The organism is Pseudomonas sp. NPDC098747, assembly GCF_044760045.1.
Classification (GTDB): Bacteria; Pseudomonadota; Gammaproteobacteria; order Pseudomonadales; family Pseudomonadaceae; genus Aquipseudomonas.
In genome coordinates, this window is the sequence record NZ_JBIWAL010000036.1 from 1 (window position 1) to 56,569 (window position 56,569).

The window sequence follows — 56,569 nt, forward strand, 5'->3', positions numbered from 1 at the left end:
TAAGCAGGGCTACCGCAGCATCAAAACGATGCTGTTTCATGCTATTTCCTTGTTCATGCGCCGAAAGGGCAATCGAGTAAAGCCGCGAGCTTATCAGGCCGCCACGACCAATGGCTACCGGAATGAGAGCAGGAATCTTCCGATAAGTTCAGGGATTAAAACGCATTGGGGGGCAGACACGATGAAGCTTCTGTCATCTGTCGCCGACAACAACCGACTCGCCTTGCCACAACATCTGGCGTAATGGCCACTTGCCACGCGAGGTCAGGCTCAGGCATAACAGCGCAACAATTCGACAAGGACGTTTAACTTGCGCCTCTTACTCCGTGTGCTGATCCTGATCGCGCTACTGCTGGGACTCGTTCTGGCGGTGGTTTTGTATTACGTCGCCAACCCGAAATTACCCTTCTATACCCCCGCCCAACAGGTGCATTACCTGAATCAGTGGACGGAACAAGAGCGACAAACCTATTACTTCACGCCCCAGGGCACACAGGTCAAAGGGCTGCGCTATGAGTGGTTCCAGGCACTGGAGTTGCCATTTTCGGAGCAGCGTTTCGCCTCCCCTGAATACCTCGCACGCTTTGGTTTTCTGATTGATCCGCAACAGAAAGCGACGCCGAATAATCCTGGCAACCTTCCAGTCGGCTTCGCACGACACCAGAATCCTGGCAACTCCGCGCAATATCTGGACATAACTTGCGCGGCTTGCCATACCGGTGAATTGCGTTTCAACGGCCAGGCTGTGCGCATCGACGGCGGCACGGCACAACATGTCCTGCCTTCCAGCGTTCCTACATTACGCGGTGGCAGTTTCGGACAGGCATTGGTCGCCAGTCTGACCTCGACTTACTACAACCCATGGAAATTCGAACGCTTCGCGCGCGGTGTTCTAGGCGATGACTACGACGCTCGCCACGAACAGTTGCGCAAGGATTTCAAAGCCTCGCTGAACACCTTCCTGAAAGTCGCCTGGAACGACACTCATCGCGGCCTCTACCCAACCGAGGAAGGCCCGGGCCGTACCGATGCGTTCGGGCGAATTGCCAATGCGACATTCGGCGACGCTATATCGCCCGCCAACTACCGTGTGGCCAACGCACCCGTGGACTACCCACAGTTGTGGGATATGTGGACGTTCGACTGGGTGCAGTGGAACGGTTCGGCGCAACAGCCGATGGCCCGCAACATTGGCGAGGCTTTGGGCGTCGGTGCGACCCTGAATTTCTTCGACGCCAACGGCCAGCCGCTGCAAGGCGAGGATCGCTACGCCTCCAGCGTGCGCGTGAGGGATCTGCATAAAATCGAGGAAACCCTGCAACGCCTGCAACCGCCCGCTTGGCCTGAAGACCTGTTCGGTGCCGTCGACAAGCCGCTGGCCACAAAGGGCCGTGCGTTGTTCGCCGAGAACTGTGCCAGCTGCCACGTCCCGCGCAAGACTCAGGAAGGCGAGCGCTGGGTCCAGCATTTGCACATGCTGCCCGTGGATGTCATCGGTACCGATCCGAACGCGGCGAACAACATTGCCAGCCACCGTTTCGACCTGACAGCCCTGCAATGGGATCTGCAGGAGCTGGCAAAAATGGACGTGAAACTGCATCCATCGCCCCAGGAACCGCTGGATCTGGGCCAGTTGTCCGTGGCAAAAGGCCTGGCGTACGTCACCGCATTCGTCGAAAACCGCGCTTATCGCGAGGCAAATGTCAGCCCTGAAGAGAAACCACGCCTCGACGGCTTCGGTCTGCCCATCGGCGTGCGCGAAAAGGTCGCCTATAAGGCACGCCCGCTGGCCGGCGTCTGGGCCACCGCGCCGTTTCTGCACAACGGTTCGGTGCCGAGCCTTTATCAGTTGCTGTCGCCACAGGATGAGCGCGCGACCACCTTCTATAAAGGCACCTTCGAATACGACCCGCGGCACCTGGGCTATCGCACCGAAACCTTTACCAATGGTTTCCTGTTCGACACGCGCATCAGCGGCAATCGCAACAGCGGCCATGAGTTCCGTGCGGGCGAACGTGGCAACGGCGTCATCGGCCGCCTGCTGCAACCTGAAGAGCGCTGGGCGTTGCTGGAATACCTGAAAGTCCTCGGCGGCCCACTGGAGGCGCAATTGCCATGATCTCGACCTTCAAGAAAGAATTGCCGCTACTGGCTCGAATCTGGTTGTGGCTTGGGCGGTTGCTAGGCAAAACCTTGCTGATCTTGCTCATCATCGGCGTGCTCGGCTGGGCCGTCGCCACGGCCTGGTTTGCCTGGCAGCATCGCGGCCCGGTGTCGGCACTGGAGCAGATCCCGGCCGATGAAGCAGGCATGACTCAGGACGTGATCCAGACGGCCGTACGCATTGTCGATCAACATCGCGAAGGCACGCGCTATCTGCGCGATGCTCACGCCAAGGCGCACGGTTGCGTAAAGGCTGAAGTGAAAGTTCTGCCGGAACTCGCTCAGTCGTTGCGACAAGGCGTGTTCAGCGAGCCGGGTAAAACCTGGCAGGCGATGATTCGCTTGTCCAACGGCAACGCCTATCCGCAGTTCGACAGCATGCGCGACGCCAGAGGCATGGCAATCAAGCTGTTCGAGGTGCCCGGCAAACAATTGCTCGGCAACCGCCAGCAGCACGAGCAAGACTTCGTAATGTTCAGTCACCCGAACTTCTTTGTCAGCGATGTCGCCGAATATCGTCAGAATGTGTCCGCACAGGCTGACGGCAAAAAGGTCATGGCATTTTTCCCCGGATGGGATCCGCGCACCTGGCAAGTCCGGCATTTGTTTATCGCCCTGGCAACCTTGTCTCCGGCACCCGCGAGCCCTACAGGTACTACGTATTTCTCGGTTTCGCCGTATAAATTCGGCGAGTCCAACGCCAAGTTCAGGGTGACACCGGATCCCGACAATTGCCCGGCGTACGCCCTGCCCCGGCAAAATCAGGATCTGCCGAATTTCCTGCGCAGCGCCTTGACTCAGCAGTTGTCGACGGATCGCGTCCCCGCGTGTTTTGTGTTGCAGATCCAGCGCCAGGACGCCAACCGATACATGCCGATCGAGGACACCAGCATCGAGTGGCGCGAGCGCGATGCTCCTTTCGAAACCGTGGCGCGCATTACGCTCCCCCCGCAGGACTTCGACACCCCGGCGCTGAATCTGGCGTGCGACAACCTTTCGTTCAACCCCTGGTTTGGTATTGAGGCGCACCGGCCGATTGGCGGAATCAATCGATTGCGCAAAGCCGTCTATGAAACGATCAGCGACTACCGCCATCAGCGCAACCGAGAATAATTATTCTGCCAATTCTGTGTTTCCAGAATCCGTTGCGGTTGACGGCCAGACCTTGCCAACAATCGGCCAGGTCAGGCTTGGCAAGAGAACACTCAAGTCTCCCGCCGCTGCGACTTTGTCGACGAACATTCGTGGGGTTGTAGCGCCCGAGATCATGCTCTGCTCGAAGTCTTGTTCCAATTCAGCAATCAGAGTCTGGGCGAGAACTTCAGCTCGGGAAAACTTCAAAACAGCCCCATCGGGGGTAATCAAAAACAAATGATGCCGGGGTGCCGCGACCAGCCGTTCGAGCCCGACTTTCAGGTCAGCGGGAGAGTAAAAATTTTTGTAGAGTTCGACGTCCTGAGGCGGCAGACGATCGGGATTCGTTGGCTTGATCGAGTGGTAGAAGCCATGTTCCCGGAATCCTTCGGGCAACAGGGGATTGCCGTGGACATCCTTGGGAAAGAGCACAGCGCGGTCGAAACTGGCGTAATCGCTGGCACTGGCAGCAGTGACTAGAAATTCATCGCGCAGAAGATGTTTGAGAACAATGCCTACAGCTTGTGCTGTAGACGGCCAATCCTGTTGCTTCATGCGCAGATAAGCCGCAACTTTGGTGACATTCTGCACGACTGGTCCGCAAATCGGCATCAGTTGGACAGGCGCATTCTTTATCTGATTTCCCGGGACAACATTCCATTTCCAGCCAGCCTGAAGGCTGCCACGGCGAGACCAAAGTGCACCCGCTATCCCGCTGTTGACCACCATGGCGACTTCACCAGCCCCGATAGCCAATAGAATCCAGACGCTGGCCGGAATCACTCCTCCTTCATAGAGTCTCTGGAACAACTGGGATTTTCCGTCTGGCTTTTTTGCAATTTGTCGGGCTAGTTCACCCTCGAATTCCGATGCTTTCGAGGTGTAGGAGATAAGGCCATTCTCACCTGCGGACAGATAGCACCTGGAATACTGGCGATTTCGATTCATGACGTTCCACAAATCGGTACATGAGAAAAACCACCTGCGGTACCTAAACTCCGCACCGGGCTCTGTAACGCCCTGTTTTAAAGGGGGATGCAAATGGAAACTGGCTTCGACGCTGTAACCCGTCGGAGCCCTCAGTCGCCCCATCCGCCCCTCGGATACGGAGAGTGGAGTCTCTTGCGCACTTGCGCCTTGTTCATTTTTACCTGATTTCGCCGCGTTGGTGTCCACGAACTCGGCGCAAAAATATTGTCCGTGATGATTTTTCAGGATGTACCAGAGCACCTCGGTATTGGGCTCGAACTATAGCCCATGCAGACAGGCGGCAGCGTCATCACACGTCAAGAAGGGCGGATTGCGCGCAAGAATCGTCTTGTCGAGCAAGGTTTCGGCACGTATTTCAGGTGGGGAATTGTTCATATGCTCAGTCTCTCGGTTAGCAAGTGAAAGAATTCACGACCATGGGGGTCATGAAAAGCTTTGCGCATTGTCCGAAAGCGGCGTGCCTGGCAGGCACTACATAGATATATGCAGCGAAGAAAAGTCAAACGCCAGACAGCAAAAAGCCCGCACTAGGCGGGCTTTCTGTGGCGATCTGGCGTTCAGTGTTCCAGATTACCGAATATGGCGCAGCGGACGGGACTCGAACCCGCGACCCCCGGCGTGACAGGCCGGTATTCTAACCGACTGAACTACCGCTGCGCGTAACACTTGAACGAATGGTGGGTGATGACGGGATCGAACCGCCGACATTCTGCTTGTAAGGCAGACGCTCTCCCAGCTGAGCTAATCACCCTTCGCTTCGGTGTGGCGCGCATTCTACGGAGCGACCCCACCTCTGGCAAGCACTTTTTTAAATAATTTTCTCAGGCCTTCCAAAGGCTTAGAGAAGGGTTGGCCTATGCCACGGCGAAGACAATAATGCCCCCCTTTGTATAAAGGAGAGACTCACCCCATGTGGTTCAAAAACCTGCTTATCTATCGCCTGACCCAAGACCTGCCTGTCGATGCCGAGGCGCTGGAAACTGCACTGGCCACCAAACTGGCGCGTCCATGTGCAAGCCAGGAGTTGACCACCTACGGTTTCGTCGCGCCGTTCGGCAAAGGCGAAGATGCTCCACTGGTGCACGTCAGCGGTGATTTCCTGCTGATTTCTGCGCGTAAAGAAGAACGCATTCTGCCGGGCAGCGTCGTACGCGACGCGGTCAAGGAAAAGGTCGAAGAGATCGAAGCCGAGCAGATGCGCAAGGTCTATAAGAAGGAACGCGATCAGATCAAGGATGAAATCATCCAGGCCTTCCTGCCGCGCGCCTTTATCCGTCGTTCGTCGACTTTCGCTGCCATCGCACCGAAACAGGGTCTGATTCTGGTCAACTCCGCCAGCCCGAAACGCGCCGAAGACTTGCTGTCGACTATGCGCGAAGTAATCGGCACCCTGCCCGTTCGCCCGTTGACCGTAAAAATGTCGCCTACCGCGACCATGACCGAATGGGTCACCACCCAGAAAGCCGCCGACGACTTCTATGTGCTGGACGAGTGCGAACTGCGCGACACCCACGAAGACGGCGGCATCGTGCGTTGCAAGCGTCAAGACCTGACCAGCGAAGAAATCCAGCTGCACCTGAGCACTGGCAAAGTAGTCACTCAACTGTCGTTGGCCTGGCAGGACAAGTTGTCGTTCATGCTCGACGACAAGATGACCGTAAAACGCCTGAAGTTCGAAGATCTGTTGCAGGATCAGGCGGAACAGGACGGTGGCGAAGAAGCCCTGGGCCAACTGGATGCCAGCTTCACGCTGATGATGCTGACGTTCGGCGACTTCCTGCCGGCACTGGTTGAAGCGTTGGGTGGCGAAGAGACTCCGCAGGGGATCTAAAGCCTTGTGAAGTCCACCTGTGGGAGCGAGCTTGCTCGCGAAGGCGACTTGTCAGCCAACATTTAAGTTGAATGACACACCGCTTTCGCGAGCAAGCTCGCTCCCACAATTCGTTTTGTGTTGTTCTCTCAATAATAAGGAACAAGCCATGCGCGCACTGGCTGCACTCAGCCGCTTTGTCGGCAATACCTTCGCTTACTGGGTTCTGATTTTCGCCGTTGTGGCCTTCCTGCAACCGGCGTGGTTCCTCGGCCTGAAAAGCGCGATCGTGCCGCTGCTCGGGCTGGTGATGTTCGGGATGGGCCTGACCCTCAAACTCGACGACTTCGCCGCTGTCGCCCGCCAACCCTGGCGGGTGGCGCTGGGCGTAGTCGCACATTTCGTGATCATGCCGGGCATGGCGTGGTTGCTCTGCCAGATTTTTCATCTGCCTCCGGAAATCGCCGTCGGCGTGATCCTGGTTGGTTGCTGCCCGAGCGGCACGTCGTCCAATGTGATGACCTGGCTGGCCCGCGGCGATCTGGCGTTGTCGGTGGCCATCGCCGCCGTCACCACCCTCCTCGCTCCGCTGCTGACCCCGGCGCTGATCTGGCTGCTGGCCTCGGCGTGGTTGCCGGTGTCGTTCATGGAGCTGTTCTGGTCGATTCTGCAAGTGGTGCTGTTGCCGATCGTTCTTGGCGTGGTTGCGCAGCGTTTGCTGGGTGACAAGGTTCGTCATGCGGTGGATGTATTGCCGCTGGTGTCGGTTGTAAGCATCGTGATCATCGTGACTGCGGTAGTGGCGGCCAGTCAGGCGAAGATTGCCGAGTCCGGCGTGTTGATCATGGCGGTGGTGATGCTGCACAACAGCTTCGGTTATCTGCTGGGGTACTTCACCGGACGCCTGTTCAACTTGCCGCTGGCGCAACGCAAATCGCTGGCACTGGAAGTGGGGATGCAGAACTCGGGATTAGGCGCCGCGCTGGCCAGTGCCCACTTCTCGCCGCTGGCGGCGGTACCGAGCGCCTTGTTCAGTGTTTGGCACAATATTTCCGGGGCGTTGCTTTCAACGTATTTCCGGCGAATGAGTGAGAAGGAAGATCGCGAAACGTTGGCACAACAGGCGGCTGACTGACCGCAGAACTTGATCCCCGGGTTAATGCTCGTCAATATGTGGCGCAACGCGGGGACGACCCTGCGGCTCGATCGAGCTATTAATCTGGGGACGACCCCGTCAATCGATGGAGGTTTTTCATGTCCTGGATCATTCTGTTTTTCGCCGGCCTGTTCGAAGTCGGCTGGGCCGTCGGCCTGAAATACACCGATGGCTTCAGCCGCCCACTCCCCACCGCACTGACCATTGCAGCCATGGCTATCAGCCTTGGCTTGCTGGGCCTTGCGATGAAGGAATTGCCGTTGGGCACGGCTTATGCGATCTGGACGGGCGTCGGTGCCGTGGGCACGGTGATTGCCGGGATCATTCTGTTTGGTGAGTCGATGGCGTTGTTTCGGCTGGCCAGTGTGGCGTTGATCATTGCTGGTTTGATTGGCCTTAAGGTCAGCGCTTAGGCCACTGGCCCCATCGCTGGCAAGCCAGCTCCCACAGGTTCGTTGGTGTACACAAATCAGGTGTTCACCGAAGATCCCTGTGGGAGCTGGCTTGCCAGCGATGAGGCCAGCACAGTCACCGACTATCTAACGGTGCCACGCAACTCCCCCACCAACCCCTGCAACTTCAACGGCTCAGCCGCTTCCACAGCAACCGCAGAACCCGCCACCAGCGTCACCCGCGACCACAACCGTCGAAACACGCCTTTGTTCGGATCGCGACTGAAGAAACTCCCCCACAACCCCTGCAGTGCCAGCGGAATCACCGGCACCGGTGTCTCTTCGATAATCCGCGTCAGCCCGCCCTTGAACTCATTGATCTCACCATCGGTCGTCAACTTGCCCTCAGGGAAGATGCACACCAGCTCACCGTCCTTCAGATACTGGGCGATCCGGCTGAAGGCCTTTTCGTAGATCTGAATGTCTTCGTTGCGTCCGGCAATCGGAATCGTCCCCGCCGTGCGGAAGATAAAGTTCAGCACCGGCAGATTGTAGATTTTGTAGTACATGACGAAGCGAATTGGCCTACGCACCGCGCCGCCGATCAGCAACGCATCGACGAACGACACGTGATTGCACACCAGCAACGCCGCGCCTTCATCGGGGATCGCTTCGAGGTTGCGATGTTCAACGCGGTACATGGAATGGCTGAGCAGCCAGATCATGAAACGCATGCTGAACTCAGGGACGATCTTGAAGATGTAGGCGTTGACGCCGATGTTGAGCAACGACACCACGAGGAACAGTTGCGGGATCGACAGTTCGACCACGCTCAGCAGCACGATCGACACGATGGCCGACACCACCATAAACAGTGCGTTGAGAATGTTGTTGGCCGCGATTACCCGTGCCCGCTCGTTCTCGGCAGTGCGCGATTGAATCAACGCGTACAGCGGCACGATGTAGAAACCACCAAAGACGCCCAGGCCGAGAATGTCGAACAGCACCGCCCAAGTGTGGCCGAAACTCAACACTTCAATCCAGCTATGGCCGGTGACGCTGTCGGGAATTCCCCCGGAGTGCCACCACAGCAGCAGGCCGAACACGGTCAGACCGAACGAACCAAACGGCACCAGACCGATCTCGACTTTGCGCCCGGAAAGCTTCTCGCAGAGCATCGAACCCAGTGCAATACCGACCGAGAACACCGTAAGGATCAGGGTCACCACGGTTTCGTCACCGTGCATCCATTCCTTGGCGTAGGCCGGGATCTGCGTCAGATAAATCGCCCCGACAAACCAGAACCACGAGTTGCCGACGATCGAGCGCGACACCGCCGGCGTCTGGCCCAAACCGAGTTTCAGGGTGGCCCACGACTGGCTGAAGATGTTCCAGTTCAGGCGCATGTCCGGGGATGAGGCCGCCGCGCGAGGAATGCTGCGACTGGCCAGATAACCCAGCACCGCAATGCCGACGATGGCGATCGACACCAGCGGCGCATAGTGGGTCGACGACATGATGACCCCGGCGCCGATGGTGCCGGCAAGAATCGCCAAAAACGTGCCCATCTCCACCAGACCGTTGCCGCCGACCAGCTCTTCTTCGCGCAAGGCCTGCGGCAGGATCGAATACTTCACCGGCCCGAACAGCGCCGAGTGAGTACCCATGGCGAACAATGCCACCAACATCAGCGACAGATGATCGAAGAGGAAACCGACGGATCCCACAGCCATGATGGCGATTTCCGCCAGTTTGATCAGACGGATCAGCGCGTCCTTGGCGAATTTCTCGCCGAACTGCCCGGCCAGCGCCGAGAACAGGAAGAACGGCAGGATAAACAGCAACGCACACAGGTTGACCCAGATCGAGCGGTCACCTTCGATGGTCAGCCGATAGAGAATGGCGAGGATCAGCGACTGCTTGAACACGTTGTCGTTAAACGCGCCGAGCGACTGCGTGATGAAGAACGGCAAGAAGCGCCGGGTGCGCAGCAGGTTGAACTGTGAGGGGTGACTCATCTTCCGTGTTTCCCTGATGTTTAAGGTAGAGAGGCCTGGATACTGCTTATTGGAATCCCGATCGGCGATCCAGGCCACACCTTACCTAAACTTTTCAGGTTATTTCTTCAAACCTGCAATGCACGGCGAGACAAACAGCTCACCGCGCCACGCGCCTTGCACGGTGCGCTTGCCGACAATCAGCCACATCACCGCCAACAATGCCACCAGCATGCAGCCGACCACGCTGAAAAATCCGAGGTTCAGCGTACTGGCGAGTTTCAGGGTCGCCAGCGAATACACGCCCAGCGGGAAGGTGAAACCCCACCAGCCGAGGTTGAACGGAATGCCGTCACGCAGGTAGCGCACGGTAATCAGTAACGCCATCAACATCCACCACAGACCGAAACCCCACAGCGTGATCCCGGCCACCAAGCCAATGCCCGAAGCGATTTCGCCAATGCCCGGCAGCCCGTTTGCAGCGAAGATCGCCGGCGCATCAGCGCCGAGCAGCAACATACCCAGCGCACCGGTGCCGATCGGCCCGAGGGCCAGCCAGCTCGATGCGGCCATATTTTCGTGGGGCAGTTTGTGCAGGGCCATGCGCAACAACAGGATGGTCAGAATGCTGAACGCCACCGGCAGGGAAAATGCCCAGAGCACGTAGCTTGTGGTCAACACCACCAGTTGCGAGTGGGCATCGGTCAGGTGCGGTGCGAGCAGACCACCACTCGCCGCCGCGACTTCTGCTGCCACCACCGGCAACAGCCAAACGGCGGTCATCTGGTCGATGCTGTGCTCCTGGCGGGTAAACATCATGTAGGGGATCAATACGCCACACGCCAACGACATCGCCACATCGATCCACCACAACACTTCGGCAAGCTGAATCACACCCTCGCCCCAACGCGGTAACCCGAACAGCAGAAAGCCGTTAATGATCGTCGCCAGGCCCATGGGAATGGTGCCGAAGAACATCGAAACGGTGGAGTGCCCGAAAATCCGCCGCGCCTCGTCGAAGAAAAGAATCCAGCGGGCGGCGTAAGCAACAGTAAACAGGGTGAACAACAGGATGTTGAACAGCCACAGCCCTTCAGCCACAGCGTGTAAACCGGGGATCGCGACCGGCAAATTCGCCAACGCCAGTGCCAGCACACCGGTACCCATGGTTGCGGCGAACCAGTTCGGGGTGAATTGGCGGATCACTTCACGCGGGTGCTGAAGTTGGCTCAACGGCTTGAAGCCGGGTTTGGCTGTATTGGGGCAAATCATCATGAACTCCTGTCCTCTGGTGAGGTTGAGTTCATGGTAGATCCGAATCGAATATCTATATAACGGGTAATATCTCTAACTGTTATCTGCTTTATAGATAAGCAGTTAGATAAGCAATCAGACGCTGCCTTCGCTTTCGATCACCAGAATCCGCGCCACGCCCTGCGGATGCGCAACATGCTCAGTACCGACCGAGGCGTAGAAAATGTCTCCGACCTCCAGCAATACCTGCTTCTCTTCGCCCTGTTCGCGAAAGCGCATCTGCACCTGCCCATCGAGTACCACGAAGACTTCCTCGCCATCGTTGACGTGCCATTTATACGGCTGATCAGTCCAGTGCAGGCGCGTGGTGATGCCGTTCATGTTGGCGATATCGAGTGCGCCCCAGGCGCGGTCGGCGGTGAAGGTTTTGCTGCGAATAATCTTCATGAATTGATCCGTTGGCAGAGTGGCTGGGCAAGGCTAACCGAAAGCGCGGTGGTTATGGAGCGCCGCACACCTTGGCCGGTCGAGCGCGCAGGCTGAGCAACAGCGCTGCAACTGCCAGTAAGATCAGCACCGCGCCATAGACATCGGTCGTCGCGAGCAGCCCCAGGCGATGGGTGAAATGCCCTGCCAATAGCGCCGGCAAGCAAAACGCCAGATAACTCAGCACATAAAACGCCGACAGCAGACCCGCCCGCTCATGGGGCAAGGCCAGCGGTACGAGGCTGCGCACCGCGCCGAGAAATCCGGCACCGAAGCCACAACCGGCCACCAGTGTGCCAAGGAAGAACAGCGACAGGCTGGCGCTGTGCACACCGAGCAGAATCAATACCAAGCCCATCGGCAGCAAGCTTGCGCCCAACTGCAGGGCGCGAGTGGCGGGACGATTGCGCAGGGTGAAGATCATCAGTGCCCCGGTCACGGTCAATGCCGCCACGGTCGCGCCGCCGATCAGGTTGGACGTCGAGCCTGTGGCGGTGCGCACCAGCGACGGTGCGAGTGAAGCGTAAAAACCACCGAGCGCCCAGGTCGCGGTGTTCAGCGGTAAGACGCGCCATAACGTTGCGCGAGCCTGAACCGGTACATGCAAGGTCGGCCGCAATGACGCCCACGCCCCGGCTTGCGGGGTGACGCTTTCGGGCAGCTGCCAGACATACAGCGCCTGCACCACAAACAGCGCGAGCAGTAACCAATAGGTCAGTTGCAGCGGCGCCGGCGCGAACTCGGCCAACAAGCCACAGCCCATGCCGCCCAATGCCATGCCCAACAATGGCGCGACGCTGTTGATCAACGGCCCTTGCTGACGGTCGATGTCGAGCAATGTGGCGCTGAGGACGGCGGTCGCCATGCCGGTGGCGAAGCCTTGCAGCACGCGCGCGCTGATCAGCCACGTCACGCTGTCGGCGCTGATGAACAGCAACATCGCCAGCGCGTTGAGCAACACGGCGGTGAAGATCACCGGTTTGCGTCCCAGATGATCGGAGAGTGAACCGACGGTTAACAGCGCCGCCAACAGACTCAGGGCGTAAACGCCGAAAATCAGGGTCAGCACCGCTGCCGAGAAGTGCAGTTGATCCTGATACAGGTGATACAGCGGCGTCGGCGCGGTGGAAGCAGCGAGAAAACTGAGTAAGGTGATCGCCAGAAACCACAAGCTGGGACGGTTGGACTCTAATTGGGACTGGGGGCTAATCATGGGCACACTCCGCAAAAGCTAATTTTTTGCTTTTGCGGAGTGTGCTACCGCCCAACGCTTAAAGCAAATTCTTTGTGTTAAGGTCTGACGCATGGCTATTAAAGAAGGTTTACGCCCCGGCGGTCGCAGCGCCCGGGTGCAAGAGTCGATACATTCGGCAGTCCGCGCGCTTCTACAAGAACAGGAGCGTTCTACCGTGACCGTCCCGCAGATTGCGGCGCGTGCGGGCGTTACACCGTCGACGATCTATCGCCGCTGGGGCGATCTGGCGGCGTTGCTGGCCGACGTCGCTCTCGCCCGCATGCGCCCCGACAGCGAGCCGGCCGAAACCGGAGGCCTGCATAGCGATATCCGCGCATGGGCCGAGCAATATCTCGACGAGATGAGCTCCGAGCCTGGACGCAACATGATGCGCGACGTGCAGGCGAGCGCCACGCCGGGGTATTGCGTGGCGATCATCGGCGCGCAGTTGCAGACCATTATCGAGCGCCATGCCGATGAGGCGGCGCCCAGTGTTGATCGGTTGATCAATCAGGTGGTGGCGCCAGTGGTGTTTCGGATTCTGTTTTCGGCGACGGCGCTGGAGGTGGATGAATTACACCGATTGATTGATATCGCCCTGAGACAGGACTGACGCCTTCGCGAGCAAGCTCGCTCCCACAGGGGGGATTGGTGAATGACACAGATCCAATGTGGGAGCGAGCTTGCTCGCGAAGAGGCCTGCCCATTCACCACAAAACCCGCCAGTTCCATTCCTGCGACACCCCGCCACGCCACGACCTTGGTCGACACTGACTAACCGCCGCGCGCATGCGAGACTGTTCGCCCGGGCAGGAGTGCCGGGGAGTCTTTCGTCGGGAGTGTTGCATGTCGTTGTCCACCGGGCTGATCGCCGCCGTCGCCCTGGCCTATATGGCCATCATGTTCGCCATCGCCTTCTACGGCGACCGTCGCAGCACACCGTTGCCGCCGCGGGTACGCGCGTGGGTGTACAGCCTGTCGCTGGCGGTTTATTGCACCAGTTGGACATTCTTCGGCGCGGTCGGCCAGGCGGCTGAACAGTTGTGGTCATTCCTGCCAATTTACCTCGGGCCGATCCTGCTGTTGGTCGGCGCGCCGTGGGTCTTGCAAAAAATGGTGATGATCAGCAAACAGGAGAACATCACCTCTATCGCTGACTTCATTGCCGCGCGCTACGGCAAATCACAATCGCTGGCGGTCGTCGTCGCGCTGATCTGCCTGGTCGGCGTCCTCCCCTACATCGCGCTGCAACTCAAGGGCATCGTCCTCGGCGTGAACCTGTTGATCGGTGCCGGTGCCGATGCGATGGGCACGCGCGCCCAGGACACCGCTTTGATCGTGTCACTGGTGCTGGCGCTGTTCACCATCGTCTTCGGCACGCGCAACCTCGACGCCACCGAGCACCACCGCGGCATGGTGCTGGCGATTGCCTTTGAGTCGCTGGTCAAGCTGTTCGCTTTTCTCGCCGTCGGCGCGTTCGTCACCTATGGCCTCTACGACGGCTTCGACGACCTGTTCAATCAAGCGATGCTCGCGCCACGCCTCGAGGAATACTGGAAAGAAACCATTAATTGGCCGTCGATGGTGGTGCAGACCGGCGTGGCGATGATGGCGATCATCTGCCTGCCCCGGCAGTTTCACGTCACGGTGGTCGAGAATATTGATCCGCAGGATCTGCGCCTGGCCAAATGGGTGTTCCCGGCCTACCTCGCTTTGGCAGCACTGTTTGTAGTCCCTATCGCTTTGGCCGGTCAGATGCTGCTGCCGAGCGACGTGCTGCCCGACTCGTTCGTGATCAGCCTGCCACTGGCCCAGGCCCATCCGGCGCTGGCGATGCTGGCGTTTATCGGCGGTGCGTCGGCGGCCACCGGCATGGTGATTGTCGCCAGCGTGGCGCTGTCGACCATGGTCTCCAACGATATGCTGCTGCCGTGGTTGCTACGTCGTAACAACGCTGAGCGCCCGTTTGAAGTGTTCCGCCAGTGGATGCTGTCGGTGCGCCGTGTGAGCATTGTGGTGATTCTGTTACTGGCGTACGTCAGCTACCGCCTGCTCGGTTCTACGGCGAGCCTGGCGACCATCGGCCAGATTGCCTTCGCCGCCGTGACCCAACTGGCGCCGGCCATGCTCGGCGCGCTGTACTGGAAACAGGCCAACCGACGCGGCGTGTTCGCCGGTCTCGCCGCCGGCACTTTCCTGTGGTTTTACACGCTCGTTTTGCCGATTGCCGCCCACAGCCTCGGCTGGTCGCTGAACAGCTTCCCGGGGCTGGCGTGGCTGCACAGCAACCCGCTGGACCTGCCGATTAGCCCGTTGACCCAAGGCGTGGTGTTGTCGCTGGCCGGCAACTTCACGCTGTTTGCCTGGGTCTCGGTGCTGTCCCGCACCCGGGTGTCGGAGCACTGGCAGGCCGGGCGTTTCATCGGTCAGGAAATCAGTGCCCGACCGAGTGCGCGATCGATGCTGTCGGTGCAGATCGACGATCTGCTGCAACTGGCGGCGCGGTTTGTCGGTGAGGAACGCGCTCGCCAGAGCTTCATTCGATTCGCCTACCGCCAAGGCAAAGCCTTCAACCCGAACCAGAATGCCGACGGCGAATGGATCGCCCATACCGAACGCCTGCTGGCCGGTGTCCTTGGCGCTTCTTCGACACGCGCGGTGGTAAAAGCCGCCATCGAAGGTCGGGAAATGCAGTTGGAGGACGTAGTCCGAATCGCCGACGAAGCCTCGGAAGTCCTGCAATTCAACCGTGCGCTGCTACAAGGCGCGATTGAGAACATCACCCAAGGCATCAGCGTGGTCGATCAGTCGCTCAAACTTGTCGCCTGGAACCGACGCTATCTGGAGCTGTTCAACTACCCGGACGGCTTGATCAGCGTCGGTCGGCCAATCGCCGACATCATTCGCTACAACGCCGAGCGCGGCTTGTGTGGACCCGGCGAGGCGGAAGTGCATGTCGCGCGACGTTTGCACTGGATGCGCCAGGGCCGCGCGCACACCTCCGAACGCCTGTTCCCCAACGGACGGGTGATCGAGCTGATCGGCAATCCGATGCCCGGTGGCGGCTTCGTCATGAGTTTCACCGACATCACCGCGTTCCGTGAAGCCGAACAGGCGCTGACCGAGGCCAACGAAGGCCTGGAACAACGGGTCAGCGAGCGAACCCAGGAACTGTCGCAACTCAACGTCGCGCTGACGGAAGCCAAGGGCACCGCCGAAACCGCCAACCAATCGAAAACCCGCTTCCTCGCAGCGGTCAGCCATGACTTGATGCAGCCGTTGAACGCCGCGCGACTGTTCTCCGCCGCCCTCTCCCATCAAGACGACGGGTTAAGCAGCGATGCGCAGAAACTGGTGCAGCATCTCGACAGTTCGTTGCGCTCGGCCGAGGATCTGATCAGCGATTTGCTGGACATTTCCCGCCTGGAAAACGGCAAGATCAATCCCGATCGCAAGTCCTTTGCGGTGAATGAACTGTTCGACATTCTCGGCGCCGAGTTCAAGGCGCTGGCCCATGAGCAAGGTTTGACCTTCCGTGTGCGTGGCAGCCACATGCGCATCGACAGTGACATCAAGTTGTTGCGGCGTATTCTGCAGAACTTCCTGACCAACGCTTTCCGCTATGCCAAAGGCCCGGTATTACTCGGTGTTCGGCGGCGCGGCGGGAAGTTGTGCCTGGAAGTATGGGATCGCGGACCGGGCATTCCGGAAGACAAGCAACAGGTGATTTTCGAGGAATTCAAACGTCTCGACAGCCATCAGACGCGCGCGGAAAAAGGACTGGGGCTCGGGCTGGCAATCGCTGATGGTCTGTGTCGCGTGCTCGGCCATACCCTGCGCGTACGCTCGTGGCCGGGGCGCGGCAGTGTGTTCAGCGTTACGGTGCCGTATGCGCGCACGCAAATCGTACCGGCCAGCGCTGCCGCCGAGATTAGCGGCAAGTTGCCGAACGGCGCGCAGGTGCTGTGCATCGACAATGAAGACAGCATTCTGATCGGCATGAACAGCCTTTTGAGCCGCTGGGGCTGTCAGGTCTGGACGGCACGCAATCGCGAGGAATGCGCAGCGTTGCTCAATGATGGGGTGCGGCCGCAATTGGCGCTGGTCGACTATCACCTGGACCACGGTGATACCGGCACCGAGTTGATGGCGTGGTTGCGAACGCGACTTGGCGAGCCGGTGCCGGGTGTGGTGATCAGCGCCGACGGGCGGCCGGAGATGATTGCGCAGGTGCATGCGGCGGGGCTGGATTATCTGGCCAAACCGGTGAAACCGGCGGCGTTGCGGGCGTTGTTGAGTCGGTATCTACCGTTGTAAACGTATGACTTGGGTCTTATAGCGATACCGCTGACGTCTTCGCGAGCAAGCTCGCTCCCACAGGGTATAGCTGATCCTTGTGGGAGCGAGCTTGCTCGCGAAGCTTTTGGGTCACTCCGGTAGTTCTGCCAGACCGTCCACATCCGTCATCGCCCGCTCAAGCAAGTCTGCCGGCAAGCTTTTACTCGCCCGTGCACCCAGCAGCTTGAGCTGTTCACTGCGGCTGACCAGGTTGCCGCGCCCTTCTGTCAGCTTGTTGCGCGCCGAACTGTAGGCTTTGTCCAGTTGTTGCAGACGATTACCCACCTCGTCCAGATCCTGAATGAACAACACGAACTTGTCGTACAGCCATCCGGCGCGCTCGGCGATTTCCCGGGCGTTCTGGCTCTGGCGCTCTTGCTTCCACAGGCTGTCAATGACTCGTAATGTGGCCAGCAACGTGGTTGGGCTGACGATCACGATATTGCGGTCGAACGCCTCCTGAAACAACGAGGGTTCGGCCTGCAATGCAGCCGAAAACGCCGCTTCGATCGGTACGAAGAGTAAAACGAAATCGAGGCTGTGCAGGCCTTCCAGGCGTTTGTAATCCTTGCCGGCCAGGCCTTTGACGTGATTACGCAGGGACAGCACGTGCTGCTTGATCGCTATCTGCCCTAGGGCGTCGTCCTCGGCCGCGACGTATTGCTGATACGCCGTAAGACTGACCTTGGAGTCGACCACAACCTGTTTGTCGCCCGGCAGATAAATGACCACGTCCGGCTGGAAACGCTCGCCATCCGGGCCCTTGAGGTTGACCTGCGTCTGGTACTCGCGACCCTTCTCCAGGCCTGCGTGTTCCAGCACGCGCTCGAGAATCAGCTCACCCCAATTACCTTGGGTTTTCTGACCTTTCAGGGCACGGGTCAGGTTGGTGGCTTCGTCACTCAAGCGCAGGTTGAGCGCTTGCAAACGCTCCAGCTCCTTGGCCAGCGAAAAGCGCTCGCGAGCCTCGGCCTGGTAGCTTTCCTCCACGCGTTTTTCGAAGGATTGAATGCGTTCTTTCAACGGATCGAGCAATTGGCCGAGGCGTTGCTGGCTGGTTTCGGCGAAGCGCTGTTCACGTTCGTCGAAGATCTTGCCCGCCAGTTCGGCGAACTGCGCACGCAATTCATCACGCGAGCCTTGCAGATCGTCGAGGCGTTGTTGATGGCTTTCCTGCTGTTCGCGCAGTTCGGCGCTCAACGAAGCCGCCTGAGCGTCGAGGCGGCGCAGTTCGGCTTCCTTGTTGGCGCGTTCCAGGTTCCAGGCATGGGAGGCGTCACGGGCGTCGTCACGCTCTATCTGCAACAGTTCGACTTCGCGGCGCAAGGCTGCCAGTTCTGCTTGTTTAGCGGCGTTGGCCTGACCGAGGTCGGCGATTTCATCGCGGCCGGCGTCCAGTTGAGCGTTGAGCCCGTCCTGCGCCAGTTGCGCCATGGCCAGCCGCTCTTCCAGCAAGGCCACCTGCGCTTGCCCGTTGCTTGCCCGGCGTTGCAGTTGCCAGGCCAAAGCCAACAACGGCAGCCCTGCGCCTGCGAGACCGAGCAATACGCTGGTCAAGTCCATAGCCATAGCGACTCCTGCCGATCGATTAAAGCCTGAAGGGTAACCAAGGTGTCAGAACTTGGACAGCTCAGTCTTCGAGCCGTCCGAGTTCCTGCTGGGCGCGATGATCACCGGCGCGAGCAGCCTGTCGCAGCAGGTCCTGACCGATGCGGCGATCGCGAGCATTACCACACTCGCGGCACATCAACTGGCCGAGACGACTCTGCGCGGCCACCACGCCTTCGCGCGCTGGTTGCTTGAGCAAGCGGCCGGCAAGGTGCTTGGCATTATGGCTTTCGCTCAGGCGCGGACTGTCGAGCAGCCATTCGGCCACGCGCACGGAAAATCGCTTGGGCGGGATAACAAGAGGGGGTTGTGAGGTAACAGGGTCTGATACTGAGCGAAACTTCATAAAGCACTGTGGGACAGATCGGAAGGCGCGCCACTCTACTCTCTTTTTCTTACAGGTAAAGTCGAAAAAAAACCCGGCACGCCCGTCCTAGAGCAAGCGCTCGGGACAATCCACAGAAGCTGTGGATAAGTCAGTGGACAACCGTCCTCCAACCCTCGCAAAGCCTTATGGAATGGGGCCCGCAGTCAAACTGACGATTTTTTCACCAACAAAAAAAAGCGATGTTTTTCATTGACTTAAACTTTCGTTGCAGGCAGCCACCAAGGTCAGGTTTGATGTGACAGTGTCGTTACAGCCTGTGCAACTAATGTGCACAAGTACCTGTTACCCGGTTATATCGATGCGCTTTTTCGGGTCGTTTTGCTCCTCAGGCTGGGGATAAGCGGCTTTTCCACAGGAAGCGCGCACCGTTTTGTGGCGACGAAAGGTCAACCAGGCATTTCTTTTGTTATCCGGTTACCGCATTCGCGAGCAAGCTCGCTCCCACAATGGGCTGCGTTTTCCTGTAGCAGTGAGCCTGCTCGCAATAAGGCCAGCAATGCCACCCCAGGATTTTCTTGCTGAGCACAATCTTTTTTGGCGCAGGGTTTGCTTTACCAATTTCGATCCGTTACTATCCGCGGCGTTAGTACCAAGCTGAAAGTCAATCCCGGTCGAACATATCCCCAACGGTGAGCCTTCTATCAAGAAGCCTTATCGAAAAAGCGGGTACGACCTCTCGATGGTTTCCAGGTAAACCTTGCGACAACACAGCCTTTGATCATGCAAAGGGTGTTGCGAAGACCACTTACTCTGACCGAACCAACCTGCAAATTGATCAGGATCTTCACCCCGGGCCCAGAACCTTTGCCCTTGATGTGCTGCCTGTCCTCCTAAGTACCTACCTGCCAGCCCAAGCGCGCCAAATTATCAGCGCTTCAAACTGGCTGCTTTGTTCCAGTCGGGTTCTTCGTTCGACCAATGGTGGTCGACGTTACTGGAACGTTTTAACGTTGCACGGTTCTTATCCGTGTCATTTGTAGGAACACCTAATAACTATGTCGACTCAAATCCACACTCAGGACGCCATTCGCGCCCTAACCAACGCTTTTGCTCCAATGAACTGCCTGATCATGGCCGCTCGCAAAGGCTGCTTCAGCTTCACACTGGTCAACGAACACGGGATCGCCCGCCACAGCGAGCGTCTGTATCCCGATCAGTACTCCAGCGCCGAACCGCTGCAGGCTGTCATTGATCGTACTCGTCAGGCACTGGTTGCCTGAGAGCCGAAAAGACTGCAAGAAGCAAAAGCCTCGCTTAAAACGCGGGGCTTTTTATTGCCTGATGTTTCACTTTTGAGTCTTGGCGCTTAAGCACCATCGGATATAACGGTTATAACTGGCAGCCGGAAATATTTTAAAAACAGGCCTTTACGTCGCGAATATGACACTACACTTCAACTCAAGCGGCGTGATCCGCTTCCGGCGAGCCTGAGTCGATCCACCGCTGCCAAGGCCCCTTCAGGTATCGCCGCCCAATAACAAGATCCGAGGGCTTTATGGGTATCGCTGCCAGCGAACTGTGCCGCTACGTGATCCGCCCTACGCTGATTTATCTGGGACGTCACTGCGCAACCGCCGAATCCCTGTTGCTGGGCATCGCCGCCAGCCAATCCGCCCTCGGCTCCGCCCTGCATGACCGCCGCGGGCACGGCCTCTACCGCATTGCCGAGCATCGCCATCAGGCACTGTGGGATGACTATCTGGCGCTCGATCCGGAGCGTGCCAGCCTGGTCCGCGGACTCGCCAGCCAACACGCGTTTCTCAGCGGACCGCACCTGGAATTGACCGTCAATCTGCGTTACGCCACCGCCATCGCCTGGCTGCTGGTCGAACAACAAAACCCTACCCTCCCCGACTCGAACGATTTGCTCGGCATGGCGCGAATCTGGCGTCAGACCTTTCAGCCTCAAGGTCGTCTACGTGATTTCACCTGCGCCTGGCAGACTTGTGTTTCGCCGCTGAATCAAGTCGCTTGCTGACCCGCCGGTTTCACAAGATCGCTCAACGCGCAGCGAATCTGGTCTGATTGTCCTACAAAACCGCTCTAACTCAAGGTATACAGGCTATAGCGCTGGGACGAAAATGTTGGTAATTTTCGCCCCGGTGATCACCAGGAGTTCTAATAATGAAAAAAGTAATGCTCAAAACCACCCTTAGCCTTGCCGTTACCTTGGCATCCACGCAGATTTTCGCCGCTGGCTTTGCCATCAACGAGCACAGCATTAGCGGGATGGGGACTGGGTACGCCGGGCGATCTTCTTCTGCCGATGACGCAAGCACTGTTTATGGCAACCCTGCCGGCATGTCGCGCATCAAGCGCGAACAAGTGACCGGCGGCGCTGCATTCCTCGACGCTTCGACCGATATCAGCAACACCAGCTCCAGCCCGAACAGCGGGAGCAACAAAGGCGACATGGTGCCCTTCACCGCCGTACCTATGGGTTACTACGTCAAGCCAATCGACGATCACTGGGCATTCGGTTTCGGCGTTTACGTGCCGTTCGGTCTGATTACCGACTACGAAAACAACTTCGCCGGCCGTTACTTCGGCAGCAAGTCGGAAGTGCAAGTCATCACTTTCCAACCGACCATCAGCTACGCCTTCAACGACAAGGTGTCGATCGGTTTCGGTCCGACCATCAACCGCATCGACGGGTCACTGGAATCCAACCTGTCAATCACCCCAGCCTTCCCCGACGGCAAGGTCAAGATCAAGGGTGACGACACCGCGCTGGGCTACAACATCGGCGTGCTGGTACAAGCCACCGACTCCACCCGCGTGGGTCTGACTTACCACTCGAAAGTCGACTACAAGCTCAAAGGCGACACCAAGGTCAACTACGGCGTACTCGGCTTGGCCGGTCTGAGTACCAGCCAGAAGTACGACGCGTCGCTGAAAATCACCACGCCTGAGTCGGTGGATCTGTCCGTCACTCAAGCGATCAACGATCAGTGGACTGTTTACGCCGGTAGCACTTTCACCCGCTGGAGCCAGCTGGAAAAAATCACCGTCGAGAACTCCGGTGTTCAGCCTGCACTGGCCGGTCAGTTCAGCGAGATCAACGAAGACCAGAACTGGCACGACTCCTGGGCTTACGCCATCGGTACTTCGTACCAGTTGAACAAGGAATGGGTACTGCGTACCGGTCTGACCTTCGACCAGTCGCCGACCAACAACGTCGACCGTTCGCCACGCATCCCAACTGGCGACCGGACAATCTTCAGCATCGGCGCCGGCTGGAGCCCGACCGAAGACCTGACCATCGACGTCGCTTACTCGTACCTGAAAGAAGAGGCGGTCAGTATTCGCAACGAAAACAACCGTGGCCAGACTTACAACGCCAAGTATGAAAACTCGGCAAATGGCTTCGGTGTCGGCGCTACTTACCGCTTCTGATGCTGTAGGGCGGAGCTAACCTCCCGCCCACATAAAAAGCCCCGCTCTCTTTGCAGAAAGCGGGGCTTTTTTGTGCCTGCGTGTTTATCACCTGAGACACCACAACTCCCACAGTAAATCCAGATCAGGGAGTGCGCGGTTTTGAGGCGATGGCTTTCTCGATCGCAGCAATAAACTCCGGATCATCCGGTTTGGTCAGGCTGGAGAAGTTGGCGACCACTTTGCCCTGGCGATCCACCACGTACTTGTAGAAATTCCACTTCGGCGCGCTGCTCTGCTCCGCCAATACCTGGAACAGATGCGTGGCATCATCGCCGCGGACTTTTTGTGGCTCGGTCATGGCAAACGTCACGCCGTAGTTGGCGTAGCAGACCTTGGCGGTTTCGACGCTGTCCTTGGACTCCTGCTTGAAGTCATTGGAGGGCACGCCGAGCATTTCCAGGCCCTGCGCCTTGTAGCGCTGATTAAGCGCTTCAAGGCCTTCGAATTGCGGCGCAAAACCGCAAAAGCTCGCGGTGTTGATCACCACCAGCGGTTTGTCGGCGTACTGCTTGCACAGATCGATGGATTCCTTGGCACGCAACTTGGGCAGAGAGCCTTGCAACAATTCCGGACAGTCAGCGGCCTGGGCCAGGCCAGTCAACGCCATCAGCAACGCGGGAACAGCACACCAACGCATCAGCATCTCGAACATCCTTGAGCAATCGTCAGTCTTTGAAGTTACTCGCCAAGCCTGCTTCTAGCAAATACTCATGCCCAATTGCATCAAGGCCAGGCCACCCTGATGCCAGCCCCACCACACCAGCGCCAGCAATGCGCCAGCCAATGCGGTAAAAGCGATTCGCGGCCAGAGCCGGCTCATGCGGCGCTCGCACGAGGTTGCAGGCGCTCGACCGGACGCTCGCGCACCGGCCAGTTCAACGCCGCCGCCAGCACACTCAGAAGCACCGCCACTTGCCAGATCAAGTCATAACTCCCGGTACGGTCATACACTACCCCGCCCAGCCAGCCGCCGAGGAACGAGCCGAGCTGATGGAACAGGAACACGATACCACCGAGCATGGACAGATTTCGAACGCCGAACAAGGTCGCCACCGTGCCGTTGGTCAACGGCACGGTCGACAGCCACAGGAAGCCCATCGCCATACCAAACAGATACGCCGTCGTGGTCGTCACCGGCAGCCACAGGAACAGCACGATCACCACCGCGCGCATCAGGTACAACGCCGTCAGCAAACGCGGTTTGGACATACGCCCACCCAACCATCCGGCCGTGTACGTACCGAAGATATTGAACAGCCCGATCAACGCCAGCACCGTAGTGCCGACGGTGGCCGGCAGATGTTGATCGACCAGGTAGGCCGGCAGGTGCACGCCGATAAACACCACCTGAAACCCGCAGACGAAAAAGCCCAACGCCAACAGCCAGAAGCCCGAATGTGAACAGGCTTCGCGAAGGGCTTCGGAAAGCGTCTGCTCATGGCCCAGTACCGGCAGCGGCTTGTCCTTGAGCATGCTCACCAGCGGTACAATCATCGCCACCAACAGGCCCAACACCAGCAACGCGACCGACCAGCCGAGCCAGCCAATCAGCCCAAGCGTGCCCGGCAACATGGCGAACTGGCCGAAAGACCCGGCGGCACTGGCAATGCCCATGGCCATGCTGCGTTTCTCCGGCGGCACGGCCCGACCGACTACGCCGAGGATCACCGAGAACGACGTGCCGGAGAGGCCGATACCGATCAGCAGCCCAGCGCTCAATGACAGCGTCAGCGGCGAGTCGGACATGCCCATGAACACCAGGCCCACGGCGTAGAACACACCGCCGACCAACACCACTTTCGCCGCGCCAAAACGGTCGGCCAGCGCGCCGGTAAATGGCTGCGCCAGACCCCAGATCAAATTCTGCAAAGCAATGGCGAAGGCGAACACCTCACGCCCCCAGCCAAATTGCGCACTCATCGGTGACAGGAACAGGCCAAAGCCGTGTCGCACGCCCAATGACAACGCCAGGATCAACGCACTTCCCAGCAACACCCAACCGCACGTACGCCACATCGATGTCATTGTTATTCTCCAGTCGCGGGTATATACCCGCTTGAGTTCGAACAAACTGGCATCAAGCCAGTTCGTCGAGCAATTTCAGCAAGGTTTCACGCTTCTCGGCGCCCAGACGATCGATCAATCGCTGTTGTGCCGCTTCCCAGGCTGGCAAGGCCGCTGCCAGCCGTTGCGCGCCGGCTTCGGTGAGGCAGACGATGCGGTTACGCATGTCTGCGCCCTCGGCCAGCGCCACCAGCCCTTCGCCTTCCAGCACCCGCAAATTGCGCCCGAGGGTGCTGCGATCCAGGCCCATGGCTTCGGCGAGTTCCGAGATACTCGGTTGATCCAGACGCTGCAGATTGCACAGCAAAGAATACTGGGCAACGTTGATCCCGAAGCCGTCGAGAGCGCCGTCGTAATGCCTGCTGACGCCACGAGCGGCGCGACGCAGGTTGATGCACAAACACTGAGAAGAAAGCATGATGCGTGTATATACCCGCGACTGTGTTAAATCAAGTTACATGTGGTTTTGCAGTAACAATTCCAGCGCCTGACAAGCCGCCATCGCTGGCAAGCCAGCTCCCACAGAGTTTGCAGGTTTCACAAATTTCGCAAATACCCCGCAACACCTGTGGGAGCTGGCTTGCCAGCGATAGGGCCAGTCCAGTCAGCGCTAATCTTTCAGACCAACGCCAACCCCACCAGCACCGCCATTTCCAGCAATTCCAGCAAGGCCCCGGCCGTATCCCCGGTCGTCCCCCCCAACCGCCGCATCATCACATGCCGCAGCCAGATAAACACGCCGACCGCTACCAGCAGCGCAATAATCGCGGTGAACCCTGCAAGCGCCACACTGGCCAGCGCGCTGACCCCAAGCACCCACCAACCCGCCTTGCGCGGCAGATGATCGGCCAGCGCCTGGCCCAATCCACCCGCGCGCACGTACGGCGTGGTCAGAAACAACCCCAACAACGCCGCCCGCCCAAGGAGCGGCGCGATGATCAACACCAAGCCTTGCTGCTGCTCGATCAGCGCCAGCAACGCGGCAAACTTGAGCAGCAACACCAGCACCAGCGTCACCACCGCAATCGGCCCGCTGCGCGGATCTTTCATGATCGTCAGCGTACGTTCGCGATCACCGAAGCCGCCGAGCCAGGCATCGGCGCTGTCAGCCAGGCCATCAAGGTGCAACGCGCCACTGAGCAATACCCAAATCGTCAACAGCAATGCCGCATGCAGCAGCAACGGCGCGCCTGCCAACGCCAGGTTCAGCGCCCACAGAATCACGCCGAACAGCAGCCCCACCAGCGGATAGAACAATAGCGAACGCCCAAGTTGTTCGGGCTCGGGCATCCCCGGCAGCCGAATCGGCAGACTGCTGAGAAATTGCAGGGCGATCCACAGCGGCAGCATGTCAGTGACCTTCCTTCAGCGAACCGTTGGTCTCGACCGTCAACGCGAACAACGCGCCGTGACCGACCTCGACATTGAGCAATTGCTCTCGCGGCAAACCCCGCGCCTGCGCCAGCAACAGTCGCATCACACCGCCATGACTGATCAGCAACACCCGCTCACCGGCGTATGCCGCTTGCAGCCGCGCGACCGCTGCCAAAACCCGCGCGGAAAAATCGCTGACCGCCTCGCCTTGCGGCGGCGTGAACGCGTACGGATCGGCCCAGAACAATCCCAACGCCTCGGCATCAGTTTCCATCAGCGCTGCTGCGCTCTGCCCTTCCCACGCGCCGAAATGCAGTTCTTGCAGATCCTTTTCCAGATGCACCGGTAGATTCAGTTGCTCAGCCAACTCAGCGGCAAACCGCGCACAGCGCTGCAACGGCGAACTGACCAAACGATCCCACGGCCCGCCTGCAATCACCGCTTCGCGCATCTGCGCCCAGCCCTTTTCGGTAAGCGCATCGTCGAGACTGCCGCGCAAACCACCGCCGAGTTCGGTTTCACCATGACGCAGCAGATCAAGTTGCAGGGTCATGCCGGACGATCCGCCACCGCCGCTTCCGCGAACGTCGCCATCTGCCCGTGTAGATCACACGCCAAGCGCAACAACGGCACGGCCAACGCGGCACCACTGCCCTCGCCCAGGCGCAGGCCCAGTTCGAGCAGCGGTTCGGCGCTCAGGGCCTCCAGCACATGGCGGTGGCCCGGCTCGGCACCGCGATGACCGAACAGCAGCCACTCGCGACAGGCCGGATTCAGGCGCACCGCCACCAGTGCTGCGACCGTGCAGATAAAACCGTCGACCAGCACTGCAACGCCTTCCTGCGCACAGGCCAGATACGCGCCGACCAGTGCGGCGATTTCGAAACCGCCCAGGTTGAACAGCGTCTGCAATGCATCACCGCGCTGTGCGGCGTGCAGCGCCAGAGCGCGCTCGATCACTTGCGCTTTATGGCTCACGCCTTCGGCATTCAGGCCAGTGCCGGGGCCGGTCAGATGGGCCACCGGACAATCGAGCAAGGCACAGGCCAGCGCGCTCGCCGCGGTGGTGTTGCCGATGCCCATTTCGCCGCCGATGAACAACTGAGCGCCAGCCGCTTTCGCCCGCAGCACGCTGTCGCGCCCTGCCTGCAACGCGAGTTCACCCTGAGCCTGAGTCATCGCTGCGCCCTGAACGAAATTCGCCGTGCCCGGACCGATGTGCAAATGGCGCACACCCGGCAGGTTCAGCGCCGGCGTCACCGTGCCCAGATCCACCACTTCCAGTTGCGCATTGAGTTGACGCGCGAGCACGCTGATCGCCGCGCCACCGCTGACGAAGTTGAGCAACATCTGCCCGGTGACTTCCTGCGGGAATGCCGACACACCTTCAGCGACGACACCATGGTCGCCAGCGAAAATCGCAATCCAGACCTGCGCAAGCGTCGGTTTGACCTGCCCTTGCAAACCAGCCAACTGCACCGCCACCGATTCAAGACGCCCCAGCGAACCGGCCGGTTTGGTCAGTTGCTGTTGCCGCGCTGCCGCTTGTTCAACGATATCGGCATGCACCGCTTTACACGGATTGAGCCACCAGGCTTGAGTCATAACGCAGGTCCTTTCAGAGTCAGGGGCAGGCCGGCGACGGTCAGGACAACACGCTGACAGCGCTCAGCCAGAGCTTGATGCAGCCAACCGGCTTCATCGACGTAGCGGCGAGTCAATTCGCCCAGCGGCACGACACCCATTCCGGTCTCGTTGCTGACAAAAATGATTTCGCCCGGCAGCGTGGCCAGGCAGTCCAACAGGGCTTCGCGTTCGGCGGCGAGACGTGCGGCGTCTTCGAGCATCAGCAGATTGGTCAGCCACAGCGTCAGGCAATCGACCAGCAGGCAGCGCTCGGCGCTGGCGTTTTCACGCAAAATGCGGGCGAGTTGCAGCGGCTCTTCGATGAGCGCCCATTCGGCGGGACGGCGCGCACGGTGATGGGCGACGCGCTCGCTCATTTCACCGTCCAGCGGCTGGCTGGTGGCGATGTAGGTCACGGCCAATGCACTGTCAGTGGCGAGTTTTTCGGCGAGGCGACTTTTGCCGGAGCGGGCGCCGCCGAGGATCAGTTGGAGCATGGGGACATCCTGAAAATTATCTGTTGAAGCAACCGACCCCATCGCTGGCAAGCCAGCTCCCACAGTGATCGCGGTAGCCGGATCACCTCAGCCCCCTGTGGGAGCTGGCTTGCCAGCGATGGGCCATGACATTCGCCCTAGATCCCACAGAGCTGACGCAACAACCCGGTATCCAGATGCTTCTCCACCAGATCTGCCAAACGCTCGATATCGCGCTCACGCAACCCGTGATAATCCACCGTCTGCACATCGCTCAGCCCGGCCCAGCGCAGCAACGCCGAACTGGCTGCCGGCGATTCGAACAAGCCATGCAGATAGGTGCCGAACACCTGACCATCAACGCTTTGCGCACCGTCACAACGACCGTCATCCAGCCACACCGCCGCGTTCTCCAGCGCCGGCCCGGTGGTGACGCCAGCATGAATTTCGTAGCCGCTGACTTCGGCATCTTCCAGCGCCAGACGACCGCGCACATTGCGCAATTGCTTGTCGGCTTCAAGCTGCGTTTCAAAGGCGAGCAAGCCCAAACCGGCGCTTGAACCGGGCGCGCCCTCAAGACCCAGCGGATCATGCACCTGTTCGCCGAGCATTTGCAGACCGCCACAAATCCCCAGCACTTTGCCGCCGTAACGCAAATGGCGACTGATCGCAGTGTCCCAACCGTTGACGCGCAAATACGCGAGATCACTGCGCACGCTCTTCGAGCCTGGAAGAATGATCAGATCGGCCGGCGGAATCGCCTGACCGGGGCCGACAAATTGCAGATCAACCTGTGGATGCAAACGCAGCGGATCGAAGTCAGTGTGGTTGCTGATGCGCGGCAGCACCGGCACCACGACTTTCAGCACGTGTTCGGCCTTGTCGGTCTGGCGCTGATCGATGCCGTCCTCGGCCTCAAGATGCAGATCCATCACGTACGGCAGCACGCCTACCACCGGTTTGCCGGTGCGTTGTTCCAGCCAGTCGAGGCCCGGCTGCAGCAACGCGATGTCGCCACGAAAACGGTTGATGATGAAGCCTTTGACCCGCGCCAGTTCGCTCGGCGACAACAGTTCCAGCGTGCCGACCAAATGGGCAAACACCCCGCCGCGATTGATGTCGGCGATCAGCAGCACCGGGCAATCCACCGCTTCGGCGAAACCCATGTTGGCGATGTCGCCGGCGCGCAGATTGATCTCTGCCGGCGAGCCTGCGCCTTCGACCATCACCAGCGGATACGCGGCGCTGAGGCGATCGTGGGAGGCCAGCACGGCTTTCATCGCGATGGCTTTGTAGTCGTGATAGGCGACCGCGTTCATGCTGGTGACGGCGCGGCCATGGATGATCACTTGCGCGCCGGTGTCGCTGTTCGGCTTGAGCAGCACCGGGTTCATGTCGGTGTGCGGCTCAAGATTCGCCGCCTGCGCCTGCACCGCTTGCGCGCGACCAATCTCGCCGCCATCAGCCGTCACGGCGCTGTTGAGCGCCATGTTCTGTGGTTTGAACGGCACCACCGCTACACCTTGACGGGTGGCCCAGCGGCACAGTGCCGTCACCAGTGTGCTTTTACCGGCATCGGAAGTAGTGCCTTGCACCATCAGAGTTGTCATTGGATTTCCTTGGCGAACGCTTGCAGCGCTTGTTCGAGGCGCGCCTCTTCTGCCGCATCGGCAGGCAGGCCGAAACGCATACTGCTGTTGTGCGTGAAGAGGCGCAGGAGGATGCCGCGTCGGGCCATGAATTCGTGCAGCACTTGAGCCTGATCGGTGATCAGCCATTGAAACAGCGCGCAGCCGCCCTGGGGTTTGAAGCCGTAGCGCGCCAGCAACGCTGCCAGCCGCGCACTGGCTTCATCGCTGCGAATGCGCTGGCGCGTATGGCCTTCAGTGTCTTGCAGACACGCTTGACCGAGCACCCGGGTCGGTCCGCTGACCGCCCACGGCCCGACCTGTTCTGCAAGCAGTTTGAGCAACTTGCGCTCAGCCAGCACAAAGCCCAGTCGCACCCCCGCCAGACCGAAAAACTTGCCGAACGAACGCAATACGATCAGCCCGACCAGATGCGTGTACGCGGCCAGACTCCGTTCTGGCGTGTTGTCCATGAACGCTTCATCGACCACCAGCCAGCCGCCGCGCTGCGCCAGTCGCGCATGCCAGTCGAGCAGGCGCGCCGGGGTCAGGCTCAGGCCGGTGGGATTGTTCGGATTGACCACGACAAGTACGTCGAGGCTGTCGATAAAGAACTCGACTTCCTGCTCCAGCACTTCGCGCACGATGTAACCGCTGCGGCGCCAGGCTTGGGCGTGCTCGGCATAACACGGCGACAACACGCCGACCTTGCCGGCCCGGCGCAAACGCGGCAGCAACTGAATGGCCATCTGCGAACCGGCCACCGGCAACACCTGCGGCGCACCGTAGTAATCACACGCGGCCTGCTCCAGACCATCGTCGGTTTCCGGCAAGCGCGCCCAAGCGCGCAGCGGGATTTCCGGGATCGGAAATGGCCATGGCGCCAGACCGCTGGAAAGATCCAGCCAATCCGCTTCGGCGATGCCGTAATCGAGTGCAGCCTTGCGCAGTCGGCCACCGTGCTCAAGCATAGAATTCAGCTCCCACGCAAAGAATCAGCAGCCATAACCATACCCCGCGCTGGACCAATTGCCAGCCACGGTCAATGGAGTCGGCGTCGGCAGGTAAGCCCTCGCCGAGTTGCGGACGCTCATGCAGTTCGCCGTGATAGATCGCCGGGCCACCCAGCTCCACGCCCAGCGCACCGGCGCCTGCCGCCATCACCGGGCCGGCGTTGGGGCTGTCCCATTTTGGCGCCTGGGTACGCCAGCACTTCAGGGCCAGTCGGGTTTTTCCGAGCACTGCGTAGGTCAACGCCACCAGGCGCGCGGGAATGTAGTTAAGGACGTCGTCGATTTTTGCCGCACACCAGCCAAATCGCTCGAAGCGTTCGTTGCGATAGCCCCACATCGCATCAAGCGTATTGCTCAAGCGATAGAGGACCACGCCCGGCGCGCCGGCCACGGCAAACCAGAACAACGCGGCAAACACCGCATCACTGCCGTTTTCCAGCACCGATTCGGTGGCAGCGCGGGCGACCGCCGTGCTGTCAAGTTCGCTGGTCTGGCGGCTGACCAGATAGCCGACACGTTTGCGCGCTTCTTCCAGATCATCGGCGCGCAACGCCTTGGCCACCGGTTCGACGTGTTCGCCGAGGCTGCGCATGCCGAGGGCGCAATACAGCGCGAGGATCTCGACGATCCAGCCAACATAAGGCGCCCAGGAAAACGCGGTGGCGAGCAACGTCAGCGGCAGCACTGCGATCACCCACGCAGTAACGCCATGACTGCGCCAGCCACGGCCACCGGCGTTGAAACGTTGCTCGATGCGCCCGGCAAAATTGCCGAACGCCACCAGCGGATGCCAGCGTTTCGGTTCACCCAGCAGCGCATCCAGCGCAACCGCGGCGACACTCAACAACGCCACACTCATTGACTCACTCCCCAATAATTTTCATACAGCAACTCATTGAGCGGACGCGCCTGCGCCCACCCTTCGAGTACCAGCATCGGCGCCGGATAGAATTCCTTGACCGGGCCCAGGCACAAAACGGCCAAAGGCTTGGCGCCCTCTGGCAACTTCAGTAGATCGGCCAGCGCCTGCGGCTCGAACAGCGAGACCCAGCCCATGCCCAGACCTTCGGCGCGGGACGCCAGCCACAGGTTCTGGATCGCGCAGGAGAGCGACGCCATGTCCATTTCCGGCAGCGTGCGGCGACCGAAGATGTGCTTTTCGCGATCGTCCGTCAGCGCGGCGACCAGTACTTCAGCGCAATCATTGATGCCTTCGACCTTGAGTGTCATGAACTCATCGCTGCGCTCGCCGAGGGCTTCGGCGGTGCGGATGCGTTCTTCTTCCACCAGGTTCCGGATCTGCCCGCGCAGGGCTCGGTCGCTGATGCGAATGAAGCGCCACGGCTGCATCAGGCCAACGCTCGGGGCCTGATGTGCGGCTTCGAGCAGGCGACGCAGTAGTTCGGGCGCGACGGTGCCACCAGTGAAGTGGCGCATGTCGCGGCGTTCGGCGATGGCTTTGTAGACCGCTGCGCGTTCGGCTTCAGTGAATGCGTTGTCTGTCATGGCCTCTTCGCGAGCAAGCTCGCTCCCACAATGGTCGGGGTACTTGCTCAAGAAACGCGATCCCCTGTGGGAGCGAGCTTGCTCGCGAAGGCGGCCTCCCGGTCAGGCAGGAATAATGCAGCGATAGCCACAGGATTCGACGGAAAATAAAAGTGCACATAAGAAGCCGTCATCCGCCCTTCCCGATAAACCGCCTCCGCCCCACGCCCGCCATTCGGGCTCAACCCGCGAGCAATCGGCGTCAGTTCAGTGTTGGTCAACGAATGGTGATAAGTGTGCCCCCGCAGCGAGCCCTCCGGCAGATCAACCGCTTGCAGCGCCAACGCCGCCAGACGCTTCTGCATCACCGCATCGCCGCTCAGCAAACCGACCAGTTCGGCGCGAGTGCCTTCGACATCGGTCAACGAATCGAGCAGATAAAGCATACCGCCACACTCGGCCAGCAATGGTTTGCCGGCAGCATGATGCGCGCGGATTGCGTCGAGCATCGCGGTGTTCTGCGACAACGCCACGTGGTGCAATTCCGGGTAGCCGCCCGGCAGATACAGACTGTCCGCTTCGGGCAACTGCGTGTCACGGATCGGCGAGAAGAAACTCAACTCGGCACCCATCGCCCGCAGCAGATCGAGACTGGCGCCATAGGTGAAGGCAAACGCTTCATCACGGGCGATAGCGATTCGCACGCCTTTTAATAGCGGTTCTGCGGCGATCACTTCTGGCGCCGCGAACTCCACAGAAGGTGGCAGCGCTACCTCGCAACTGCTGGCAAGCGCAGCGGCGGCGGCGTCGAGGCGAATATCCAGGTCATTCAGTTCGCTGGCCTGCACGAGGCCGAGATGACGGCTCGGCAACTCGATCCCGATCTCACGGGACAACGCGCCGTACCAACGCAAACCTTCGGTCAGGCTGCCTTCAAGCAGTTGCGCGTGACGCAAGGTCCCGACGCGATTGGCCAGCACACCCGCAAACGGCAAGTCCGGCTGATAGCGCGCCAGCCCCAACGCCAACGCACCAAAGGTCTGCGCCATCGCGGTGCCGTCGATCACGCCGAGCACCGGTACGCCGAAATGTCGCGCCAGGTCGGCGCTCGACGGCGTCCCGTCAAACAGCCCCATCACGCCTTCGATCAGAATCAGATCGGCTTCGGCGGCGGCTTCCCACAACAGGCGACGACTTTCCTGCTCGCCGACCATCCACATATCGAGTTGATAAACCGGCGCACCGCTGGCGCGCTCGAGGATCATCGGATCGAGAAAATCCGGGCCGCACTTGAACACGCGCACCTTGCGCCCTTGATTGCGATGCAAACGGGCGAGCGCGGCAGTGACGGTGGTCTTGCCCTGACCGGAGGCCGGCGCGGCAATCAATACCGCCGGGCAGTGACGTGGCTGATTCAAAGTTCAACGCCTTTCTGCGCTTTGATGCCGGCCTGAAAGGCGTGTTTGAGCACGCCCATTTCGGTGACCGTGTCGCCCATCTCGATCATTTCCGGCTTGGCCGCGCGACCGGTGACGATCACGTGCTGCATCGGCGGACGCGCCTGCAAGTCGCTGAGCACCTGATCAAGGTCGAGGTAGCCATGCTTGAGGGCGATGTTCAGTTCATCGAGCACCACCAGACCGATCGACGGATCGCGCAGCAACTCGCGGGACACTGCCCACGCGGCTTCGGCTGCGGCGATGTCGCGTTGGCGATCCTGAGTTTCCCAAGTGAAACCCTCGCCCATCACATGAAAGCGCACCTGCTCGGGGAAGCGGCGGAAGAACAACTCCTCACCGGTGCTGTTGCGTCCCTTGATGAACTGCACCACACCGCACTGCATGCCGTGACCCATTGCGCGGGCGAGCATGCCGAACGCCGAGCTGCTTTTGCCTTTGCCGTTGCCGGTCAGCACCAGCACCAGGCCGCACTCGTCGGGCGAGTTGGCGATGCGTTCATCAATCACGGCTTTTTTGCGCTGCATACGCGCCAGATGGCGCTCGTCACGCTCGGGGGAATCAGTCATGGGGGAGCTCTCCGTTGAGGCTGGATAACGGCGGGCAGGCACAAGAATAGACGGCAAAAAGCCTGGCATCGCCCACCGTGATGCCGTTGGATGAATCAGGCCGGTCTCCGGGCTCATGAGCGGCGTTTCGCCTGACTGCGCGCCTTCCCGCTGTTGAGCAGTGGCACAAGACGCAGTTTTTACTCATTTACCGTTGCGGGGGCAGCGCCGGGATCGTGGTTGTTCTTCGCTTGAAGACAACCCTCACCGGCTTCCCTGTTTCACTCTGTCGACGCAGGTCACAGAGCACCTGAAACAAGCCGCGAAGGTTAGAGGGTTGGGGGTGGAGCGTCAATTAAAGAGGGGGTCATCGAGCGAATAACTGCCGCCGATCAATTAACCGACGCCAATCTTGTGCCACGCTGAAACAAGTGATATCAAAGAGCCATGCTTTTACCGAAAAAGCACATCACAACAATAAGGATGATTACGATGCAAGGCATGATCATCAGCAATCCGCGCCTGGAATTCCTGCGCCCGGTGCTTGAACGCTGGTTTGACTGTATCGACCGTTACAACGCCGTGCGCGGCGACAGTGACACGCCCTACTGGCATGACGAGAAAGCCAATCTCGGATTGCTTTCTGCCGCCGCCTGGATGGCGGAGTTTGTGACACTGCACGACACCGGCACCCGCAAGCAGAACGAGGAAGGCGAGCGCAATGCCCGCGCCGACCTGTTCCTGGCTGGCACCGAAGATCGCGCGTTTATCCAGGCCACGCAACGCTGGCCACGCGTCAACAATCTAAACCTGACCCAAGCCCTGCTGGACATCACCAACGACGCCAAACGCATCAGCTACGCCAGCGACCTCAAGCTCGGCTGCCTGTTTGTCGCCCCGCAAAAAGCCCAACACAGCGCCAGCCCGGAAGAATTGCAGGACATGGTCGACGATCTGCAAAAGGAACACACCTGCGCCGTCGCCTGGTATTTCCCCTACGCCTATCGCAAGTTGCGCAGCGAGGCTGGCAATTACCACCCGGGCATTGCCGTGTTGTTCAAAGAGGCTCGTGGCTGAGCATTTGAACCATCGGGCTTGCGCGCGCCTCTATGACTAGGAATGCATTCATAGGGAAGATCAGCAATGCGCAAGCCCCAGCTCGTTTTCGTCATCGCCCTCGCCGGAGGGCTCGCCGCCTGTGGTGAATCGTCCAGCCTGCAGGTCACCGACGGCACCGGCCCGTCACCGAAACTGCCCGAACCAAACAAAACCCTGATCCCGACGGTGAATATCGCCCCGGCGGTCGGCTGGCCCGAGGGCGGTAAACCTACCGCTGCGGCAGGTACACAAGTCGCGGCGTTTGCCGAAGGCCTCGATCATCCGCGCTGGCTCTACGTACTGCCCAATGGCGATGTGCTGGTAGCGGAAACCAATGCACCGCCCAAACCTGATGACGGCACAGGCATCAAGGGCTGGGTGATGAAGACCGTCATGGGCAAGGCTGGCGCCGGTGTGCCGAGCCCCAATCGCATTACGCTGCTGCGCGATGCCGACCACGATGGTGTGGCGGAGACGCGCACGGTATTCCTGCAAAACCTCAATTCGCCGTTCGGCATGACACTGGTCGGCAACGACCTGTACGTCGCCGACACCGATCGCCTGCTGCGCTTCAACTACGAACCCGGCGCGACCGAGATCAAGACGCAGCCGATCAAGGTTGTCGATCTGCCTGGCGGCACGCTGAACCATCACTGGACCAAGAACGTCATCGCCAGCAAAGACGGCAGCAAGCTGTACGTCACGGTCGGCTCGAACAGTAACGTCGGCGAAAATGGTCTGGATAAAGAGGAAGGTCGTGCAGCGATCTGGGAAGTGGACCGGGCAACCGGTAATCACCGGATCTTCGCTTCGGGCATCCGCAACCCCAACGGTCTGGCCTGGGAGCCAACCAGTGGTGCGTTGTGGACAGCGGTGAACGAGCGCGACGAGATCGGCAGCGATCTGGTGCCGGACTACATCACCTCGGTCAAGGACGGTGGCTTTTACGGCTGGCCGTTCAGCTATTACGGCCAGCACGTCGATGTGCGCGTCGAACCGCAGAACCCTGATTTGGTCGCTAAAGCCATTTCGCCGGACTATGCCGTTGGCCCGCACACCGCTTCGCTGGGTCTGACGTTCGCCGAGGGCAACAAGCTGCCAGCGCAATTCAAGGAAGGTGCATTCATTGGCCAGCACGGCTCCTGGAACCGCAAGCCGCACAGTGGCTATAAAGTGATTTTCGTACCGTTCGCGGCAGGCAAACCGACGGGCCAACCGGTGGATGTGCTGACTGGCTTCCTCGACAAGGACGAGAATGCACTGGGCCGCCCGGTGGGCGTGGTGATCGACCAGCAAGGTGGCTTGCTGGTGGCCGATGATGTGGGGAACAAGGTGTGGCGGGTGTCTTCCACTAAATAACCTGTCCTGACCACAAAACAAATGTGGGAGCGAGCCTGCTCGCGAATGCGGTGGATCAGTCGACATTCAAGTTGACTGACCCTCCCTCTTCGCGAGCAAGCTCGCTCCCACAATGTTGTTGAAACTCCGACTACGGGTTACGCGCCAAATGCTCTGGCTGCAATACCCGCTTCGCACTCAGATAAGCCTTCTGCCAATACGCCTTCGACAGGCTATCGAGCTTCACCGTGCCGCCTGTTGCCGGGGCATGCACGAAGCGCCCTTCCCCGACGTAAATCCCCGCATGGCTGACCTGCGAACCGCCATTGGTGGCGAAGAAGATCAGATCGCCTGTCTGTAAACCTTCCTTACCCACATTCGGTGCCTGCATCACGATCAGGTCGCGCGTGGTTCTTGGCAGCGAAATACCCGCCGCATCGCGGTAAACAAAGCCGATCAAACCACTGCAATCAAATCCCGAATCAGGCGTATTGCCGCCCCAGCGATAAGGCGTGCCCACGAGACCGAGCGCGCGAAACAGCACGTCTTCAGCAACGGGGGAAAATGATTGCGAGGTACCGAATACGAGCGGCGCGCGCACAACGGGCGCTGGCGGCGGCGTACGACTGACGCAGGCGCTGAGCAGCGCTGCGAAAAAGATCAATGCGAGGCGGGCCGACATGGTCATAAGCAGAACATCCTGATCTGGCTGCGGCTTTCTCTGCCGGATGGACAGAAAACAAAACCGCCTGTGTGAGCACACAGGCGGTTTGCCATCAATATAGATTCAGGATTCTAGCGGCTACGCGGCAAACTTCAAGTAAGACTTTAACTTCACCCTGTAAAGTCTAGGTCTACTCCGTTGCCGGGAGCCTGATTGTCGCTGCGAACGCAGCGACATCGGGGGAATTACTTGCGAGCGGTGACGACAGTCGGAGCGTTCGCCAAAGCACGCTTGGCTTCGATGAAGGTCTTGCTCCAGTAGCTGTCACCCAGGCTGTCGATGCGAACACCGCCACTGCGACGACTGCTGGAATGAATGAACTGGTTGTCACCCAGGTAGATCCCGGCGTGACTGACACGGCCGCGACGACCATTGGTGGCGAAGAACAGCAGATCGCCCGGCTCAAGGTTTTTGCGCGAAACCAGCGGCGCATCCACGTTGATCATTTCGCGGGTGGAGCGTGGCAAGTTCATGCCGGCTTCTTCGCGGAACAGGTAGCCGATGAAACCGCTGCAATCGAAACCGGCTTCAGAGGTACCGCCGAAACGGTAACGGGTACCGATCAGGGACATGCCGCGCTCGAGAATGCTGTCGGCCAGAACTGGCAACTGGTAAGGCTTGTTGCCGTTGAAATCCGACAGTTCTTTTTCGGTGTCCAGCTCTTCCTGGTAAATAACGGAGGACTGGGCGGTAGCAGAATTTTTAACCTGTTGTGGCTGCTCTTGAACTGGAGAATGAGCAGCGCAACCGTACAACAGGGTGACGAGTGCGAGAGGCACGAGGGGTGCGAAGCGCTTTAGCATGGGCACGACCGTGGCTGATAGTTGTAAAGAAGCCGAGACTATGCCCGCTATCATCCTCATTTGCAAATTCAATCGATCTTTTTGTGACTTCCCGGTTTCTCGTTTACATCTAAGCGCTTAAGCCCATTTGAACCGATACGCGGTCTGCACACCGTGCAGAAAAGCGGATTTTCTGGCGCCTGAAATATGCCGAAACCCGCTGAAAGCCACAGACTACAAGGGCCGGCTACCAGCCCAGGGTTTCTTTCAGGAAGGGAATGGTCAGCTTGCGCTGTGCCTGCAAAGAGGCCTGATCGAGCTGTTCCAGCAGTTCAAAAAGCGCGCTCATGCTGCGGGTGCCACGGGTCAAAATAAAATGCCCGACTTCATCGGTCAGATGCAGACCACGACGCGACGCGCGCAATTGCAGGGCACGCAATTTGTCTTCATCGGAGAGTGGGCGCATCTGGAAAATCAGCGCCAGCGTCAGGCGTGATTTCAAGTCAGCCAGTTTGACCGGCAGCTCGCGTGGCGAGGTGGACGCGGCGATCAGCAGGCGCCGACCGCTGTCACGCAGACGATTGAACAGATGAAACATCGCCTCTTCCCAATCAGCCTTGCCGGCAATCACCTGCAAGTCATCCAGGCAAACCAGCTCGTACTGCTCGAGGTTGTCGAGAATTCCAGTGCCGCGATCCATTAACTCGGCCAGCGGCAGATACACCGCAGGCTCACCCATCTGCTCGAACCGCAGGCAAGCAGCCTGCAACAGATGCGTACGCCCTACGCCGTGTTTGCCCCACAGGTAGATCAGGCTTTCCGTCCAGCCGGCGTCGGCTTCGCAAAGGCGCTCGACATAGCCGAGTGCAGCGGCATTGGCGCCTGGGTAGTAGTTGATGAAGGTGGCGTCGTCACGCAGACGCACACCTAGGGGCAGCTGAATCGGTTTCATGCTGACTGAACAGTTCTCAAGGAACCGTTAGTGGCCTCTGTGTAAAGTTGGCGAAGTTTATACCCGTGACGCTGAGCGCACAATGCGACAGAGTCCAAGCAAAATCAAAGGTTTGCGTTAACGCACTGGTTTTATGACAGTTTCTCTGACGCTGTCGAGCCGATATCACCGCAAGACACGGGCCAACCCGGCTGTCCGCCGGGCTGCCCACCGCCACTACAGCTCAGGTTCGTCCGCACCACTATAAATGTCGGAATCCTTGTACAAGTCGTGCACATGACGCACCAACACCATGATCACCGCCGCCACCGGCAGCGCCAGCAACACACCAGTGAAGCCAAACAGCTCGCCGCCGGCCAGGATCGCGAAGATCACCGCCACCGGATGCAGGCCGATCCGGTCACCTACCAGCAATGGGGTCAACACCATGCCTTCCAGGGCCTGACCGACCATGAACACTGCGACGATCCCGATCATCGGATACAGATCGCCACCAAACTGGAACAACCCGGCGACCAACGCCGCGCCGATGCCAATCACAAAGCCCATATACGGCACGATTGCCGCCAGACCTGCGATCAGACCTATCAACAGCCCCAGCTCCAGACCGACGATCATCAGCCCCGCCGCGTAAATCACACCCAGCGCCACCATCACCAGCAACTGACCGCGCACGAATGCACCGAGCACTTCATGACATTCACCGGCCAGCGAAACGATGGTGGGCTCGCGATCACGCGGCAACAAGCTGCGGATCTTGGCCATCATCACGTCCCAGTCGCGCAGTAAGTAGAAACTCACCACCGGGATCAGCACCAGATTGGCCAGCCAGCCGATCAGCGCCAGACTCGAAGCCGTCGCCTGACTCAGGACCACGCCGACAATGTCGGTGGTCTGGCCCATGTGTTCACTGATCGCCGCTTTGACCTTGTCGAATTTCCAGAAACCGTCCGACAGACCCAGCTTCGACTGCACCCAAGGCACCGCCGAGTGCTGCAACCAGTCAAGCATCTGCGGCGCCAGTTCGTACAGGCGCAGCAACTGTTTGGCGAGCATCGGCACCAACACCAGCATCAGCGCGGTGACGATCAGCGTGAACAACGCGAACACCGCGATAACGCCCCAGGTTCTCGACAGACCGAGCCGTTCCAGACGATCCACCAGCGGATCGAACAGATACGCCAGCAACAACGCCACCAGAAACGGCGTGAGGATCGGGTGCAGCAACCACACAAACGCGCAAAGCAGGACTACCCCACCAAGCCAGAACCAACGCCGCGTATCGGCCATGTACCACTCCTACTGCTTCTATATAAGGAAAGACTTACCAGCGAAACCGCAAGGACGGCGCCACAGGTGTCGGGGCCGGAGCCGCGACCGGTGCCGAACCTGCCACCACCGGCTGTGACGCTGCCACCGGAGCCGGCGCGTCGGCGGGCAGCTCCTGCAACTTGGCCAGCGATAACTGCGCACGCATCTGATCGGCACTGCCGTTGACCCGATAGAGGATGCGATCGCCATCAACACTTTGCAGACGCACGCCAAACGGTTCGAGTAACCGCAACAGCGCGGCGTAACGCTCCAGATTCATGCCCTGCACCTCCAGGGTCTGCTGGCCGGAGGCCCCAGGTTTAGCCGCAAATCGTGGTGCCAGACGCTGGGCGACTGCGAGCATCACTGCATCCGCGACGGCTGCCTGATCTGCGCCCTGCACGCTGCCCGCCTCTTTTTTATCACCTAGCCACAAATGCCATTTGGCCTGCCACTGCCCACCCTCCTCACGCGCATGCACCGCCAGCAAGGCGTCAGCGTTGTAGCGCTCCGAAGCACCGCGCAAAGGCGCGGCATCCGTGCCTTCGAGTGCAGGCGCCGTGGCAACCAGTTGTTCACTCAGATCGGCCAATGGCAAACGCAACGGCAAACCACGATGCTGAGCGGCTGTACGCAACGGCGCGGCAGCGGCCTGACCATCACCGACCAGACTCGACCCTTCAGCCGAATCGTTCAGCCACCAACTCAGTATCGACGGCCGACTGGCACCCCAAACTGACAGCCCGGCGCGGCGCAATGCTTGCTCGGTAGCACTCGGGTCGAAATCGACTTTCAGCACCTCCGGCGGCCCGGCATCAAAACCGAACTGACTGATGATCTGCTGCGGCTCCTTGCGAATCGCCGCGAGCCCCGGATTTTGCGCAGCTTTCGGGTCGCCGGTCAGGCGCAACACCAACGTATCCAGCGCGGCCTGAGTGGCGCGATCGCGCTCCTCCGGAGCTTGGCCCTGGACCGGCTCACGCACTTGATAAAGGCCTTTGAGGTTTTCGGCATGACTCGCCAGGCTGACCACAGACAAACAGCCCACAAACAACAATTTACAAAAACGCATGGATAATTCCCGTCGACAGGAGCGGCTGGAACAGACCGCGTGAACCGATTGAGCAAGGCTGTGACCCTCGGCCCTCGCAAAACATTCACACGGCGGCGGTAAGTTTTTGCACAGTGATAACGATAGACGGTTAATTGCCACACCTTATACAGGCAGCCATACGCCTCAATTGCAAAAAATTTCAGGTGATATGGCCCTGCCCGTCGGTACGAGGATGGCCGCTGCCCCTCAAGCCTGATAAAATCGCGCGCCTTCGCAGACCGGCAACAGCCGGGCACCTCGAAACTCGCGTGAGGCTATCGCCCCATCGACTTCGGCGCCCCGCTGAACTCGGTCGTTACCCCTGAATCCCCCCTAAAGGCCTGGATCATGAGCAAGCAACCCTCCCTGAGCTACAAGGACGCCGGTGTAGACATCGACGCCGGTGAAGCATTGGTCGAACGCATCAAGAGCGTCGCCAAGCGCACTGCGCGTCCGGAAGTCATGGGCGGCCTGGGCGGTTTCGGCGCCCTCTGCGAAATCCCGGCCGGCTACAAGCAGCCAGTACTGGTTTCCGGCACCGACGGCGTCGGCACCAAGCTGCGCCTGGCCCTAAACCTGAACAAGCACGACACCATCGGTATCGACCTGGTCGCCATGTGCGTCAACGACCTGGTGGTGTGCGGCGCCGAGCCGCTGTTCTTCCTCGACTACTACGCCACCGGCAAACTCAATGTCGAGACCGCTGCCCAGGTTGTGACCGGCATCGGCGCCGGCTGCGAACTGTCCGGTTGCTCGCTGGTTGGCGGCGAAACCGCTGAAATGCCTGGCATGTACGAAGGCGAAGACTACGACCTGGCCGGCTTCTGCGTCGGCGTCGTGGAAAAAGCCGAAATCATCGACGGCTCGAAAGTCGCCACCGGTGACGCGCTGATCGCCCTGCCATCGTCCGGCCCGCACTCCAACGGCTACTCGCTGATCCGCAAGATCATCGAAGTGTCCGGTTCCGACATCGAAAACATCCAGCTCGACGGCAAACCGCTGACCGACCTGCTGATGGCCCCGACCCGTATCTATGTGAAGCCGCTGCTCAAGCTGATCAAAGACACCGGCGCGGTCAAAGCCATGGCCCACATCACCGGTGGCGGTCTGCTCGACAACATCCCGCGCGTTCTGCCAAAAGGCGCTCAGGCCGTGGTTGACGTCGCCAGCTGGAATCGCCCGGCCGTCTTCGACTGGCTGCAAGAGAAAGGCAACGTTGACGAGACCGAGATGCACCGCGTGCTGAACTGCGGCGTCGGCATGGTCATCTGCGTGGCTCAGGAGCACGTTGAAGTGACTCTGAACACCCTGCGTGACGCTGGTGAACAGCCTTGGGTCATCGGTCAGATCGCAGTCGCTGCCGAAGGCGCTGCTCAGGTCGAACTGAAGAACCTTAAGGCTCATTAATGTCCGCAACCTGTGATGTCGTGGTGCTGTTGTCCGGCACCGGCAGTAATTTGCAGGCTCTGATCGACAGCACGCGGACCGGCGAAAGCCCGGTCCGCATCGCTGCGGTGATTTCCAACCGCGCCGACGCCTACGGTCTGCAACGCGCCAATGACGCGGGTATCGCCACCCGCTCGCTGGATCACAAGGCCTTCGAAGGTCGCGAGGCCTTCGATGCTGCCTTGATCGAACTGATCGACGAATTCAATCCCAAACTCGTGGTGCTGGCCGGGTTCATGCGCATTCTCAGCGCTGATTTCGTTCGCCACTATCAGGGTCGCCTGCTCAACATCCATCCTTCGCTGCTGCCCAAATACAAAGGGTTACACACCCATCAGCGCGCGCTGGAGGCCGGCGACACCGAGCACGGCTGCTCCGTCCACTTCGTCACCGAGGAACTCGATGGCGGGCCGCTGGTCGTACAGGCAGTAATACCGGTAGAGTTGCACGACACGCCGCAGAGTCTGGCGCAGCGAGTGCATGTTCAGGAACACCTGATTTATCCGATGGCGGTACGCTGGTTTGCCGAAGGGCGACTGGCACTCGGTGAGCAAGGTACTTTACTGGACGGCCAGTTACTCGCGGCCAGCGGCCACTTGATTCGACACTAGGAGATATTATGCGTCGCGCCCTGCTATTCGCTTGCGCACTGCTCGCCCTGCCTTTCGCACAGGCGGCAGACCTTCAACCGTTCTCCGCCAGCTACACCGCCGACTGGAAACAGCTGCCGATGAGCGGCACTGCCGAACGCAGCCTCTCCAAGGATGCCAAAGGCGTCTGGACGCTCAGTTTCAAGGCGTCGATGATGATCGCCAGCCTGACCGAGACCAGCACCCTGACCCTGGACAAAGACACGCTGCTGCCACAGTCCTACCACTTCGAACGTGGCGGCCTGGGCAAGGCCAAGAAGGCTGATCTGGACTTCGACTGGAACAACAAACTGGTCACTGGTACCGACCGTGGCGATGCGGTGAAAATCCCGCTGAACCGTGGCATGGTCGACAAATCGACTTATCAGCTGGCATTGCAACATGACGTTGCCGCCGGCAAGAAAACCATGAGCTATCAAGTGGTCGATGACGGCGAAGTCGATACCTATGACTTCCGCGTGCTGGGCTCGGAAAAAGTCGAGACCAAGGCTGGCCAGATCGATGCGATCAAGGTCGAGCGCGTACGCGACCCGACCCAAAGCAAGCGCATCACCGTCCTGTGGTTCGCCAAGGATTGGGATTACTTGCTGGTTCGCCTGCAACAGGTTGAAACCGACGGCAAGGAGTACAACATCATGCTCCAGGACGGCACGGTCAACGGCAAGGCTGTAAAAGGCAGCTGATCCGGCGTGATGTGAAAAAGCCCTGCAAGTGCAGGGCTTTTTATTGGCTGCGATTTGGTTCGGAAAATTGTGCGAGGCTCGCCCCTCACCCCAGCCCTCTCCCGAGGGAGAGGGGGCCTACCGAGGTGTCTGGCGCTCGACATCGACCTGTTAGACCGGGTCGATTATGGATTCGCCAAGGCACTTTTAGATCGGTGTTCTTAAGCAATTATGGATTCACCAAATCACTTTCAGGTCGATGTACTTCCAAAGCATACCCCAATCAGTCCCCTCTCCCTCTGGGCGGTCCGACGTTTCGGGAGGGTTAGGGTGAGGGGCTTTTCAGGTAACACTCAGACCGAAAACCTGGCCACCATGCTGTTCAAATCCACCGCCAACCGCGACAACTCCTGACTCGCCGCGCTGGTCTGATTCGCCCCCGCCGACGTCTGCATGGCCAGATCACGAATATTCATCAAATTGCGATCCACCTCCCGCGCCACCGCCGCTTGCTCTTCCGAAGCACTGGCGATCACCAGATTGCGCTCGTTGATCAAGGTAAACGCCGAGGCAATTTCCTCCAGCGCAGTCCCGGCGGCCTTGGCCAGTTCCAGCGTCGAACGCGCCCGCACATTGCTCTGTTGCATCGAACTGACCGCTGAATCCGTGCCTTGCTGTATGCCGCCGATCATCTGCTCGATTTCCTGAGTCGACTGCTGAGTGCGATGCGCCAGCGCCCGCACCTCATCCGCCACCACCGCAAACCCGCGTCCGGCATCGCCAGCCCGCGCCGCTTCAATCGCCGCGTTCAGTGCCAGCAGGTTGGTCTGCTCGGCAATCGAGCGGATCACATCCAGCACTTTGCTGATGCCATGAACCTTCTGCGCCAAATCTTCCATCTGCGTTGCATTAGCCGTCACATCCTCGGCGAGGGATTCGATTGACGATACGGTCTGCTGCACCTGCTCACGGCCATGCTGGGCAATGCGATCGGATTCACGCGAGGCCTCGGAGGTCGCAACAGCGTTGCTGGCCACCTCCTCCACTGCCGCGGTCATCTGATTCACCGCCGTGGCCGCCTGCTCGATTTCCAGACTCTGCTGGTGCAGCCCACGCGTAGCGTCTTCCGTGACGCAACTCAATTCTTCCGACGCCGACGCCAATTGACTGGACGACTCGGAAATCTGCCGAATCGTGTCGCGCAGGTTGTGCTGCATGCTTTTAAGCGCTTGCAGCAGCCGCGCTGGCTCGTCCTTGCCGGAAATGCTGATGTCGCCGGTCAGATCTCCGCCGGCCACCACTTGCGCCACGCCTAAAGACTGCGCCAATGGCAACACGATGCTGCGCGTCAGCAACAGCGCCAGGCCGATGGTGATCAGCGCGGTAACGCCGATCATGACCCCGACCCAAACCCGCGAATGGGTGAACACCAGCCGCGCGGCCTCGGTGGCGAGATTGGCATTGTGTTTGTTTAGCTCGACCAACTGACGCAGGAGTACGGCGATTTCATCGGCCAACGGACTCATCTCGCCGTTGAGAATGCGCGCCGCCTCCTCCACCCGATTCTGCGCAGACAACTGCATGACCTGCGCCTGAAGCTCCAGATACTGGTGCTCGGCCACCTTGAAGCGATCGAACAGTTTGCGTTCTTCATGCAGCACGATCAGCACGTTATAACGCTGCTGGGCCTCACTCAGCCCCCCGCGCAGGTCACTGAGCTTGGCAATATTCTGCTGCAACGCCTGTGGATCGCGATTGAGCAACAGGCGCATGGTCAGCGCACGCAGGCGCAACATGTCCTGACTCATCTCACCGACCGCCATCACGCTCGGCAGCCAGTTGTTATCGACCTCGTCAGACTGGGCGCGCATGTTCGACATTTGCAGCAGGGCGAACGCACCAAGGGCAAACACCATCAAGGCCAACAGGCCAAACCCGAGGCCGGCGCGCGGGGCAATATTGAGACTACGGATACTCATTGCTTTGGTTCCTTCCAAAAGCGCTGCATCAACCCTGCAGCTGGTTGCTCTAGAAGGTATCGGCCCGGCAGGAATTTGCGTAAGACGAAAACGTGATATCAGAATGCCTTAATACTTCTAACCCTCGGCATTAACGATTCAGCGTGGTTTTGCCGGACTTGAGCGCTGTTCGCGGCAATATCGCCAGAAAGTTATCGCGAGCGACCTTTTGTGCAACATCTTCCGGAAGCGCTTCGAGGAAAGGCGTGAAGCTGTGCATTTCTTCACCGAGCTTGTTGAATCGTCCTACGACATCCGAGCCGAGCATGAAGCGCTCCGGGTATTTTTCTACCAGCGCCAGCCATTCCGGGCGTGGCTTGCCCTGTTCATCCAGCAAATACGGCGTGAGCATGCTCCACGACAGATCGATGAACAAATTCGGATACGCCTCGAGCATGCGCGTGAGGGTCGGCAGGAGAAAGTCGAGCTGCGTCTGGTGCCGATGGATTTCCACGCTGGTGCCGGCATGCGCCCAGATAAACCGCGTGTGCGGGTGATTACGCAGCGGTTGTTCGATTTCCTCCAAGTACAGCGGATTTCTCTCACGCTTGGAGGTGATGTTGGAATGCACCATCACCGGCAGATCATTTTCTGCCGCCAGATGATAGATCTTGGTCATCGCCTCGTTGTTAGCGCGCGGCGTGTCGCCGGACGTCAGCGCCGTAAGATCGTCATGCCGTGTGAACACTTCGCCAATGCCCTGCCACAGCCCCGGATACAGATCGAGCATGCGCTGAATGTGCGCGGCTGAGTTCTTGTCATTAGGGTTAAAGCCTGAAAGGAACGGATGAAAGTACGGCCGCTGCTCAGGTGTCAGTTTTTGCACGGCATCAGCGACGATCACGTCGGTGGCGCTGTACCAATAGGCGTCGGCGTCATCACCGGCGTAATAGCGCGGGCGCTTCGGCTCGTCCTCGTGCCACTTCTTCGCCACGGGAATGCCGGAAATCATCACATGCTCAATGGAATTTTCCTTCATGGCCGTCAGCAGTTTCGGCATACCGGCGGTTTCCTGGAAAAAATCCACGTAGTGCAGGTGCGCATCGCTGTAGGTGTATTCGCGAGCGCTGGCGTTACCGCCAAGCACCAGCAAGCAGGCAAGACTCAAACGATACAGGGACACAATTAATCTCCGGCAAGTAGGCATAGCCTAGACCCCGCCCTGACACCAAGGGTTCATCCCGCAGGAAAGTGGAACGCGTACCGGTGGGAATGCTCTATAACTGCAAGGTCTTTTTTGATCGAACGACTTTTCCTACTGCCAGTGAGGTTCCCATGACCGTTACCGTCAATACCGTCTCCGCTGAAGGTTTTCGTCACACCGTCCAGATCGATGAACACGAACTGTTTACCGACGTACCGGCCTCTGCCGGCGGCGAAGGTACAGCGCCAGAGCCGCACGATTACTTCGACGCCGCACTCGGCGCCTGCAAGGCCCTGACCCTGAAGATGTACGCGAAGAAGAAAGACATCCCGCTGACCGGCGTGGGTGTCGAGGTCAAACGCGATAACAGTGAAGAACAGAAAGGCAAATACGCCCTGCATGTCACCCTTACCCTCAAAGGCGTGCTCACAGACGCCCAGCGCGAGGAACTGCTGCGAGTCGCCGACCGCTGCCCGATCCACAAGCTGATGACCACCAGCGAAGTCAGCATCGAAACCCACGCCCCACAGGGCTTCGACAGCCAATAATCACGCGGATGCCAGCAGCGGGTTATGCTTCTGGCATCACCCGCTCAGCCTGGAATGCACCATGGACACGCAACCCCTGATCATCCGCCCGCGGGCCGAAGACGTCGAAGGCCAGTCGATTCTTCGCCCGCTGCCGTCAGCCAAATGCCGCAACGTCGGGCCTTTCGTGTTTTTTGATCACATGCTCGAAACGGTTTACCCGACGGGCAAAGGCATGAACATCCGACAGCATCCGCACATTGGTCTGTCGACGCTTACCTATTTGTTTGAAGGCCAACTCCAGCACAAGGACAGCCTCGGCTCTGATCAGGTAGTCAGCGCTGGCGATGTCAGCTGGATGACCGCCGGCAGCGCGATTGCCCACGTTGAACGTACGCCGGAGCCGCTGTGGGATCAGAGTTTCACGATGCACGGCTTGCAGATCTGGCTGGCCTCGCCCAAGGAACATGAACAAGGCCCTGGGCATTACAGCCATCACCCGGCGGCGACCTTGCCGGTCAGCGATAACCTCGGCGTGCAGATTCGGATGATTGCCGGGTCAGGGTTTTGCCTGAAATCGCCAGTCCCGGTGCTTTCTCCTACGCTGTATGCCGAAGTGAAGATGCAAACGGCGACCACGCTGCTGATCCCCACCGAGCACGAAGAGCGGGCGCTGTATGTCTTGAGGGGTGATGCGCAACTGAACGGCGAAGCGGTCGAACCGCACGCGCTGGTGGTGCTGCCGGTCGGGGAAGAGATGAGGCTGTTTGCCGAGAGCGATGTTCATGCCGTGGTGTTCGGCGGCGCACCGCTGGATGGACCGAGGCGGATCAACTGGAATTTTGTTGCGAGCGATCCGGCGGCGATTGATGAAGCACGGCGTAAATGGGCGGCAGGGGATTGGCCGACAGTGCCGGGGGAAAGTGAGCGGATTGAACTTCCGCGTTAGGCCATTACCCTCACCCCAGCCCTCTCCTAGAGGGAGAGGGGGCCGACCGAGATGTCTTGCGCTCTACATCGACCTGAAAGATAGCGTCGACTATGGATTCACCCGAATCCTGCAGACGGTATTGGACCACTAGCGCGGTCAGGTCGATGTGCTGCAGGCAATTTTGGATTCACCCAAACTCGTTCAGGTCGGCGTATCTCTCGAGCACCCCCCAATCAGTCCCCTCTCCCTTTGGGCGGTCCGACGTTTCGGGAGGGTTAGGGTGAGGGGCTCTTGCCTTTAATGAGCAATCAGCCGCTAAACACTTCATCCAGCAAGTCATGCATCGACTTGAACGCCCGTTTGGCCGTTTTCGCGTCGTACATCATCTTGCCCGGCACGTTGGCGTGCGGGTCGGTAAACGAGTGCACCGCACCGCCGTAGCTCAGCAATTGCCAATCTACCTTTGCCGCGTTCATCTCGTCTTCGAAGGCTGGCAATTGCTCCTTCGGCACCAACGGATCGGCAGCGCCATGCAGCACCAGCACCGAGCCTTTGATGTTCTGCGCATCCGCCGGATTCGGTGAATCCAGCGTGCCGTGGAACGACACCGCCGCCTTCACCGACGCACCGGTGCGCGCCAGATCCAGCGCACAGCAGCCGCCAAAACAGAAACCGAACACCGCCAGCTTCGACGTATCGACTGCCGCTTCGCCCTGCTGCTGCAACTGCTCGAACGCAGCCTGCATACGCTTGCGCAGCAGTGCGCGATCATCCTTCAGCGGCATCATCGCCGCACCGGCCTGATCAGCATTCTGTGGACGCACAGCCTGACCGTAGACATCAGCGATCAACACCACGTAGCCCTTGGCCGCCACCGACTTGGCGATCTCTTCGGCCCCCGCGCTGACGCCCATCCAGTTCGGCGCCATCAACAAACCCGGGCGCGCGCCTTTATGCTCGGCGTCAAATGCCAAACGACCTTCATAAGGCTGACCGTCGATCTGATACACCACGGAACGTACAGTGACTTGGCTCATTTCTGACTCCTGATTACTTGAACACCAGAATGAAAAAACCCGCCGAAGCGGGTTTTTTTACAACGTGATCAAACCGACAGTTCAACCAGCAGCTTGTTCAGACGGCGCACATAAGCGGCCGGGTCCTTCAAGCTGTCACCGGCAGCCAGGGCTGCCTGATCGAAGAGGATGTGCGACAGGTCGCCAAAACGCTCTTCGCTCTGCTCGCCGTCGAGTTTTTCGATCAGCGGGTGGCTCGGGTTGAATTCGAAGATTGGCTTCGAATCCGGCACCTTTTGCCCGCTGGCTTCGAGGATCTGGCGCATTTGCAGCCCCAGGTCCTGTTCGCCAATGGCGAGAATCGCTGGCGAATCAGTCAGACGATGGGAAACCCGAACTTCCGCCACGGACTCACCCAGAGCAGCTTTCAGACGCTCGACCAGACCTTCTTTGGACTTGGCGACTTCTTCTGCGGCTTTCTTGTCCTCTTCCGAGTCCAGGTTGCCCAGATCGAGATCACCACGGGCCACGTCGACGAACGACTTGCCGTCGAAGTCGCTGAGGTAGCTCATCAGCCACTCATCGATGCGGTCGGTGAGCAGCAGCACTTCGATGCCTTTCTTGCGGAAGACTTCCAGGTGCGGGCTGTTCTTCACCTGCGCGTAGGTTTCGCCGGTGAGGTAGTAGATCTTGTCCTGACCTTCCTTGGCACGCGCCAGGTAGTCAGCCAGACCGACGATCTGCTCGCCCTCGTCGCCATTGGTCGATGCGAAACGCAGCAGACCGGCGATTTTCTCTTTGTTGGCGAAGTCTTCTGCCGGGCCTTCTTTCATGACCTGACCGAAGTTCTTCCAGAAACCCTTGTATTGCTCAGGCTCGTTCTTCGCCAGTTTTTCCAGCATGTCCAGCACGCGTTTGGTCAGCGCCGACTTCATCGAGTCGATGATCGGGTCTTTCTGCAGGATTTCCCGCGACACGTTCAGCGACAGGTCGTTGGAATCGACCACGCCTTTGATGAAACGCAGGTACAGCGGCAGGAACGACTCGGCCTGATCCATCACGAACACGCGTTGCACGTACAGCTTCAGGCCTTTTGGCGCTTCACGCTGGTACAGATCGAACGGTGCGCGGGCCGGCACGTACAGCAGCGAGCTGTATTCGAGTTTGCCTTCAACCTTGTTGTGGCTCCAGGCCAGCGGGTTCTCGAAATCGTGGGCAATGTGCTTGTAGAACTCCTGGTATTCCTCGTCCTTCACTTCAGTGCGCGGACGGGTCCACAGGGCACTGGCGCGGTTGACGGTTTCCCACTCGAGCGCTGGCGCCTCTTCGCCTTCGGCAGCCGTGACTTCTTTCGGCAGCTCGATCGGCAAAGCGATGTGGTCGGAGTACTTCTTGATGATGTTGCGCAGACGCCAGCCATCGGCGAACTCGTCTTCCGCAGCTTTGAGGTGCAGGACGATGCGAGTGCCGCGCTCAGGTTTTTCGATGTTGGCGACTTCGAACTCGCCCTCACCTTTCGACGACCAGTGCACGCCTTCGCTGGCGGCAGTACCGGCGCGACGGCTGTACACGTCGACTTTGTCGGCAACGATGAAGGCCGAGTAGAAGCCAACACCGAACTGACCGATCAGGTGCGAATCTTTTTTCTGATCGCCCGACAGATTCTTCATGAAATCGGCGGTGCCCGACTTGGCGATGGTCCCCAGGTGGGCGATCACATCGTCACGGTTCATGCCGATACCGTTGTCTTCGAGGGTGACGGTCTTGGCGTCCTTGTCGAAGCTCACACGGATTTTCAGATCTGCGCCACCTTCGAGCAACTCAGGCTTGGCCAGGGCTTCGAAGCGCAGCTTGTCTACAGCGTCAGAGGCGTTCGAGATCAATTCGCGAAGGAAGATTTCCTTGTTGGAATACAGCGAATGGATCATGAGGTGCAGCAGTTGCTTCACCTCGGTCTGGAAGCCCAGGGTTTCCTTTTGAGTTTCCACACTCATGGTCATCAAACTCCAATCAGATGGCATTGGCCGCGACCCGAATGGTCTGCGGCGGGTTGTCATCTGAGTTTGGGGCAGTGTTCAGGATTTCAAGGGCTCATCGATTTTGAAATGCGCCCGAGCGGTCGCAATCGGTTCGCTTTCGGTACTTTGCCACGCCGTGATGGCAACGTTCGCCACCCGCCGCCCCTGCCGGCAGACCTGACACTTGGCCCAAGTGTCGCGAAACTGCCCGGCCCGCAGATAATCGAGGGAAAAGTCGATGATCTTCGGCACACCCGGCGCTCCGGTGAAAATCAATAAATGCAGGGCTGCGGCCAGTTCCATGAACCCGGCAATCACCCCGCCATGGATCGCCGGCAATAAAGGGTTACCAATGTTGTCCTTGTTTGCCGGCAGCTTGAATAGCAAGTCATCGCCTACGCGCGAGCACTCAATGCCGATCAGCCCGGCGTACGGAATCAACTTGAGCAGCGGTGCGTAGTCGCCCTGCGCATGGGCCTGCTGCAACTGATCCTTGAGGTCGTCGCTCATTGCCCTTCTCCCTTGATAGCGCCGCCGAAGCCTTTGGTGCCCCTGATGTTTTTGCCCATGCGCATAAAGGTGCCGACGACGTGGGCGATTGGCTGCTCGGGATCGTCCTGGTAAGCAAAGCCGCGAGCGAAAATCACATCGGTTGTCACCCGATAGCACTGAGCGAAGCCGTAGACATCTTTGTTGGGCTCAGCAGCGTGCATGTAGTCGATGCGCAGATCGAGGGTCGGGCAGACTTCGAACTCCGGCAGCACGCACAGGGTCGACATGCCGCACGCGGTGTCCATCAACGAAGTGATAGCGCCTCCATGAATCACGCCGGTCTGCGGGTTACCGACGATTTTCGGGCTATACGGCAGGATCACCGTGAGCCCCTCGGTGGAGGCGCTGTGCACTTGTAATCCAAGCACCTGGCAGTGGCGCAACGCCGAAAGAAATCGCGTTGCACGCTCAAAAACGGGGTTTTCAGCCATTTGATAATTACTCTCGTTAGAGCCTTTTGCCAGTAGTAGCAAACACGCCAAAAGTTCCACTGAAAAACAATGTTATATATTTGAAAGAATTGAGGAACTTAACCCTCGGCGCTGAGTTCTTAATGCCAGTAGTTATTTTCCATAAGGAGATACACCCCATGCGTAAGACTTTAGCTATTGCCTTGATGTTGACCGCTTCCCTCGGTCTCGCTGCCTGCGATAAAAAATCCGAGGACAAAGCTCAAGATGCCAACCAACATGCTGAACAAGCTCAGCAAGACATGAACAAAGCTCAGGATAAAGTGAACGACGCTGCGAAAGAAAACGCCGAAGCTGCCAAAGCTCAGGCTGAATCGAACGCAGCTGCACAAGAAGAAGCCGCCAAGAAGCAATAATTTGCTTTTTGGTGTGACAAAAGAAAACCCGCCAAGTGCGGGTTTTCTTTTGTCTGCGTTTTATTGCTAATACCGATTTAGAGCAGGACAGTTCTAAAAGTCGGACTAATCATCAGCAACAACGAGCACACCAAGCCGACCAGCCAGACCAGACTGCGCAACGCAGGCCGATCAGCCAGGTATAACCACAGGTAGATGATCCGCGCGATCACAAAAATGATCGCCAACGTATCGATCAGCCATCCCGCTGTTTGGGTGGTGTGCGCCATCAACACCCCGACCGCGAACAATATGAACGCCTCGATACTGTTCTGGTGCGCAGCCAGCGCCCTCGCGCCGTAACCGGTGAGTTGCGCCTGCTGTTGACGCGGCACATGGTTGTTGTAACCGCCCTGCTCTTTCATGGCCTTGCCCACCGGCAGGCGCGCGATATAAATCAACAGGGCACTGATAAACACACACCAGAACGGAATACTCATCAAACAGCCTCTTTGTTTGCTTCGGGGATGGGTGCTTCTGTAGGGGTATAGACCATGACATCGAGAACGTCGGAATGAAACTCGCGGCGGTACAAGACCACGACCACACCAGCACTCATGAACATGAACAGCCACGGGCTGACGAACCACGCCAGCATGCTCATGCCGAAGTAGTAGGAGCGCAGACCGAAGTTGAACTGGTTGGCCGCCATTGAAATCACCCGCGCCGCTCGCGAAGCGAAGGCTTTGCGCTCCTGCTCCGAGACTTGTCGCTCGCCGATCATGGGTGCCGAACCCACCAGAATCGCCGCAAAGTTGTATTGGCGCATGCACCAACTGAACGTGAAAAACGCGTAGACAAATACCATTGCCAGGCACAGCAACTTGATCTCCGACATGCCTTGCGAGGCCTGCTGCACCATCGGAATATCTGCCAGCAATGACACTGCGCGGTCGGAAGCCCCCAGCACGGTGAGGATACCGGCGAGGATGATCAGGGTGCTGGAAGCGAAGAACGAGGCGTTACGCTCAAGGTTGCCGATCACGCTGGCGTCCGCAATGCGGTTGTCGCGCAGCAACATGCGGCGCATCCAGTCTTCGCGGTACAGGTGCAGCACAGTGGCCAGACACGCGGTGTCGCGGGCCTTCCAACTGGCGTAACGGGTGTAACCGCCCCAGCAGATGACAAACCAGAGTGCAGCGAGCAGATGGATCAGATTGGCCTGGATGAACGACATGCGGTTCCCTGTGATGTGTTGGCGCTGTACTGATGACCTGTGGGAGCGAGCTTGCTCGCGAAGACGATTGTACATTCAGCATCAATGCTGACTGATCCACCGCTTTCGCGAGCAAGCTCGCTCCCACATTAAAATTTGAGCAACCCTTCGACGTTAGCTCAGGGAAAAAGACACTGCCTGATGCCCATAAAAAATGCCCCGTATCGATTGATACGGGGCATTTCTGTTTAAGCCTTAATGACCCGCTTATGGCGGGTCAGGAGACGACATCAGGCAATGGCTTCGCTGCGCTTGCCCAGCAGGCGATCGCAAACTACCGCGACCACCAGTGTCATCACGCACGGCACCAGCCACGCCAGGCCCTGCTCGCTCAGCGGCAGGTTGGACAGCTGCGACGGCAGCCAGTCGACGAGACCGGCGCCTTTCAGCGCATCGATGGTGCCGAACAGAAACGACACCAGCATCACCGGGCCGAGGATGCGGCCATGCTCATGCCAGAAGTCTTTGCAGAAGCTCAGCGCCACCAACACGATGCACGGCGGGTAGATCGCGGTCAGCACCGGGATCGAGAACGCAATCAGCTTTGTCAGGCCGAGGTTGGACACCAGCAGCGAAAACGCCGCCAGGATGATCACCAGCGTCTTGTAGGACAGTGGCAGCACACGGCTGAAATAATCGGCACAGGCGCAGGTCAGACCGACCGCCGTCACCAGACACGCCAGCGAGATCAGCACCGCAAGGAAACCGCTGCCCAACGAGCCGAAGGTGTGTTGCACATAAGCGTGCAATACCGCCGCGCCGTTGGTGGCACCGACGGCTACTTCATGGCTGCCGGAACCGAGACGGAACAGGCTGATATACACCAGCGCCAGACCGACACCGGCAATCAGCCCTGCGATGATCGCGTAACGGGTGATCAGCGCTGGTGACTCGACGCCACGGGAGCGAATCGCGTTAACAATGACAATACCGAACACCAGTGCGCCGAGGGTATCCATGGTCAGGTAACCATTGATGAAACCCTGGGAGAACGGCGCCGCCACGTATTCCGGCGTGCCATGACCGATATCACCGGCCGGCAAGGCGAATGCCGCGATGCCCAGAACAGCCAGCGCGATGATCTTCAACGGCGCGAGAAAACGCCCTACCGTGTCCAGCAAACGGCCCGGATACAGCGAGATGAAGAACACCAGCAGGAAGTAAACCGAACTGTAGAGGAACAGCGCCAACGGGCTCTCGCCGGTCAACGGCGCCAGGCCCACTTCGAACGATACGGTCGCGGTACGCGGGGTAGCGAACAACGGCCCGACTGCCAGATAGCACGCGGCCGCCAGAATGCCACCGGCAACTTTGCCGATCGGGCTGCTCAGGGCGTCCATCGCTCCACCGACCTTGGCCAGTGCAATAACGGTAACCACCGGCAAACCGACCGCGGTGATCAGAAAGCCCAGCGCCGCCATCCAGACATGAGGTCCGGCCTGCAAGCCGACGATAGGCGGGAAGATGATGTTACCGGCCCCGACGAACAGGGCAAACGTCATAAAACCGAGTGCCAGGATGTCCTGACCTTTCAAAACTTTCATTAAGGAAATACCACACTACTGAATCGGAATTTAGAGGGGGATTGCCCTGTGGGATTAGGGAAATGCTGTCGATCCGTATAGGACTGACCCGTAAAGCGCGCTGCATGCCTTGTGGGCGGCAGACGCAAAAATGGCTGCTAGCCTAACGAATTTGTCTGACAAACGCACTGTTTGGGGGCGAACTATCCGATACCCGACGTTTCTGTGTCGCGTTTTTGCATGTAATTGGGTAGGTGCCTATAAATCGCCTTCGCGAGCAAGCTCGCTCCCACACTGGAATGCATTCAAATGTGGGAGCGAGCTTGCTCGCGAAGAGGATGTGCCTACCGATGCAAATGCCAGAAACAACAAAGGCCACCCGAAGGTGGCCTTTGTTTGGTGAAGCGTCAGTTAAGCGCGAGGCTTACTTGACAGCCCAACCGGTCAGCTCGGACAAAGCCTTGCCGATGTCTGCCAGCGAACGCACGGTTTTAACGCCTGCGTCTTCCAGGGCAGCAAACTTCTCGTCTGCAGTGCCTTTGCCGCCAGAGATGATTGCACCAGCATGGCGCTTGCGTTTTCCCGATGGGTCAGTCACACGAGCGATGTAGTTAAAATATGGATTTGTTAGGTGTGCGTTGATT

At 59.2% G+C, this 56,569-nt stretch carries 54 protein-coding genes, 2 tRNA genes, 2 pseudogenes and 1 riboswitch; of the genes and pseudogenes, 19 read left to right on the plus strand and 39 right to left on the minus strand.

Going from position 1 to position 56,569, the window contains the following annotated elements; genetic code table 11:
* The 3 genes from ACIQVE_RS20020 to ACIQVE_RS20030 all read left to right on the plus strand — a co-directional run.
* Positions 1–244 (plus strand): hypothetical protein (locus ACIQVE_RS20020; protein ID WP_402811256.1); only part of this gene is annotated, 244 nt, incomplete at its 5' end.
* 66 nt (positions 245–310) lie between these two features.
* A complete protein-coding gene (locus ACIQVE_RS20025; RefSeq protein ID WP_402811258.1) occupies positions 311–2,119 on the plus strand; it encodes a di-heme-cytochrome C peroxidase in 1,809 nt (602 codons plus the stop codon).
* On the plus strand, positions 2,116–3,276 hold the full coding sequence (locus ACIQVE_RS20030; RefSeq protein WP_402811259.1) for a catalase family protein: 1,161 nt from the start codon (positions 2,116–2,118) through the stop codon (positions 3,274–3,276). The genes ACIQVE_RS20025 and ACIQVE_RS20030 overlap by 4 nt, the downstream gene beginning before the upstream one ends.
* Here ACIQVE_RS20030 and ACIQVE_RS20035 read toward each other — a convergent pair whose 3' ends face one another.
* From ACIQVE_RS20035 to ACIQVE_RS20045, 3 genes are all read right to left on the minus strand, one after another.
* Positions 3,277–4,527: a hypothetical protein gene (locus tag ACIQVE_RS20035; RefSeq protein WP_402811260.1), complete on the minus strand. Its 1,251-nt coding sequence runs from the start codon at positions 4,525–4,527 to the stop codon at positions 3,277–3,279.
* A 340-nt stretch (positions 4,528–4,867) separates the two neighbouring features.
* Positions 4,868–4,944 (minus strand) — tRNA-Asp (locus ACIQVE_RS20040).
* Between the two features lie 18 nt (positions 4,945–4,962).
* Positions 4,963–5,038: transfer RNA gene (locus tag ACIQVE_RS20045), tRNA-Val, on the minus strand.
* Positions 5,039–5,197: 159 nt separating this feature from the next.
* Between ACIQVE_RS20045 and rdgC the strand changes: the two genes are divergently transcribed.
* From rdgC to sugE, 3 genes are all read left to right on the plus strand, one after another.
* Positions 5,198–6,118, plus strand: a complete 921-nt coding sequence (gene rdgC / locus ACIQVE_RS20050) for a recombination-associated protein RdgC (RefSeq protein WP_402811262.1) — start codon at positions 5,198–5,200, stop codon at positions 6,116–6,118.
* A 148-nt stretch (positions 6,119–6,266) separates the two neighbouring features.
* Positions 6,267–7,232, plus strand: a complete 966-nt coding sequence (locus ACIQVE_RS20055; protein ID WP_402811264.1) for a bile acid:sodium symporter family protein — start codon at positions 6,267–6,269, stop codon at positions 7,230–7,232.
* 119 nt (positions 7,233–7,351) lie between these two features.
* The gene (gene sugE / locus ACIQVE_RS20060) at positions 7,352–7,666 is read left to right on the plus strand and encodes a quaternary ammonium compound efflux SMR transporter SugE (RefSeq protein ID WP_402811266.1); all 315 of its coding nucleotides are present in this window, start codon (positions 7,352–7,354) and stop codon (positions 7,664–7,666) included.
* 122 nt (positions 7,667–7,788) lie between these two features.
* Here the strand turns inward: sugE and ACIQVE_RS20065 are convergent, their stop codons facing one another.
* The 4 genes from ACIQVE_RS20065 to ACIQVE_RS20080 form a co-directional block, all read right to left on the minus strand.
* Complete coding sequence (locus ACIQVE_RS20065) at positions 7,789–9,663, minus strand: MFS transporter (protein WP_402811268.1); 1,875 nt, start codon at positions 9,661–9,663, stop codon at positions 7,789–7,791.
* Positions 9,664–9,762: 99 nt separating this feature from the next.
* Complete coding sequence (locus tag ACIQVE_RS20070; protein WP_402811269.1) at positions 9,763–10,914, minus strand: TDT family transporter; 1,152 nt, start codon at positions 10,912–10,914, stop codon at positions 9,763–9,765.
* A gap of 117 nt (positions 10,915–11,031) precedes the next feature.
* On the minus strand, positions 11,032–11,343 hold the full coding sequence (locus ACIQVE_RS20075; RefSeq protein ID WP_402811271.1) for a cupin domain-containing protein: 312 nt from the start codon (positions 11,341–11,343) through the stop codon (positions 11,032–11,034).
* A gap of 52 nt (positions 11,344–11,395) precedes the next feature.
* Positions 11,396–12,595 carry an MFS transporter gene (locus ACIQVE_RS20080; RefSeq protein ID WP_402811272.1) on the minus strand — a complete coding sequence of 400 codons (1,200 nt, stop codon included), beginning with the start codon at positions 12,593–12,595 and terminating at the stop codon, positions 11,396–11,398.
* A 91-nt stretch (positions 12,596–12,686) separates the two neighbouring features.
* Between ACIQVE_RS20080 and ACIQVE_RS20085 the strand changes: the two genes are divergently transcribed.
* Positions 12,687–13,229 (plus strand): TetR/AcrR family transcriptional regulator, encoded by a 543-nt coding sequence (locus tag ACIQVE_RS20085; protein WP_402811274.1) that lies wholly within the window; start codon positions 12,687–12,689, stop codon positions 13,227–13,229.
* 233 nt (positions 13,230–13,462) lie between these two features.
* Positions 13,463–16,933, plus strand: a complete 3,471-nt coding sequence (locus ACIQVE_RS20090) for a NahK/ErcS family hybrid sensor histidine kinase/response regulator (RefSeq protein WP_402811275.1) — start codon at positions 13,463–13,465, stop codon at positions 16,931–16,933.
* Positions 16,934–17,044: 111 nt separating this feature from the next.
* On the opposite strand, the gene rmuC is transcribed toward ACIQVE_RS20090, so the two are convergent.
* Both rmuC and ACIQVE_RS20100 read right to left on the minus strand, forming a co-directional pair.
* Positions 17,045–18,409 (minus strand): DNA recombination protein RmuC, encoded by a 1,365-nt coding sequence (rmuC, locus tag ACIQVE_RS20095; protein ID WP_402811341.1) that lies wholly within the window; start codon positions 18,407–18,409, stop codon positions 17,045–17,047.
* A gap of 175 nt (positions 18,410–18,584) precedes the next feature.
* Positions 18,585–18,908 (minus strand): sel1 repeat family protein, encoded by a 324-nt coding sequence (locus ACIQVE_RS20100; protein ID WP_402811277.1) that lies wholly within the window; start codon positions 18,906–18,908, stop codon positions 18,585–18,587.
* Between the two features lie 1,037 nt (positions 18,909–19,945).
* Here ACIQVE_RS20100 and ACIQVE_RS20105 point away from each other — a divergent pair.
* The 3 genes from ACIQVE_RS20105 (at position 19,946) to ACIQVE_RS20115 (ending at position 22,346) form a co-directional block, all read left to right on the plus strand.
* Positions 19,946–20,170 (plus strand): hypothetical protein, encoded by a 225-nt coding sequence (locus tag ACIQVE_RS20105; protein ID WP_042558329.1) that lies wholly within the window; start codon positions 19,946–19,948, stop codon positions 20,168–20,170.
* 275 nt (positions 20,171–20,445) lie between these two features.
* Positions 20,446–20,928 (plus strand): hypothetical protein, encoded by a 483-nt coding sequence (locus ACIQVE_RS20110; RefSeq protein ID WP_402811279.1) that lies wholly within the window; start codon positions 20,446–20,448, stop codon positions 20,926–20,928.
* Between the two features lie 146 nt (positions 20,929–21,074).
* Positions 21,075–22,346, plus strand: coding sequence for an OmpP1/FadL family transporter (locus ACIQVE_RS20115; protein ID WP_402811281.1), 1,272 nt, complete (start codon positions 21,075–21,077; stop codon positions 22,344–22,346).
* A gap of 124 nt (positions 22,347–22,470) precedes the next feature.
* Here the strand turns inward: ACIQVE_RS20115 and ACIQVE_RS20120 are convergent, their stop codons facing one another.
* From ACIQVE_RS20120 to cobO, 14 genes are all read right to left on the minus strand, one after another.
* A complete protein-coding gene (locus ACIQVE_RS20120; RefSeq protein WP_402811282.1) occupies positions 22,471–23,031 on the minus strand; it encodes a glutathione peroxidase in 561 nt (186 codons plus the stop codon).
* 54 nt (positions 23,032–23,085) lie between these two features.
* Positions 23,086–23,208 (minus strand): hypothetical protein, encoded by a 123-nt coding sequence (locus ACIQVE_RS20125; protein ID WP_402811283.1) that lies wholly within the window; start codon positions 23,206–23,208, stop codon positions 23,086–23,088.
* Complete coding sequence (locus tag ACIQVE_RS20130; protein ID WP_402811285.1) at positions 23,205–24,413, minus strand: MFS transporter; 1,209 nt, start codon at positions 24,411–24,413, stop codon at positions 23,205–23,207. Before ACIQVE_RS20130 ends, ACIQVE_RS20125 begins: the two co-directional genes overlap by 4 nt.
* A gap of 52 nt (positions 24,414–24,465) precedes the next feature.
* Positions 24,466–24,870, minus strand: coding sequence for a MarR family winged helix-turn-helix transcriptional regulator (locus tag ACIQVE_RS20135; RefSeq protein WP_402811287.1), 405 nt, complete (start codon positions 24,868–24,870; stop codon positions 24,466–24,468).
* Positions 24,871–25,070: 200 nt separating this feature from the next.
* Entirely contained in the window at positions 25,071–25,802 is a 732-nt protein-coding gene (locus tag ACIQVE_RS20140; RefSeq protein WP_402811289.1) for an adenosylcobinamide-GDP ribazoletransferase, read from the minus strand.
* A gap of 1 nt (position 25,803) precedes the next feature.
* Positions 25,804–26,379, minus strand: coding sequence for an alpha-ribazole phosphatase family protein (gene cobC / locus ACIQVE_RS20145; RefSeq protein WP_402811290.1), 576 nt, complete (start codon positions 26,377–26,379; stop codon positions 25,804–25,806).
* Positions 26,376–27,431 carry a nicotinate-nucleotide--dimethylbenzimidazole phosphoribosyltransferase gene (gene cobT, locus ACIQVE_RS20150; RefSeq protein ID WP_402811292.1) on the minus strand — a complete coding sequence of 352 codons (1,056 nt, stop codon included), beginning with the start codon at positions 27,429–27,431 and terminating at the stop codon, positions 26,376–26,378. The genes cobC and cobT overlap by 4 nt, the downstream gene beginning before the upstream one ends.
* Entirely contained in the window at positions 27,428–27,949 is a 522-nt protein-coding gene (cobU, locus tag ACIQVE_RS20155; RefSeq protein WP_402811294.1) for a bifunctional adenosylcobinamide kinase/adenosylcobinamide-phosphate guanylyltransferase, read from the minus strand. The genes cobT and cobU overlap by 4 nt, the downstream gene beginning before the upstream one ends.
* A 137-nt stretch (positions 27,950–28,086) precedes the next feature.
* Positions 28,087–29,538, minus strand: a complete 1,452-nt coding sequence (locus ACIQVE_RS20160) for a cobyric acid synthase (protein ID WP_402811295.1) — start codon at positions 29,536–29,538, stop codon at positions 28,087–28,089.
* Positions 29,535–30,527 (minus strand): threonine-phosphate decarboxylase CobD, encoded by a 993-nt coding sequence (gene cobD, locus ACIQVE_RS20165; RefSeq protein WP_402811297.1) that lies wholly within the window; start codon positions 30,525–30,527, stop codon positions 29,535–29,537. Before cobD ends, ACIQVE_RS20160 begins: the two co-directional genes overlap by 4 nt.
* Positions 30,520–31,428 carry an adenosylcobinamide-phosphate synthase CbiB gene (cbiB, locus tag ACIQVE_RS20170; RefSeq protein WP_402811298.1) on the minus strand — a complete coding sequence of 303 codons (909 nt, stop codon included), beginning with the start codon at positions 31,426–31,428 and terminating at the stop codon, positions 30,520–30,522. Before cbiB ends, cobD begins: the two co-directional genes overlap by 8 nt.
* A complete protein-coding gene (gene bluB / locus ACIQVE_RS20175) occupies positions 31,425–32,075 on the minus strand; it encodes a 5,6-dimethylbenzimidazole synthase (protein WP_402811299.1) in 651 nt (216 codons plus the stop codon). Before bluB ends, cbiB begins: the two co-directional genes overlap by 4 nt.
* A 47-nt stretch (positions 32,076–32,122) precedes the next feature.
* Positions 32,123–33,472: a cobyrinate a,c-diamide synthase gene (locus ACIQVE_RS20180; RefSeq protein ID WP_402811301.1), complete on the minus strand. Its 1,350-nt coding sequence runs from the start codon at positions 33,470–33,472 to the stop codon at positions 32,123–32,125.
* Complete coding sequence (cobO, locus tag ACIQVE_RS20185) at positions 33,469–34,080, minus strand: cob(I)yrinic acid a,c-diamide adenosyltransferase (protein ID WP_402811303.1); 612 nt, start codon at positions 34,078–34,080, stop codon at positions 33,469–33,471. The genes ACIQVE_RS20180 and cobO overlap by 4 nt, the downstream gene beginning before the upstream one ends.
* An 80-nt stretch (positions 34,081–34,160) precedes the next feature.
* A riboswitch (cobalamin riboswitch) is annotated at positions 34,161–34,388 on the minus strand.
* A gap of 163 nt (positions 34,389–34,551) precedes the next feature.
* Here cobO and ACIQVE_RS20190 point away from each other — a divergent pair.
* Together ACIQVE_RS20190 and ACIQVE_RS20195 are read left to right on the plus strand one after the other, a co-directional pair.
* On the plus strand, positions 34,552–35,136 hold the full coding sequence (locus ACIQVE_RS20190) for a hypothetical protein (protein ID WP_402811305.1): 585 nt from the start codon (positions 34,552–34,554) through the stop codon (positions 35,134–35,136).
* Between the two features lie 66 nt (positions 35,137–35,202).
* The gene (locus ACIQVE_RS20195; protein WP_402811306.1) at positions 35,203–36,516 is read left to right on the plus strand and encodes a PQQ-dependent sugar dehydrogenase; all 1,314 of its coding nucleotides are present in this window, start codon (positions 35,203–35,205) and stop codon (positions 36,514–36,516) included.
* Positions 36,517–36,646: 130 nt separating this feature from the next.
* Here the strand turns inward: ACIQVE_RS20195 and ACIQVE_RS20200 are convergent, their stop codons facing one another.
* The 5 genes from ACIQVE_RS20200 to ACIQVE_RS20220 form a co-directional block, all read right to left on the minus strand.
* A complete protein-coding gene (locus ACIQVE_RS20200) occupies positions 36,647–37,183 on the minus strand; it encodes a C40 family peptidase (protein WP_402811308.1) in 537 nt (178 codons plus the stop codon).
* 221 nt (positions 37,184–37,404) lie between these two features.
* Entirely contained in the window at positions 37,405–38,022 is a 618-nt protein-coding gene (locus tag ACIQVE_RS20205; RefSeq protein ID WP_150601229.1) for a C40 family peptidase, read from the minus strand.
* Positions 38,023–38,248: 226 nt separating this feature from the next.
* Positions 38,249–38,953: a DnaA regulatory inactivator Hda gene (gene hda, locus ACIQVE_RS20210; RefSeq protein WP_402811310.1), complete on the minus strand. Its 705-nt coding sequence runs from the start codon at positions 38,951–38,953 to the stop codon at positions 38,249–38,251.
* A 216-nt stretch (positions 38,954–39,169) separates the two neighbouring features.
* Complete coding sequence (locus ACIQVE_RS20215; protein WP_402811312.1) at positions 39,170–40,243, minus strand: AI-2E family transporter; 1,074 nt, start codon at positions 40,241–40,243, stop codon at positions 39,170–39,172.
* 34 nt (positions 40,244–40,277) lie between these two features.
* A complete protein-coding gene (locus ACIQVE_RS20220) occupies positions 40,278–41,336 on the minus strand; it encodes a DUF2066 domain-containing protein (RefSeq protein ID WP_402811314.1) in 1,059 nt (352 codons plus the stop codon).
* A 369-nt stretch (positions 41,337–41,705) separates the two neighbouring features.
* Between ACIQVE_RS20220 and purM the strand changes: the two genes are divergently transcribed.
* The 3 genes from purM to ACIQVE_RS20235 are packed head-to-tail and all read left to right on the plus strand — an operon-like array spanning position 41,706 to position 44,136.
* Positions 41,706–42,764, plus strand: a complete 1,059-nt coding sequence (gene purM / locus ACIQVE_RS20225; RefSeq protein ID WP_402811316.1) for a phosphoribosylformylglycinamidine cyclo-ligase — start codon at positions 41,706–41,708, stop codon at positions 42,762–42,764.
* Positions 42,764–43,414 (plus strand): phosphoribosylglycinamide formyltransferase, encoded by a 651-nt coding sequence (gene purN, locus ACIQVE_RS20230; protein WP_402811318.1) that lies wholly within the window; start codon positions 42,764–42,766, stop codon positions 43,412–43,414. The genes purM and purN overlap by 1 nt, the downstream gene beginning before the upstream one ends.
* An 8-nt stretch (positions 43,415–43,422) precedes the next feature.
* On the plus strand, positions 43,423–44,136 hold the full coding sequence (locus tag ACIQVE_RS20235; protein WP_402811320.1) for a DUF3108 domain-containing protein: 714 nt from the start codon (positions 43,423–43,425) through the stop codon (positions 44,134–44,136).
* Positions 44,137–44,468: 332 nt separating this feature from the next.
* On the opposite strand, the gene ACIQVE_RS20240 is transcribed toward ACIQVE_RS20235, so the two are convergent.
* The 3 genes and pseudogenes from ACIQVE_RS20240 to ACIQVE_RS20250 form a co-directional block, all read right to left on the minus strand.
* The gene (locus ACIQVE_RS20240) at positions 44,469–45,332 is read right to left on the minus strand and encodes a methyl-accepting chemotaxis protein (protein WP_402811342.1); all 864 of its coding nucleotides are present in this window, start codon (positions 45,330–45,332) and stop codon (positions 44,469–44,471) included.
* Positions 45,324–46,094, minus strand: a pseudogene (locus ACIQVE_RS20245) (MCP four helix bundle domain-containing protein); the annotation flags it as partial. The pseudogene ACIQVE_RS20245 and the gene ACIQVE_RS20240, both read right to left, overlap by 9 nt.
* A gap of 130 nt (positions 46,095–46,224) precedes the next feature.
* Entirely contained in the window at positions 46,225–47,280 is a 1,056-nt protein-coding gene (locus tag ACIQVE_RS20250) for an amidohydrolase family protein (RefSeq protein ID WP_402811322.1), read from the minus strand.
* Between the two features lie 128 nt (positions 47,281–47,408).
* On the opposite strand from ACIQVE_RS20250, the gene ACIQVE_RS20255 reads away from it, so the two are divergent.
* On the plus strand, positions 47,409–47,825 hold the full coding sequence (locus ACIQVE_RS20255; RefSeq protein WP_402811324.1) for an OsmC family protein: 417 nt from the start codon (positions 47,409–47,411) through the stop codon (positions 47,823–47,825).
* A 61-nt stretch (positions 47,826–47,886) separates the two neighbouring features.
* Positions 47,887–48,753 (plus strand): pirin family protein, encoded by an 867-nt coding sequence (locus ACIQVE_RS20260; protein ID WP_402811326.1) that lies wholly within the window; start codon positions 47,887–47,889, stop codon positions 48,751–48,753.
* A gap of 290 nt (positions 48,754–49,043) precedes the next feature.
* On the opposite strand, the gene ACIQVE_RS20265 is transcribed toward ACIQVE_RS20260, so the two are convergent.
* The 4 genes from ACIQVE_RS20265 to ACIQVE_RS20280 all read right to left on the minus strand — a co-directional run bounded on the left by ACIQVE_RS20265 (position 49,044) and on the right by ACIQVE_RS20280 (position 52,752).
* Complete coding sequence (locus ACIQVE_RS20265; protein WP_402811328.1) at positions 49,044–49,772, minus strand: dienelactone hydrolase family protein; 729 nt, start codon at positions 49,770–49,772, stop codon at positions 49,044–49,046.
* 68 nt (positions 49,773–49,840) lie between these two features.
* Positions 49,841–51,745: a molecular chaperone HtpG gene (htpG, locus tag ACIQVE_RS20270; protein ID WP_402811329.1), complete on the minus strand. Its 1,905-nt coding sequence runs from the start codon at positions 51,743–51,745 to the stop codon at positions 49,841–49,843.
* An 81-nt stretch (positions 51,746–51,826) separates the two neighbouring features.
* Positions 51,827–52,279, minus strand: a complete 453-nt coding sequence (locus tag ACIQVE_RS20275) for a PaaI family thioesterase (RefSeq protein WP_402811331.1) — start codon at positions 52,277–52,279, stop codon at positions 51,827–51,829.
* Positions 52,276–52,752, minus strand: coding sequence for a PaaI family thioesterase (locus ACIQVE_RS20280; RefSeq protein ID WP_402811333.1), 477 nt, complete (start codon positions 52,750–52,752; stop codon positions 52,276–52,278). The genes ACIQVE_RS20275 and ACIQVE_RS20280 overlap by 4 nt, the downstream gene beginning before the upstream one ends.
* Before the next feature lie 158 nt (positions 52,753–52,910).
* On the opposite strand from ACIQVE_RS20280, the gene ACIQVE_RS20285 reads away from it, so the two are divergent.
* Positions 52,911–53,147, plus strand: a complete 237-nt coding sequence (locus ACIQVE_RS20285) for a hypothetical protein (protein ID WP_007959016.1) — start codon at positions 52,911–52,913, stop codon at positions 53,145–53,147.
* Positions 53,148–53,224: 77 nt separating this feature from the next.
* Here the strand turns inward: ACIQVE_RS20285 and ACIQVE_RS20290 are convergent, their stop codons facing one another.
* From ACIQVE_RS20290 to ACIQVE_RS20305, 4 genes and pseudogenes are all read right to left on the minus strand, one after another.
* Positions 53,225–53,626, minus strand: coding sequence for an MAPEG family protein (locus tag ACIQVE_RS20290; protein ID WP_402811335.1), 402 nt, complete (start codon positions 53,624–53,626; stop codon positions 53,225–53,227).
* Complete coding sequence (locus tag ACIQVE_RS20295) at positions 53,626–54,363, minus strand: DUF599 domain-containing protein (RefSeq protein WP_402811337.1); 738 nt, start codon at positions 54,361–54,363, stop codon at positions 53,626–53,628. Before ACIQVE_RS20295 ends, ACIQVE_RS20290 begins: the two co-directional genes overlap by 1 nt.
* A 269-nt stretch (positions 54,364–54,632) precedes the next feature.
* Complete coding sequence (gene brnQ, locus ACIQVE_RS20300; RefSeq protein ID WP_402811339.1) at positions 54,633–55,946, minus strand: branched-chain amino acid transport system II carrier protein; 1,314 nt, start codon at positions 55,944–55,946, stop codon at positions 54,633–54,635.
* Positions 55,947–56,349: 403 nt separating this feature from the next.
* Positions 56,350–56,569, minus strand: a pseudogene (locus tag ACIQVE_RS20305) (succinate--CoA ligase subunit alpha); the annotation flags it as partial.

Bases quoted from the DNA above. Each gene is read 5' to 3' on its own strand.
- ACIQVE_RS20125 (WP_402811283.1), bottom strand. From the start codon at position 23,208: ATGAGCCGGCTCTGGCCGCGAATCGCTTTTACCGCATTGGCTGGCGCA.
- ACIQVE_RS20255 (WP_402811324.1), top strand. From the start codon at position 47,409: ATGACCGTTACCGTCAATACCGTCTCCGCTGAAGGTTTTCGTCACACC.
- ACIQVE_RS20110 (WP_402811279.1), top strand. From the start codon at position 20,446: ATGGGTATCGCTGCCAGCGAACTGTGCCGCTACGTGATCCGCCCTACG.
- ACIQVE_RS20120 (WP_402811282.1), bottom strand. From the start codon at position 23,031: ATGCTGATGCGTTGGTGTGCTGTTCCCGCGTTGCTGATGGCGTTGACT.
- ACIQVE_RS20215 (WP_402811312.1), bottom strand. From the start codon at position 40,243: ATGGCCGATACGCGGCGTTGGTTCTGGCTTGGTGGGGTAGTCCTGCTT.
- cbiB (WP_402811298.1), bottom strand. From the start codon at position 31,428: ATGAGTGTGGCGTTGTTGAGTGTCGCCGCGGTTGCGCTGGATGCGCTG.
- ACIQVE_RS20240 (WP_402811342.1), bottom strand. From the start codon at position 45,332: ATGCAGCACAACCTGCGCGACACGATTCGGCAGATTTCCGAGTCGTCC.
- ACIQVE_RS20290 (WP_402811335.1), bottom strand. From the start codon at position 53,626: ATGAGTATTCCGTTCTGGTGTGTGTTTATCAGTGCCCTGTTGATTTAT.
- ACIQVE_RS20075 (WP_402811271.1), bottom strand. From the start codon at position 11,343: ATGAAGATTATTCGCAGCAAAACCTTCACCGCCGACCGCGCCTGGGGC.
- ACIQVE_RS20220 (WP_402811314.1), bottom strand. From the start codon at position 41,336: ATGCGTTTTTGTAAATTGTTGTTTGTGGGCTGTTTGTCTGTGGTCAGC.
- ACIQVE_RS20190 (WP_402811305.1), top strand. From the start codon at position 34,552: ATGCAAGGCATGATCATCAGCAATCCGCGCCTGGAATTCCTGCGCCCG.
- ACIQVE_RS20195 (WP_402811306.1), top strand. From the start codon at position 35,203: ATGCGCAAGCCCCAGCTCGTTTTCGTCATCGCCCTCGCCGGAGGGCTC.
- ACIQVE_RS20250 (WP_402811322.1), bottom strand. From the start codon at position 47,280: ATGCCTACTTGCCGGAGATTAATTGTGTCCCTGTATCGTTTGAGTCTT.
- ACIQVE_RS20285 (WP_007959016.1), top strand. From the start codon at position 52,911: ATGCGTAAGACTTTAGCTATTGCCTTGATGTTGACCGCTTCCCTCGGT.
- cobU (WP_402811294.1), bottom strand. From the start codon at position 27,949: ATGCTCCAACTGATCCTCGGCGGCGCCCGCTCCGGCAAAAGTCGCCTC.
- ACIQVE_RS20115 (WP_402811281.1), top strand. From the start codon at position 21,075: ATGAAAAAAGTAATGCTCAAAACCACCCTTAGCCTTGCCGTTACCTTG.
- htpG (WP_402811329.1), bottom strand. From the start codon at position 51,745: ATGAGTGTGGAAACTCAAAAGGAAACCCTGGGCTTCCAGACCGAGGTG.
- cobC (WP_402811290.1), bottom strand. From the start codon at position 26,379: ATGACCCTGCAACTTGATCTGCTGCGTCATGGTGAAACCGAACTCGGC.
- ACIQVE_RS20280 (WP_402811333.1), bottom strand. From the start codon at position 52,752: ATGGCTGAAAACCCCGTTTTTGAGCGTGCAACGCGATTTCTTTCGGCG.
- cobO (WP_402811303.1), bottom strand. From the start codon at position 34,080: ATGACTGATTCCCCCGAGCGTGACGAGCGCCATCTGGCGCGTATGCAG.
- cobD (WP_402811297.1), bottom strand. From the start codon at position 30,527: ATGCTTGAGCACGGTGGCCGACTGCGCAAGGCTGCACTCGATTACGGC.
- ACIQVE_RS20105 (WP_042558329.1), top strand. From the start codon at position 19,946: ATGTCGACTCAAATCCACACTCAGGACGCCATTCGCGCCCTAACCAAC.
- sugE (WP_402811266.1), top strand. From the start codon at position 7,352: ATGTCCTGGATCATTCTGTTTTTCGCCGGCCTGTTCGAAGTCGGCTGG.
- ACIQVE_RS20235 (WP_402811320.1), top strand. From the start codon at position 43,423: ATGCGTCGCGCCCTGCTATTCGCTTGCGCACTGCTCGCCCTGCCTTTC.
- ACIQVE_RS20100 (WP_402811277.1), bottom strand. From the start codon at position 18,908: ATGAAGTTTCGCTCAGTATCAGACCCTGTTACCTCACAACCCCCTCTT.
- ACIQVE_RS20205 (WP_150601229.1), bottom strand. From the start codon at position 38,022: ATGCTAAAGCGCTTCGCACCCCTCGTGCCTCTCGCACTCGTCACCCTG.
- ACIQVE_RS20030 (WP_402811259.1), top strand. From the start codon at position 2,116: ATGATCTCGACCTTCAAGAAAGAATTGCCGCTACTGGCTCGAATCTGG.
- ACIQVE_RS20085 (WP_402811274.1), top strand. From the start codon at position 12,687: ATGGCTATTAAAGAAGGTTTACGCCCCGGCGGTCGCAGCGCCCGGGTG.
- ACIQVE_RS20200 (WP_402811308.1), bottom strand. From the start codon at position 37,183: ATGACCATGTCGGCCCGCCTCGCATTGATCTTTTTCGCAGCGCTGCTC.
- bluB (WP_402811299.1), bottom strand. From the start codon at position 32,075: ATGACAGACAACGCATTCACTGAAGCCGAACGCGCAGCGGTCTACAAA.
- ACIQVE_RS20260 (WP_402811326.1), top strand. From the start codon at position 47,887: ATGGACACGCAACCCCTGATCATCCGCCCGCGGGCCGAAGACGTCGAA.
- ACIQVE_RS20130 (WP_402811285.1), bottom strand. From the start codon at position 24,413: ATGACATCGATGTGGCGTACGTGCGGTTGGGTGTTGCTGGGAAGTGCG.
- purN (WP_402811318.1), top strand. From the start codon at position 42,764: ATGTCCGCAACCTGTGATGTCGTGGTGCTGTTGTCCGGCACCGGCAGT.
- ACIQVE_RS20295 (WP_402811337.1), bottom strand. From the start codon at position 54,363: ATGTCGTTCATCCAGGCCAATCTGATCCATCTGCTCGCTGCACTCTGG.
- ACIQVE_RS20275 (WP_402811331.1), bottom strand. From the start codon at position 52,279: ATGAGCGACGACCTCAAGGATCAGTTGCAGCAGGCCCATGCGCAGGGC.
- ACIQVE_RS20080 (WP_402811272.1), bottom strand. From the start codon at position 12,595: ATGATTAGCCCCCAGTCCCAATTAGAGTCCAACCGTCCCAGCTTGTGG.
- rdgC (WP_402811262.1), top strand. From the start codon at position 5,198: ATGTGGTTCAAAAACCTGCTTATCTATCGCCTGACCCAAGACCTGCCT.
- ACIQVE_RS20090 (WP_402811275.1), top strand. From the start codon at position 13,463: ATGTCGTTGTCCACCGGGCTGATCGCCGCCGTCGCCCTGGCCTATATG.
- cobT (WP_402811292.1), bottom strand. From the start codon at position 27,431: ATGACTCAAGCCTGGTGGCTCAATCCGTGTAAAGCGGTGCATGCCGAT.
- ACIQVE_RS20265 (WP_402811328.1), bottom strand. From the start codon at position 49,772: ATGAGCCAAGTCACTGTACGTTCCGTGGTGTATCAGATCGACGGTCAG.
- hda (WP_402811310.1), bottom strand. From the start codon at position 38,953: ATGAAACCGATTCAGCTGCCCCTAGGTGTGCGTCTGCGTGACGACGCC.
- purM (WP_402811316.1), top strand. From the start codon at position 41,706: ATGAGCAAGCAACCCTCCCTGAGCTACAAGGACGCCGGTGTAGACATC.
- ACIQVE_RS20135 (WP_402811287.1), bottom strand. From the start codon at position 24,870: ATGCTTTCTTCTCAGTGTTTGTGCATCAACCTGCGTCGCGCCGCTCGT.
- ACIQVE_RS20065 (WP_402811268.1), bottom strand. From the start codon at position 9,663: ATGAGTCACCCCTCACAGTTCAACCTGCTGCGCACCCGGCGCTTCTTG.
- ACIQVE_RS20140 (WP_402811289.1), bottom strand. From the start codon at position 25,802: ATGCTGCCGCTGTGGATCGCCCTGCAATTTCTCAGCAGTCTGCCGATT.
- ACIQVE_RS20070 (WP_402811269.1), bottom strand. From the start codon at position 10,914: ATGATTTGCCCCAATACAGCCAAACCCGGCTTCAAGCCGTTGAGCCAA.
- ACIQVE_RS20055 (WP_402811264.1), top strand. From the start codon at position 6,267: ATGCGCGCACTGGCTGCACTCAGCCGCTTTGTCGGCAATACCTTCGCT.
- brnQ (WP_402811339.1), bottom strand. From the start codon at position 55,946: ATGAAAGTTTTGAAAGGTCAGGACATCCTGGCACTCGGTTTTATGACG.
- ACIQVE_RS20160 (WP_402811295.1), bottom strand. From the start codon at position 29,538: ATGACAACTCTGATGGTGCAAGGCACTACTTCCGATGCCGGTAAAAGC.